Annotated in this window: 46 protein-coding genes and 1 tRNA gene (2 of these 47 cut by a window edge); 30 read left to right on the top strand and 17 right to left on the bottom strand. The window is 62.9% G+C overall.

Annotated elements, in window-relative coordinates; translation table 11 throughout:
• The 8 genes from hemE to hemL all read left to right on the top strand — a co-directional run.
• On the top strand, positions 1–873 hold the 3' portion of the coding sequence (gene hemE / locus ACX80B_RS11845; protein ID WP_459296331.1) for a uroporphyrinogen decarboxylase. The gene continues 189 nt to the left of window position 1, outside the view; only the last 873 of its 1,062 coding nucleotides appear in the window; its start codon lies off the left edge, out of view; the stop codon is at positions 871–873.
• A complete protein-coding gene (hemG, locus tag ACX80B_RS11840; protein ID WP_459296329.1) occupies positions 873–2,441 on the top strand; it encodes a protoporphyrinogen oxidase in 1,569 nt (522 codons plus the stop codon). The genes hemE and hemG overlap by 1 nt, the downstream gene beginning before the upstream one ends.
• Positions 2,442–2,542: 101 nt before the next feature.
• Positions 2,543–3,265: a hydrogen peroxide-dependent heme synthase gene (gene hemQ / locus ACX80B_RS11835; protein WP_459296327.1), complete on the top strand. Its 723-nt coding sequence runs from the start codon at positions 2,543–2,545 to the stop codon at positions 3,263–3,265.
• A gap of 56 nt (positions 3,266–3,321) precedes the next feature.
• Positions 3,322–4,536: a ferrochelatase gene (locus tag ACX80B_RS11830; protein ID WP_459296733.1), complete on the top strand. Its 1,215-nt coding sequence runs from the start codon at positions 3,322–3,324 to the stop codon at positions 4,534–4,536.
• A 1-nt stretch (position 4,537) separates the two neighbouring features.
• The gene (gene hemC, locus ACX80B_RS11825) at positions 4,538–5,479 is read left to right on the top strand and encodes a hydroxymethylbilane synthase (protein WP_459296325.1); all 942 of its coding nucleotides are present in this window, start codon (positions 4,538–4,540) and stop codon (positions 5,477–5,479) included.
• Between the two features lie 2 nt (positions 5,480–5,481).
• A complete protein-coding gene (locus ACX80B_RS11820) occupies positions 5,482–6,450 on the top strand; it encodes a uroporphyrinogen-III synthase (protein WP_459296323.1) in 969 nt (322 codons plus the stop codon).
• On the top strand, positions 6,447–7,430 hold the full coding sequence (hemB, locus tag ACX80B_RS11815; RefSeq protein WP_459296321.1) for a porphobilinogen synthase: 984 nt from the start codon (positions 6,447–6,449) through the stop codon (positions 7,428–7,430). The genes ACX80B_RS11820 and hemB overlap by 4 nt, the downstream gene beginning before the upstream one ends.
• Positions 7,430–8,818: a glutamate-1-semialdehyde 2,1-aminomutase gene (hemL, locus tag ACX80B_RS11810; RefSeq protein WP_459296319.1), complete on the top strand. Its 1,389-nt coding sequence runs from the start codon at positions 7,430–7,432 to the stop codon at positions 8,816–8,818. Before hemB ends, hemL begins: the two co-directional genes overlap by 1 nt.
• 275 nt (positions 8,819–9,093) lie before the next feature.
• Here the strand turns inward: hemL and ACX80B_RS11805 are convergent, their stop codons facing one another.
• The 4 genes from ACX80B_RS11805 to ACX80B_RS11790 form a co-directional block, all read right to left on the bottom strand.
• The gene (locus ACX80B_RS11805; protein ID WP_459296317.1) at positions 9,094–9,936 is read right to left on the bottom strand and encodes a MetQ/NlpA family ABC transporter substrate-binding protein; all 843 of its coding nucleotides are present in this window, start codon (positions 9,934–9,936) and stop codon (positions 9,094–9,096) included.
• 167 nt (positions 9,937–10,103) lie between these two features.
• The gene (locus ACX80B_RS11800; RefSeq protein ID WP_459296315.1) at positions 10,104–10,784 is read right to left on the bottom strand and encodes a methionine ABC transporter permease; all 681 of its coding nucleotides are present in this window, start codon (positions 10,782–10,784) and stop codon (positions 10,104–10,106) included.
• A complete protein-coding gene (locus ACX80B_RS11795) occupies positions 10,781–11,761 on the bottom strand; it encodes a methionine ABC transporter ATP-binding protein (RefSeq protein WP_459296313.1) in 981 nt (326 codons plus the stop codon). The genes ACX80B_RS11800 and ACX80B_RS11795 overlap by 4 nt, the downstream gene beginning before the upstream one ends.
• Before the next feature lie 257 nt (positions 11,762–12,018).
• A complete protein-coding gene (locus ACX80B_RS11790) occupies positions 12,019–12,720 on the bottom strand; it encodes an exonuclease domain-containing protein (protein ID WP_459296311.1) in 702 nt (233 codons plus the stop codon).
• 71 nt (positions 12,721–12,791) lie between these two features.
• Between ACX80B_RS11790 and ACX80B_RS11785 the strand changes: the two genes are divergently transcribed.
• Genes ACX80B_RS11785 through ACX80B_RS11775 form a run of 3 tightly spaced genes read left to right on the top strand, consistent with a single transcriptional unit; the run spans position 12,792 to position 19,857 of the window.
• A complete protein-coding gene (locus ACX80B_RS11785; RefSeq protein ID WP_459296309.1) occupies positions 12,792–13,172 on the top strand; it encodes an MGMT family protein in 381 nt (126 codons plus the stop codon).
• A complete protein-coding gene (locus ACX80B_RS11780) occupies positions 13,169–16,432 on the top strand; it encodes an ATP-dependent helicase (RefSeq protein WP_459296307.1) in 3,264 nt (1,087 codons plus the stop codon). The genes ACX80B_RS11785 and ACX80B_RS11780 overlap by 4 nt, the downstream gene beginning before the upstream one ends.
• 20 nt (positions 16,433–16,452) lie before the next feature.
• Positions 16,453–19,857: an ATP-dependent helicase gene (locus ACX80B_RS11775; protein ID WP_459296305.1), complete on the top strand. Its 3,405-nt coding sequence runs from the start codon at positions 16,453–16,455 to the stop codon at positions 19,855–19,857.
• Here ACX80B_RS11775 and ACX80B_RS11770 read toward each other — a convergent pair.
• Positions 19,838–21,175 carry a macrolide 2'-phosphotransferase gene (locus ACX80B_RS11770; RefSeq protein ID WP_459296303.1) on the bottom strand — a complete coding sequence of 446 codons (1,338 nt, stop codon included), beginning with the start codon at positions 21,173–21,175 and terminating at the stop codon, positions 19,838–19,840. The genes ACX80B_RS11775 and ACX80B_RS11770 overlap by 20 nt on opposite strands.
• Positions 21,176–21,345: 170 nt before the next feature.
• Here ACX80B_RS11770 and nudC point away from each other — a divergent pair, with 170 nt between their 5' ends.
• Together nudC and ACX80B_RS11760 are read left to right on the top strand one after the other, a co-directional pair.
• Entirely contained in the window at positions 21,346–22,329 is a 984-nt protein-coding gene (gene nudC, locus ACX80B_RS11765) for an NAD(+) diphosphatase (RefSeq protein WP_459296301.1), read from the top strand.
• 11 nt (positions 22,330–22,340) lie between these two features.
• Positions 22,341–24,518 (top strand): ATP-dependent DNA helicase UvrD2, encoded by a 2,178-nt coding sequence (locus ACX80B_RS11760; RefSeq protein WP_459296731.1) that lies wholly within the window; start codon positions 22,341–22,343, stop codon positions 24,516–24,518.
• 11 nt (positions 24,519–24,529) lie between these two features.
• Here the strand turns inward: ACX80B_RS11760 and ACX80B_RS11755 are convergent, their stop codons facing one another.
• Positions 24,530–25,603 (bottom strand): ThiF family adenylyltransferase, encoded by a 1,074-nt coding sequence (locus tag ACX80B_RS11755; protein WP_459296299.1) that lies wholly within the window; start codon positions 25,601–25,603, stop codon positions 24,530–24,532.
• A 177-nt stretch (positions 25,604–25,780) separates the two neighbouring features.
• On the opposite strand from ACX80B_RS11755, the gene ACX80B_RS11750 reads away from it, so the two are divergent.
• Positions 25,781–26,341 carry a M48 metallopeptidase family protein gene (locus tag ACX80B_RS11750; protein WP_459296297.1) on the top strand — a complete coding sequence of 187 codons (561 nt, stop codon included), beginning with the start codon at positions 25,781–25,783 and terminating at the stop codon, positions 26,339–26,341.
• On the opposite strand, the gene ACX80B_RS11745 is transcribed toward ACX80B_RS11750, so the two are convergent.
• Entirely contained in the window at positions 26,338–27,783 is a 1,446-nt protein-coding gene (locus ACX80B_RS11745) for a zinc-dependent metalloprotease (RefSeq protein WP_459296295.1), read from the bottom strand. The two genes, ACX80B_RS11750 and ACX80B_RS11745, sit on opposite strands and share 4 nt — an antisense overlap.
• Before the next feature lie 251 nt (positions 27,784–28,034).
• On the opposite strand from ACX80B_RS11745, the gene ACX80B_RS11740 reads away from it, so the two are divergent.
• From ACX80B_RS11740 to ACX80B_RS11725, 4 genes are all read left to right on the top strand, one after another.
• Positions 28,035–29,069: a YlbL family protein gene (locus ACX80B_RS11740; protein WP_459296293.1), complete on the top strand. Its 1,035-nt coding sequence runs from the start codon at positions 28,035–28,037 to the stop codon at positions 29,067–29,069.
• A gap of 193 nt (positions 29,070–29,262) precedes the next feature.
• Complete coding sequence (locus ACX80B_RS11735; RefSeq protein ID WP_459296291.1) at positions 29,263–32,295, top strand: UPF0182 family membrane protein; 3,033 nt, start codon at positions 29,263–29,265, stop codon at positions 32,293–32,295.
• 174 nt (positions 32,296–32,469) lie between these two features.
• Positions 32,470–32,543: transfer RNA gene (locus tag ACX80B_RS11730), tRNA-Met, on the top strand.
• A 141-nt stretch (positions 32,544–32,684) separates the two neighbouring features.
• On the top strand, positions 32,685–33,266 hold the full coding sequence (locus tag ACX80B_RS11725) for a DUF6328 family protein (protein WP_459296289.1): 582 nt from the start codon (positions 32,685–32,687) through the stop codon (positions 33,264–33,266).
• Between the two features lie 73 nt (positions 33,267–33,339).
• On the opposite strand, the gene ACX80B_RS11720 is transcribed toward ACX80B_RS11725, so the two are convergent.
• Together ACX80B_RS11720 and ACX80B_RS11715 are read right to left on the bottom strand one after the other, a co-directional pair.
• Positions 33,340–34,107 (bottom strand): PspA/IM30 family protein, encoded by a 768-nt coding sequence (locus tag ACX80B_RS11720; RefSeq protein ID WP_459296287.1) that lies wholly within the window; start codon positions 34,105–34,107, stop codon positions 33,340–33,342.
• A gap of 108 nt (positions 34,108–34,215) precedes the next feature.
• Positions 34,216–36,243: a TPM domain-containing protein gene (locus ACX80B_RS11715; RefSeq protein WP_459296285.1), complete on the bottom strand. Its 2,028-nt coding sequence runs from the start codon at positions 36,241–36,243 to the stop codon at positions 34,216–34,218.
• Between the two features lie 254 nt (positions 36,244–36,497).
• Between ACX80B_RS11715 and ACX80B_RS11710 the strand changes: the two genes are divergently transcribed.
• The 3 genes from ACX80B_RS11710 to ACX80B_RS11700 all read left to right on the top strand — a co-directional run bounded on the left by ACX80B_RS11710 (position 36,498) and on the right by ACX80B_RS11700 (position 39,994).
• A complete protein-coding gene (locus ACX80B_RS11710; RefSeq protein ID WP_459296283.1) occupies positions 36,498–37,934 on the top strand; it encodes a S1C family serine protease in 1,437 nt (478 codons plus the stop codon).
• A 199-nt stretch (positions 37,935–38,133) separates the two neighbouring features.
• Positions 38,134–38,952: an electron transfer flavoprotein subunit beta/FixA family protein gene (locus ACX80B_RS11705; RefSeq protein WP_459296281.1), complete on the top strand. Its 819-nt coding sequence runs from the start codon at positions 38,134–38,136 to the stop codon at positions 38,950–38,952.
• Between the two features lie 79 nt (positions 38,953–39,031).
• Positions 39,032–39,994 (top strand): electron transfer flavoprotein subunit alpha/FixB family protein, encoded by a 963-nt coding sequence (locus ACX80B_RS11700; RefSeq protein WP_459296279.1) that lies wholly within the window; start codon positions 39,032–39,034, stop codon positions 39,992–39,994.
• Between the two features lie 22 nt (positions 39,995–40,016).
• Here ACX80B_RS11700 and ACX80B_RS11695 read toward each other — a convergent pair whose 3' ends face one another.
• The 4 genes from ACX80B_RS11695 to ACX80B_RS11680 form a co-directional block, all read right to left on the bottom strand.
• Entirely contained in the window at positions 40,017–40,772 is a 756-nt protein-coding gene (locus ACX80B_RS11695) for a MerR family transcriptional regulator (protein ID WP_459296277.1), read from the bottom strand.
• Positions 40,773–40,909: 137 nt separating this feature from the next.
• Entirely contained in the window at positions 40,910–41,734 is an 825-nt protein-coding gene (locus ACX80B_RS11690; protein WP_459296275.1) for an anti-sigma factor, read from the bottom strand.
• Between the two features lies 1 nt (position 41,735).
• Positions 41,736–42,359, bottom strand: coding sequence for an ECF RNA polymerase sigma factor SigK (gene sigK, locus ACX80B_RS11685; protein WP_459296273.1), 624 nt, complete (start codon positions 42,357–42,359; stop codon positions 41,736–41,738).
• Between the two features lie 219 nt (positions 42,360–42,578).
• Positions 42,579–43,049, bottom strand: a complete 471-nt coding sequence (locus ACX80B_RS11680) for a tRNA (cytidine(34)-2'-O)-methyltransferase (RefSeq protein ID WP_459296271.1) — start codon at positions 43,047–43,049, stop codon at positions 42,579–42,581.
• Positions 43,050–43,109: 60 nt separating this feature from the next.
• Here ACX80B_RS11680 and ACX80B_RS11675 point away from each other — a divergent pair, with 60 nt between their 5' ends.
• The 9 genes from ACX80B_RS11675 to ACX80B_RS11635 all read left to right on the top strand — a co-directional run bounded on the left by ACX80B_RS11675 (position 43,110) and on the right by ACX80B_RS11635 (position 53,834).
• Positions 43,110–44,027 carry a diacylglycerol kinase family protein gene (locus tag ACX80B_RS11675; protein ID WP_459296269.1) on the top strand — a complete coding sequence of 306 codons (918 nt, stop codon included), beginning with the start codon at positions 43,110–43,112 and terminating at the stop codon, positions 44,025–44,027.
• 39 nt (positions 44,028–44,066) lie between these two features.
• Complete coding sequence (locus tag ACX80B_RS11670) at positions 44,067–45,311, top strand: cysteine desulfurase family protein (RefSeq protein ID WP_459296267.1); 1,245 nt, start codon at positions 44,067–44,069, stop codon at positions 45,309–45,311.
• 96 nt (positions 45,312–45,407) lie between these two features.
• Positions 45,408–46,589: a tRNA 2-thiouridine(34) synthase MnmA gene (mnmA, locus tag ACX80B_RS11665; RefSeq protein WP_459296265.1), complete on the top strand. Its 1,182-nt coding sequence runs from the start codon at positions 45,408–45,410 to the stop codon at positions 46,587–46,589.
• Between the two features lie 212 nt (positions 46,590–46,801).
• Positions 46,802–48,430 carry an ABC transporter substrate-binding protein gene (locus ACX80B_RS11660; RefSeq protein WP_459296263.1) on the top strand — a complete coding sequence of 543 codons (1,629 nt, stop codon included), beginning with the start codon at positions 46,802–46,804 and terminating at the stop codon, positions 48,428–48,430.
• A gap of 105 nt (positions 48,431–48,535) precedes the next feature.
• A complete protein-coding gene (locus ACX80B_RS11655) occupies positions 48,536–49,621 on the top strand; it encodes an ABC transporter permease (protein WP_459296261.1) in 1,086 nt (361 codons plus the stop codon).
• 11 nt (positions 49,622–49,632) lie between these two features.
• Complete coding sequence (locus tag ACX80B_RS11650) at positions 49,633–50,643, top strand: ABC transporter permease (RefSeq protein ID WP_459296259.1); 1,011 nt, start codon at positions 49,633–49,635, stop codon at positions 50,641–50,643.
• Positions 50,640–52,322, top strand: a complete 1,683-nt coding sequence (locus tag ACX80B_RS11645) for an ABC transporter ATP-binding protein (RefSeq protein WP_459296257.1) — start codon at positions 50,640–50,642, stop codon at positions 52,320–52,322. The genes ACX80B_RS11650 and ACX80B_RS11645 overlap by 4 nt, the downstream gene beginning before the upstream one ends.
• A 130-nt stretch (positions 52,323–52,452) precedes the next feature.
• On the top strand, positions 52,453–52,809 hold the full coding sequence (locus tag ACX80B_RS11640) for a chorismate mutase (RefSeq protein WP_459296255.1): 357 nt from the start codon (positions 52,453–52,455) through the stop codon (positions 52,807–52,809).
• Positions 52,806–53,834, top strand: a complete 1,029-nt coding sequence (locus tag ACX80B_RS11635; RefSeq protein WP_459296253.1) for a uroporphyrinogen decarboxylase/cobalamine-independent methonine synthase family protein — start codon at positions 52,806–52,808, stop codon at positions 53,832–53,834. Before ACX80B_RS11640 ends, ACX80B_RS11635 begins: the two co-directional genes overlap by 4 nt.
• A gap of 11 nt (positions 53,835–53,845) precedes the next feature.
• Here the strand turns inward: ACX80B_RS11635 and ACX80B_RS11630 are convergent, their stop codons facing one another.
• The 4 genes in view from ACX80B_RS11630 to ACX80B_RS11615 are tightly spaced (at most 11 nt apart) and all read right to left on the bottom strand, a layout consistent with a single transcriptional unit that may run on beyond the window.
• The gene (locus ACX80B_RS11630) at positions 53,846–54,520 is read right to left on the bottom strand and encodes a DUF4166 domain-containing protein (RefSeq protein WP_459296251.1); all 675 of its coding nucleotides are present in this window, start codon (positions 54,518–54,520) and stop codon (positions 53,846–53,848) included.
• Entirely contained in the window at positions 54,517–55,530 is a 1,014-nt protein-coding gene (locus ACX80B_RS11625; RefSeq protein ID WP_459296249.1) for a phosphotransferase family protein, read from the bottom strand. Before ACX80B_RS11625 ends, ACX80B_RS11630 begins: the two co-directional genes overlap by 4 nt.
• A gap of 11 nt (positions 55,531–55,541) precedes the next feature.
• Entirely contained in the window at positions 55,542–56,834 is a 1,293-nt protein-coding gene (locus ACX80B_RS11620; protein WP_459296247.1) for a DUF58 domain-containing protein, read from the bottom strand.
• Positions 56,835–56,842: 8 nt separating this feature from the next.
• Positions 56,843–57,671, bottom strand: partial view of an AAA family ATPase gene (locus ACX80B_RS11615; RefSeq protein WP_459296245.1) — the 3' portion only. It continues 227 nt past the right edge of the window; only the last 829 of its 1,056 coding nucleotides appear in the window; its start codon lies off the right edge, out of view; the stop codon is at positions 56,843–56,845.

Raw genomic sequence — 57,671 nt, 5'->3', positions numbered from 1 at the left:
CTCGCCGCTGAGATCACACTCCAGCCGGTCCGGCGCCATGACGTGGACGCCGGAATTTTCTTCTCCGACATCGTCATACCGCTCAAGCTGGCCGGCATCGACGTCGACATTAAGCCTGGTGTGGGACCGGTGCTCGGCGCCCCCATCCGCACTGCTGCCGACGTCGCCGCGCTGCCGGAACTGACCGATGAAGTGCTGGAGCCAATCCGCAAGGCTGTGCGGCTGACGGTGGATGAATTAGGTACGACGCCGTTAATCGGCTTTGCCGGGGCACCGTACACCTTGGCTGCCTACATGGTGGAGGGCAAGCCGTCCCGCGACCACCTCGGACCGCGCACTATGATGCACGCCGATCCCGGCACCTGGCAGGCGCTCGCGGTCTGGGCGGCGGAGGCCTCAGGCAAGTTCCTGCGCGCCCAGCTCGAAGCAGGTGCCAGCGCCGCTCAGCTGTTCGATTCCTGGGCAGGTTCGCTCGGTCTGGCCGACTACCAGAACCATGTCGCCCCCGCATCGGCGGCCGCACTCGATCACGTCCGTGGCCTCGGCGCCCCGTTGATCCACTTCGGCACCGGCACCTCGGAACTGCTCGGTGCCATGCGCGACGTCGGCGTGGACGTCCTCGGCGTCGATTACCGGCTGCCGCTGGACGAGGCGAACCGGCGGCTGGGCGGAACGACGCCGCTGCAGGGAAATATCGATCCGGCACTGCTCTCCGCGCCCTGGGAGGTACTCGAAGCCCACGTCCGTGAAGTGCTCGACGCCGGCTCGTCGGCTCCCGGGCACGTGGTCAATCTGGGCCACGGGGTGCCGCCGGAAACCGATCCGGCGGTGCTGACCCGGATCGTGGAACTCGTACATTCAGTGGCGCCGTAGTGCCATACACCAAGCCGCAAACCAAGCTGAGCGCCAAGCCGCACGGCAAGAAACCTGTCCGGCCCACCGCCGTCGTCATTGGTGGAGGTATGGCCGGTTTGATCGCTGCCCGGGAGCTGGCCACGACCGGCATCGAAGTGACGCTTCTCGAAGCGACGGACCGGTTTGGTGGCTGTGTAGGAGTCCATGAAGTCGCCTCCCTGAAGCTGGACAGTGGGGCTGAGTCCTTCGCGACCCGGTCCACCGCCGTCAGCGATCTCGTGCAGGAGCTTGGGCTTGGGGACCGGCTGGTGGAACCGAACCCTGCCGGGGCCTGGGTGCAGTTGCCCGAAGGTGCGTCGCCATTGCCCAAGACCGGGGTGCTGGGAATTCCGGCCGATCCGTGGGAGTCCGAAGTGCGCCTGACCCTCGGATTCTGGGGTGCCTTAAGGGCCAGTCTCGATAGGTGGCTGCCCGCCTCCACCGGGACCAAGTCGGAACTATCCAGCGTCAGCGACCTCGTGCGCGCCAGAATGGGCCAGACCGTCCTGGAACGGTTGGTCACACCGGTCGTGTCGGGAGTGCATTCGGCCGATCCGGCCCTGCTCGATGTGGATATGGTGGCCCCGCGGCTCCGCCGGCTGGTCGCCGAAAAGGGCTCCTTGTCCGCGGCCGTAGCGGAGCTTCGTGCCGGCGCCAAGGCAGGATCGGCCGTCGGGTCTCTGTCAGGCGGCATGTACACGCTTGTCACCGCGCTGGTGGAGGAGCTGAAACAGGCCGGAGTGAAACTCGTAACCGGTACGCCCGTTACGGAGCTGCAGCTCAATGACGCCGCATCCCAGGAGGCGAAAGAAGCACATCCCTGGACCGTGACGGCTGGCGAAAGGACCTGGACGAGCGACGCCGTTGTGGTCGCCACGGACGGTCCAAGAGCGGTCGGGCTGGTTTCGGACGTGGCGCCTGAAATAGCCAACTACGCCCCTAAGCGGGGCCATCAAATCAAGCTCGTGACGCTGGTGCTGGACATGCCGGAACTCGACGCCCCAACCCGTGGGACAGGGATCCTGGTGGCGCCGCAGACTCCGGGCATCCAAGCCAAGGCCCTCACACACGCGACCTCCAAATGGTCCTGGCTCGCCGACGAGGCAGGGCCCGGCACGCACGTCCTGCGGCTGTCCTATGGCCGGATGTCCCAGGGCCCGCAGCACAGTCCTGAAGCTCCCCGGGTCGCGGCCGAGCTGCACGATGCCGGCGACGACGTTAATTCTGAACCGGAAACGGATGCGGAATTGCTCGACGCGGCTGTTTCCGACGCGGCAGCCCTGCTGGGCGTCCATATCACTGAGGCCGATCTGCTCGACAGCGGCATTGTCCGGTGGCAGGGCGCTCTGCCGTTTGCCGCCGTCGGGCATAAAAAGCGGGTGGATGAAGCACGGAAGCTGGCCGGGCAACTGTCCGGTTTCGCGATGGTTGGTTCCTGGCTCGCCGGCACCGGGCTGGCAGCCGTGACCGCCGATGCACGTAAAACCGCCGGTGCACTCGCGGAACAGCTGGCGGAGCGCCTGACGGAACCGCCGGAGCGGTCATGACTGCAGGGTTATGACCGCGCAGTTGTGACTCTAACCACTTCTACATAATGTAGAACCAATTATTTCGACTTTAGCCATCAGCAAGGAGCAGACTGTTAATCATGAGCCACACATTGGATGAATCTGTCACTAAAACCGCTGAACAGCCCGCAAGCGACGAGGCCGGCAGTGTCGCCCAGACCTACACACTCTGGACGGTTTTCAAGCGCACCGACGCCGTGGACCGGTCCGGCGGCGCGGAGACATTCGATCAGCTCACCGCCGAGCTCGCCACGGAACATGTCACCGTCCGCGGCCTCTACGATGTGTCCGCCATGCGCGCCGACGCCGATGTGATGGTGTGGCTGCACGGTCCCAAGGCTGAGGACCTCCAGGCCGGAATCCGCAGGATCCGCCGTCATGAGCTCTTCGCGGGGACAGAGATCGCCTGGTCCGCGATGGGCACGCACCGCGAGGCCGAGTTCGCGAAGAACCATTCACCGGCCTTCTTCCGCGGCGTGAGCCCCGAAGAATGGCTCTGCGTCTACCCCTTCGTCCGCTCCTATGAGTGGTACACGCTGCCCAGCGACGAGCGCGCCAAGATGCTCCGCGACCACGGCATGCTCGGCCGCGACTTCCCGCAGGTGCTTTCCAATACCGTTTCTTCCTTCGCGCTCGGCGATTGGGAATGGATCCTAGGCCTGGAGGCACCGGAGCTGACCGATTTGGTGGACCTGATGCGCCACCTGCGCAACACCGAGGCGCGCCACCACGTCCGTGAGGAAATCCCGTTCTACACCGGCCGCCGGACGGATGCGGCAGGTATTGCAGAGGTGCTCCGGTGAGCATCTCAGAGAGCGACGAGCGCGACAACTTGTCCGACGACGGCGGCGTCCGCGCCATGGACCCAAAGGAGTACGACGCGATATTCCTTGCCTCCTTCGGCGGTCCCGAGGGCCAGGACGATGTCCTTCCGTTTTTGCGCAATGTCACCCGCGGCCGCGGCATTCCGGATGAGCGGCTTGAAGAGGTGTCGCATCATTACCGTGCCAATGGCGGCGTCAGTCCCATTAATGCGCAGAACCGGGCGCTGAAGGCGGCGCTCGAAGCCGAGCTGGCCCGCCGGGGGATCGACCTGCCGGTGCTCTGGGGGAACCGCAACTGGGATCCTTACATCCCGGAAACGCTGAAAAAGGCGTACGACGACGGGCACCGCCGGCTGCTGGCTCTCACCACGAGCGCCTACTCCAGTTACTCCAGCTGCCGCCAGTACCGCGAGGACTTCGGCATGGCGCTGGAGGAGACCGGACTGACCGGAAAGCTCGAGGTCGACAAGGTCCGGCAGTACTTCGACCATCCGGGCTTCGTGGCGCCTTTTGTCGAAGGGGTCAGCGCCGGTGTGGCCGAAATCCGCGGCAAGCTCGCCGGCGGCAGCGCGGTCGAAACGGCTGGCTCCTCCGTTCCAGCCAGTGCCACTTCCGCCGCCGCGGATGTCCATATCCTGTTTTGTACGCACTCCATCCCGACCGCCGATGCCGAAGCGTCCGGTCCGCGCAACCGGGACTTCGTCGAGTCCAGCGCCTATGTCGCCCAGCATCTTGCCGCGGCCGAAGCCATTCTGGAGGCGGCGGGGGAGAGCAAAACTCCGTGGTCACTGGTGTACCAGTCGCGCAGTGGCTCCCCGCACACGCCCTGGCTCGAACCGGATATCAACGACAAGCTCGAGGAGCTCGCGGCCGCGGGGACCAAGGGCGTCGTTATCGTTCCGCTTGGTTTCGTCAGCGACCATATGGAAGTTGTCTGGGACCTGGACACCGAAGCGCTGGACACTTCCTCGGAGCTGGGTCTGGCTGCCGTGCGCGTGCCGACGCCGAGCGTGCATGAAAAGTTCGTGGCCGGGCTTGTCGACCTGGTTTCTGAACGGACGGTACGGAACAATATTTCCGACCGGTCCGCGATGACCGACCTCGGCCCCTGGTATGACGTCTGTACTCCAGGCTGCTGCGCGAACCTCCGGGGTGCCAAGCCGACCATCGCCGGAAGCGACGATGCGGACTTGTCGGCCAGGCAAGGCAGAGCCGCCGGTCAGGGTTGTTCAACCGGGCAGGATGCTTGAGATGAACGCAACCAATTCTGTGCGCTTCGGCACCCGCGGCAGCACGCTCGCCATGACCCAGACTGGCACGGCGGCGGATGAGCTGGCTGAACTCGGCGGTTTCGACGTCGAACTGGTGAAAATCAAGACCGAGGGCGACGTCTTTAAGGGTTCGTTGACGCAGATCGGCGGCACCGGCGTCTTTGTCACGGCCCTTCGCGATGCGCTGTTGCGCGGAGAGTGCGACGTCGCTGTCCACTCGCTCAAGGACCTGCCCACCGTGCCGGCCGACGACCTCGACGTCGCTGCCATTCCGCCTCGCGTGGACTACCGCGATGCCCTATGTGCACGGGACGGTCTGACCTTGGCCGGGCTACCACCCGAGTCGAAGATCGGAACGGGTTCACCCCGCCGGGGAGCGCAGATTCTTGCCGCCCGTCCGGACCTCGAAGTCGTCGATATCCGCGGCAATGTGGAAACACGGTTGGGGAGGGTCGCACCTGGCGACCTCGACGCCGTGGTGCTTGCCGCCGCTGGTTTGGAACGGCTTGGCAAACTCGAAGTGGTCACTGAATTTTTGGATCCTTCGGTCATGCTGCCCGCACCGGCGCAAGGTGCGCTGGCCCTCGAATGCCGTGCCGAAGCCGATCATTCCGGTTCGGCGCTGGCCAAAGCCCTGGCCGCCTACGACCATGAACCGACCCGGCTGTCTGTCACGGCGGAGCGTGCACTGTTGTTCCGACTGGAAGCAGGATGCACGGCACCGATCGGCGCGCTCGGCTCCGTTACCAACGACAGGCTGTTCCTCGAGGCAGTGGTTTGCAACCCGGACGGTTCGCAGATCATCCGCCGGTCGGTGGAAACCGACGATGTCAGCCTGCTGGGAGCGCGTTCGCTCGGCGTGGAGTTGGCGGAGAAGCTGCTGGAAGCTGGCGCGGCAACCCTGACTCCGCTGGCCGAATAGGCATGGCACCACAATCCGCGTTGTCCGGGCGGACGGTCGCGCTGACCCGGGGTCCTGACCGTGCCGGTGCGATGCTGACGGCCCTCGAAGCTGCGGGTGCCGAACCACTGCTGTTCCCCGTCATCGACTTCGAGGTTCCCACAAATACCGATGAGCTGGACGCCGCGGTGTTGGAACTTGCCCGTGGCGGGTTCGACTGGCTCATCGTCACGAGCATCACCACCGTCCGCGCACTGGCGCAACGTGCGGCGTTTCTGGGCCTGGAGATGGAAACCCTTGTACCGGGCCGGACGCGTGTCGCCGCGGTTGGAGCAACGACGCGCCGGGCGCTCGAAGCCGAGGGTATCCGGGTGGACCTGGTTCCTGCCGGCGAGCGGTCCGGCCAGGGGCTGCTCGAAGAGTGGGCGTCCTCCGTGCCCGGCGCTGCAACTACTCACGGCATCGCAACTGCTCACGGCGCTGAAACCGCCCGCAGCACCGCGACCGTCCTCTTGCCGCAGGCCGATATCGCCGACCCGGCACTCCGGGAGGGCCTGACCAAGTTGGGCGCCGACGTCGTCGCCGTCACCGCTTATCACACGGTCAATTACCCGGCCGCCCCGGAACGCCGCTTGCTTCGGGCGCTGTCCCTGTCCAAATCCCCGGACGCGCCGGCCAAGGCGGAGGTTCTGTCCGCGGACGAATTTGCCCAGCGCCAGCGCAGGGGCGCGATCGACGCCGTCGTGCTGACCTCCCCGAGCGCGGCACGCCGGGTGCGGGAAGAATGTGCGCAGCTGAACCGTTCGGTCAAAGTGGTGGCCATTGGACGCCCGACGTCGGCTGAGGCCACCCGTTGCGGCTTTATCGTGGCAGCCGTAGCGCCGGAACCGACGCCGGAGGGCATCGTCACCGCACTCCAGCAGGCTTTCGCTCCGGACAAGCACGGAGCACGTGAAGAATCCGAAAACTTATCCAGCAAGGAGCATTCGTGAGTTTCCCCCACCACCGCCCGCGCCGGCTGCGCGCCACCCCGGCCATGCGGCGCCTGACCGCCGAGAATTCGTTCTGCGCGCGCGAGCTCATCCTGCCGGCCTTCATCAAGGAAGGGGCTACCGAACCGGCTCCGATCGCGTCCATGCCTGGTGTTGTCCAGCACACCACCGATAGTTTGCGCCGCGCCGCCGCTGAGGCGGCCGAATCCGGACTCGGCGGCATCATGCTCTTCGGTGTACCGGCCGTCCGCGACGCCCGGGGAACGGCCGGCGTCGATCCCGAAGGGGTGCTGAACAAGGCCATTGCCGACGTCGTCGCTGAAGTGGGCGACGACCTGGTGGTGATGTCCGACTTGTGCCTGGACGAATTCACCGATCATGGGCACTGCGGAGTGCTCGACGACGACGGCGCCGTGGACAACGACGCGACGCTGGAAATCTACGCAGAGATGGCGGTTGCCCAAGCCGAGGCGGGTGCAGACGTACTCGGACCGTCCGGCATGATGGACGGGCAAACCGCTGTGATCCGCCAGGCCCTCGACGGCGCCGGTTTCGACAACGTCTCCCAGCTCGCCTACGCGGTGAAGTACTCCTCCGCGTTCTACGGTCCCTTCCGGGAAGCGGTGGATTCGCAGCTGCAGGGCGACCGCAGGACTTATCAGATGGATCCGGCCAACCGCCGCGAGGCCCTGCTGGAGGTTCAGCTGGATCTGGAGGAAGGCGCGGACATGGTGATGGTCAAGCCCGCGCTGAGCTATCTGGACGTGATTTCCGATATCGCCGAGGTCAGCAATGTTCCGGTTGCGGCCTACCAGGTCTCCGGCGAGTACGCGATGATCGAAGCTGCAGCGGCCAATGGCTGGATTGACCGGCGGCGGGCCGTCGAGGAATCGGTGTTGAGCATCCGCCGCGCCGGGGCCAACATGGTGCTGACATACTGGGCGCAGGAACTTGCCGGCTGGCTGAAGGAAGGAAAATAATGACCACCTCCGCAGAACTGTTCGAACGTGCCAAGGCGATCATGCCCGGCGGGGTGAACTCGCCCGTCCGGGGCTTCGGCTCCGTCGGCGGAATTCCGCCGTTCATGGTCTCGGGCCGCGGGCCTTATCTGACCGACGCCGATGGCCGCGAGTACGTCGATCTCGTCTGCTCGTGGGGACCTGCGCTGCTGGGACATTCCCATCCTGCCGTGCTGGAGGCCGTGCATGCCGCCGTCGACCGCGGGTTATCCTTTGGCGCCTCAACAGCTGGCGAGACGGAACTGGCCGAACTGGTTCTCGGCCGGGTCTCCGCCGTCGAACGCCTGCGCATGGTTTCCACCGGAACTGAAGCGACGATGACGGCCGTGCGGTTGGCGCGTGGCTTCACCGGCCGGAACCTGGTCATCAAGTTTGCCGGTTGCTACCACGGGCACCTTGACTCGCTGCTGGCCTCGGCAGGGTCCGGCGTCGCGACGCTCTCGCTGCCCGGGTCCGCCGGCGTCACAGAAGCCACCGCCGCCGAAACGCTCGTGCTTCCGTACAACGACCTCGAAGCCGTGCGCGAAGCATTCCGGGCCCACGGGAACGACATCGCGGCAGTGATCACGGAAGCGGCGCCGGCGAACATGGGGGTCGTGACTCCGGCCGACGGTTTCAACGCCGGACTTAGCGCGATCACCTCCGACCATGGTGCACTCCTGATCGTCGACGAAGTCCTCACCGGGTTCCGTGTTGGGCCGGGCGGCTACTGGGGCGAGACCGGGGGAGTTGCTGGTTCGGCTGGTTCCGGCCGTTCGACAGGCTCCGACGGTTCGGCTGGTTCCACTCCTTCGGCCGGTTCCACCGAGCAGTGGACTCCGGATCTGTTAACTTTCGGCAAGGTCATCGGCGGCGGAATGCCGGTGGCCGCTCTCGGCGGCCGCGCCGATGTGATGGATTACTTGGCTCCGACGGGACCCGTTTACCAGGCGGGAACGCTGTCCGGTAACCCGATCGCCATGGCCGCCGGGGTCGCGACCCTGACGGCGGCGGACGAGTCCGTATACGCCACGATCAACTCGCGCTCACAGCAGCTCTCAACCGAACTCGGCTCTGCCCTCGACAATGCAGGTGTCGATCACAGCATCCAGCGTGCCGGCAATCTGTTCAGCGTCGCCTTCGGAACCTCACAGACCGGCGTCCACAACTACGAGCAGGCGCAGTCCCAGCAGGCGTACCGTTTCGGACCGTTCTTCCACTCCATGCTCGAATCAGGCGTGTACCTGCCGCCGTCGGTCTTCGAGGCGTGGTTCCTTTCGGCAGCGCACGACGACGCCGCGATGGAGCGCATCCTCTCGGCCCTGCCCGCCGCAGCAAAGGCCGCCGCAGCGGCACAACCGGCCCAGTAGACCAGCCGGTCCATCTTGTTACCACTTTTGGACAGGGGGTCTCCCGGACCGGTCGATAGTCATCGGGAAGTCGGTGGCAGCGCCCCGACGACGGTCCTTAGCCGCGAGAGCGTGGTTGGCCGGAACCGTTCTTGCCGGCCGGAACCGTTCTCGAGCAAAGCAGGCAGGACAGACTAACCACCGCACCGTTAAATGCCGCCGTCCCTCTCCCCACTGTGCGGAAAGGGACGGCGGTACAGCGCAACTGCGGGTATCAGCGCCGGTGCGTCCTAGACCTAGAAAGCCGGGCTGACGTCCCCGTTCGGCCACTTCTCCTCGATGAACTTCTTCACCTCGGGGCTGTGCAGCCATTCCTCCAGCTGCGCGATCCGCGCATCATCGGCCGAGTCCGCGCGCCAGGCGAGGAAGTTGGCGTACGGGTTGTTCTTCACTTCTTCGACGGCCAGCGCCTCGGAGGTGCTCAGGCCCGCTTCCAGGATGAAGTTGCCATTGATGATGGCCAGGTCCACGGTTGGGTCCTGCATGTCATTGAGCAGCAGCTCCGGCGCGTTCTCGGAGAACTCCAGACCCTTCGGATTCTGCTCCTCGGTCAGGGTCAGCACCGACGCGTCGTCCGGGACATTCTCCAGCAAGCCTTGGCTTTCAAGCAGCTTCAGTGCACGGGCCTGGTTGGAGGGGTCATTGGTAATGGCGATCTTCGCGCCGTCGCCGATGCCGGAGATGCTGTCGTGCTGTTCGGAGAAGGCGGCGTAGGGCTCAATGTGGACGCCTTCGCCGTGCTCAAACTCATAGCCCTTGGTCTCAACCTGCTCTTCGAACCACGGAAGGTGCTGGTAGAAGTTGGCGTCCAGGGAGCCGTCGCTCAGGGCAGTGTTGGGCGTCTGGTAGTCGGTGATCTGCTCTATTTCGAGAGTCAGACCGGACTCCGGTGCGAGCTCCTTGTTCACAAATTCAAGTATCTCCGCGTGCGGGACAGGGCTTGCTCCCACCTTGAGGGTGACCGGATTCTCCGGGTCCAGGGTGGTTACGGCGCTGGAGGCAGAGGAATCTCCACCGCAAGCCGTCAGCGCCAGTGCAGCGGCGAAACCGCCCGCGAGAATGGTTAGTGCTTTACGCATCGAGTGCGTTCCTTTCGATAATCCCGGCGCCCATGGCTAGTGGTGCCGGTGTTGTTGCAGCTAGCGGCTACTGGCTGCAGTTCCCGGTTCTGCACCGGAAAGTACGACGACGGCGGGCGCCACCGGAATGCCCCGGCGGGCCGTCGTCGTCGTTGGCTTTAGGGGACCTACCGGTGGTCCAAGGTCTTGCTGACCCGGTCTCCCAGCACCTGAATGACCTGGACCAGCAGCACAATGATCACGATGGTGACGATCATGACGGGTGTGTTAAACCGCTGGAAGCCATAGTTGTAGGCGATGTAACCGAGTCCGCCACCGCCGATCAGACCAGACATGGCTGAATAACCGACCAAGGTGATCAACGTCGTCGTCAGTGCAGCGGCCAGCCCCGGCATGGATTCGCGCAGCAGGACCTTGTTGACGATCTGCATATTGGTCGAACCCATCACCATCGCAGCATCGATCTTGCCGGAGTGGACCTCGCGCAGGGACGTTTCGACCAGCCGGGCGAAGAACGGAATGGTGCCAATGCTCAACGACACGGAGGCGGCAACCGGGCCGAGACTGGTTCCAACCAGCAGTCGGGAAAGCGGGATCAGGGAAACCATCAGGATCGCGAAAGGAACCGATCGGGTGATATTGACAATGACGTCCGAAGCGATCCGGTGAAACACCGGCATGGGGTACAGGCCGCCGGGCGACGCCACGTGCAGCAGCACGCCGAGGGGGAGTCCAATCAGTACCGTGAACAACCCGGCGATGCCGACCATCTGCAACGTTTCCACGAAGGCGACGGGCAGAGCTTCGGTGAAAACCGGATCTGCCAGCAGTTCGGTAAACCAGTTCACTGTGCGACCTCCACTGCTACCCGGTTCTGGCGCAGGTAGTCCAGGACACCCGCTGCGTCGGCATTCGGTTCGAGTTGGACGCGCAGTCTGCCGAACTCGGTGCCCGCGAGCGTCTCGACGCTGCCGGCCAGGACGTTGACATCCATGTCGAACCGGCGTGTGATGCCGGACAGTACCGGCTCGGAGGCGCTGCCTCCGGAGAAGAGGATCTCGAGTACCGTGCCGTCCGTCGCGGGAGCGCCCGCAGGCAGCGGCAGCAGAGCTTTCGACAGTGCGCCATCCAGGTCGGCTGCCACTTCGCCCAATGGGCCGCTCTGGACAATCTTGCCGTGGCTGAGCAGGGAGACGGAGTCGCAGATACGCTTGACCACTCCCATTTCGTGCGTGATCAGCAGGACCGTCAGCTGCAGGCGATCAGTGAGGTCCTCGATCAGCGCGAGGATCTCCTCCGTGGTCTTCGGGTCGAGGGCCGACGTCGGTTCGTCGCAAAGAAGCACGTGCGGATCGGCCGCCAGGGCGCGGGCAATACCGACGCGCTGGCGCTGGCCGCCTGACAACTGGGACGGATAAGCGTTTTCGAACCCTTCAAGACCGACGAGGCTGAGCAGCTCCGCCACCCGCTCGGCGGTGCGGGTCTTGGGCGTCTTGACCAGTTCCAGGGGATGCGCGACGTTTCCTGCCGCGGTGCGTGAATCAAGCAGGTTGGCGTGCTGGAACACCATGCCGATCCTTCGCCGGGCCGACCTCAATGCGGAATCCTTCGCCCCGGCCAGCTCCGCACCGTCAATGGAGACGGTGCCCGACGTCGGTCGGTCCAGCAGGGTCAGGCAGCGCACCAAAGTGGACTTGCCGGCCCCGGAGCGGCCGATGATGCCGTGGATGGAACCCTTGGGTACTTGCAGGCTCACACCGTCGAGGGCGATGACCTCACGGCCGCCCTGACGGTAGACCTTGCGCAGGTCGCTGATGGTAATCATGGATCCTTCTGGCTTTCAGGCGTGCCGGAATAGACCTGACCTGGCGGATAGCCGGGCGGCCTACGACGACGGGGGCGTGTTCCGGTGGGAACGGTGGTGTCAGCTCAACACCAGATGACGATTTTTGCACGCACCTCGAAGGCTGACGGCATTATGACGGTTTGTATCGCGCGCCTGATCTGGTGGCGTTTGTCACTCGTGATTTGCCCCACTCAGAGGGCCGGGATCCGCGCCGTCAAAAGGTCCCGCAGAGCCCTTCAGCCAACCGGAACGAGTTCGGCATGGACCGGCCAGTCTCCGCTGATGACGGCCTCGGGTTTCGTCCGTCGAAGATACTCCTGGAAGCTCGCGGCCTGCTCACGGCACCAGTCGATCTGAGCGTCATGAAGACTCGCGGCATCGGTGTGCAACTGCGGGTACTTGGCGGCCAGGCAGTCGGCCAGCCGGATGGTTGCCAACGCGTCGGCAGCCGAAGTATGCGCTTCCTTGAGGTCCACCAGATATTCCTCACACAGGGCCACCAGGGTCCGCTTGCCGCGGCGGTACTTATGGACGTGTTTATTGAGGACGAAGGGGTCGATGACCGGCTTCGCCTCCGTGGGGACGAGTCCGTACCGGCGGCATTCGGAACCCAGCACCGTGAAGTCATATGGTGCGTTGAACGCCATGACCGGGATCCCGGCGTCGAACAATCCCTCAAGAACAGCCAGCACTTCAGCCGTGACGTACTCCGGGGGCAGACCTTCCGCCTGGGCGCGTTCGTTGGTGACGCCGTGCACCGCTGAGGCTTCGGCGGGAATGTCGATTTCGGGAGCGGCCATCCACTCATGTGTCCTCACCACCTCGCCCGCGCCGTTGACGAGGACGATGGAGGCGGTCACGATCCGCGCCTCATGCGGGTCCCGTCCGGTGGTCTCGAGGTCGAACGCTGCCCTGGGTAATTCATGCCAACTGTTCATGTTTGAACGCTATCGGCCGGCTCCGACAAAATTGGTGAACGCCACGTCGTGGCATTGAATACGCTTGGAAGATGCGTGATGACTACATTGAGGCGGTGCTCGAAACTGCCGCTCTCATTCCGTCCGGCCGGGTGCTCGCCTATGGCGACATCGCCGAGCTGCTGGGAACCGCCGGACCCCGCCAGGTGGGTTCCGTCCTGTCGCATTACGGCAGCTCCATTCCATGGTGGCGGGTGATCCGCGCTAATGGAGAACCGCCCGCTTGCCACGACGGCAGCGCTTTGGTGCATTACGAGGCTGAAGCTACGCCGCTGCGCAGGAATTCGAGCGGCAACGCCGGGTACAAGGTTGATATGCGGAACGGACGTTGGCAACCCTCGGAGCAGGAAATCGAGGCCGTTGAAGCCATCGTCCGGAAAATGTCGGAGGGGTATGGTGAGGTGGTTCCGTGAACGATTCAGCACAGCACACACTCCGGCTCACCCCGCCTGCGCCGCACCGCCTCCAGGCACCCGTACTCAGTGCGGACCAGAAGACCGTCGTCGACCTGCCTTCCGGATCCGGCCCTGCCCTTATTCTTGGTGCCCCGGGAACGGGTAAATCCACAGTTCTCGTGGAGAGCGCAGTCAAGCGGATAGAGTGCGACGGCGTCGATCCCGCCTCTGTGCTGATGCTGGCTCCCTCGCGGTCCTTGGCGGCAGATCTTCGTAATCAGCTGACCGCCCGCCTTAACCGGAGCCTGAGCGCCGCTCCAGCCCGGACCTGGGCTTCGTACGCCTTTGACCTGATCCGGCGCGCGAAGGCGGAAGGGCGGCTGCCGGGAATCACCCGGGCGCCGAAACTGCTTTCCGGTCCGGAGCAGGACCTTATTATCGCTGAATTGCTGGCTGGCCACGCCTCGGGGCAGGTGGGACAGCTTCCCTGGCCGAAGGACCTTGAAGCGGCGCTGGGAACACGCGGATTCCGGCAAGAAGTCCGGCAGCTGTTCGACCGTGTCATCGAATATGGCATTACAGCAGCCGACCTGGCACGGATGGGGCGGGAGCTGGACCGCCCGGACTGGGTGGCGGCCGCCCGGCTCTTCCAGGAGTACCGGGACTTAATCGATCTGCGGATGCCGGAAAGCTTTGACCCAGCCGGCATTATCACGGCGGCCCGTCAATTGTTCCAGGATGATCCCGGGTTCCTTGAGCAGGAACGTAACCGGTTGGGACTGGTCCTCGCGGACGACCTGCAGGAGGCGAATCCGGCGGTTCACGAGCTGCTGGCGGTCCTCGGGGCTGGCAAAGACGTGTTGGCGGCTGCATGCCCGGACACCGTGGTGCAGGGATTCCGCGGGGCGCGACCGGACCTCGTCTTCGCGGTCGAGGACATGCTTGCCTCCGGAACGTCAACCGTCTCACGCCATACCCTGACTACTTCGCACCGGCTCCCCGCGCCATTGGCGGATGCTTGGCAGCGGGTCGCCGGACGCATCGCCCGGCGCGGAGGCGCGGCCCTGGGCCGTGAGCTCATACAGCCCTCTCTGGCTGAACCTCTCTCGGGAACGGCGGAACCTCTCCCTAAGACGCCGGAAGGAACGACCGATGCCGCACCGGCCGCCGAGGTTCATGTTGTTGCTTCCTCGGTCCACGAACTGCGCTACATCGCCCAGCGCATCCTCGACGCCCAACTCAACGGAGGGCGCCATTTGTCCGAAATGGCCGTCATCGTCCGTACCGGTGGACAATTGGCTCACTTGCAGAGGTACCTGACCTCGCAGGGAATTCCGGTGCGGGTTCCGGTAGCGGAGACCGCCGTCCGCGACGAACCGGCGGTGCGTCCTTTGCTCGATGCCTATGCCGTCGCACTGGACCCGGTGCGGCTGACCGCCGAAGCCGCTGTCGCTTTGCTGACATCCCGCATCGGCGGGGCATCGGCGATCGACCTGCGGCGCATCCGTCAATCCCTCCGACGGGAGGAACTGCTCGGTGGAGGCGGACGGAGCAGCGATGCCTTGCTCGTCGAGGCGCTGCAGGAACCCGCGGCATTGGCAGCGTTGGGCTGGGAGGCAAGACCGGCTCAGCGCGTTGCCAGGATGCTGGAGGCGGGCAGGAAGGCCGTAGCGGAAAAGGGAGCCAACGCTGAGACCGTCCTGTGGGCGCTGTGGTCGGCGACAGGACTGTCCAGCAATTGGGCCCGGCACGCGGTCGACGGCGGCCCCGGGGGAGTAAGAGCAGACAGAGACCTGGATGCCATCATGGCACTGTTCCATACTGCAGAGAGATACGTGGACCAGCTGCCGGGATCCAACCCGGAACAGTTCCTCGAGTACTTGCTGAGTCAAGAGCTTCCGATGGACACCTTGGCAAGGCGCGCACAGAACCGGGATGCCGTCGAGTTGATGACGCCGGCCAGTGCCGCCGGACGCCAATGGCCGCTGGTTTTCGTCGCAGGTTTGCAGGACGGCGTGTGGCCCAATCTTCGGCTGCGCGGTGAACTGCTGGGGAGCACACTTTTCGTCGATGCGATGGAGTTCGGTCCTGATCAGGCACGTCAGGTGGACGCGGTAGCACGCCTGCGTGAAATCCGATACGACGAGTTGCGCAGCTTCTCTGCAGCAATCTCCCGCGCCAGCGAAGAGCTGGTCTGCACGGCTGTGGCGTCTGAGGAAGACCAGCCCTCGCAATTCATCGACATCATTGATCCATGGACAATATCGGACCACCCCCGCCCAAAGACGGAAGTCCTCCGTCCGCTGACGCTCCGCGCCCTGGTGGCGGAGTTGCGGCAGTGGGCACAACAGGACGAGGAGAGTCCGGAAGCGGCGGCAGAGGCCGTGCGCCAGCTCGCAAGGCTTGTTCGGAGCGATGTACCCGTACGCGGGGCGCATCCGGATAGTTGGTGGGGACTACTGCCGCTCAGCAGCGAGGGAGTGGACATTGTCGCTCCCGGCCATGACGTGCCTGTTTCACCGTCGAAAGTCGAAGCGGTGCATCAATCACCACTGAACTGGTTCGTTCAGGCGGCCGGCGGTGAGGCAGCCACCGATTTTGCCCGCAGCCTTGGCACTTTGGTTCACCAGATCGCCGCCGACATGCCGGACGCGACCGGAAGTGAATACGTAGCCGAACTGTTGCTGCGTTGGCCCCGTTTGGGAATGAAGGAAAACTGGGAAGGCCGGCTGGACTACCAGCGGGCCGCCACCATGGTGCGGAAGCTGGCTGTCTATGTCATCGCCATGCGCGGTGAGGGCAGGAAGTTGCTTACCACCGAGACGGACTTCGCCGTGACGATACCGGGCCCCGCCCGTACTGCGCTGCTCAGGGGACAGGTGGACCGGCTTGAGATCGACAATGAGGGCAGGCTTGTGATTGTGGATTTGAAGACCGGCAAGAGTACGCCGACCAAGGCGGATCTGGAGCGGCATGGGCAGCTGGCCGCCTACCAGGTGGCTGTCAGGCACGGCGCCTTCGATGAAAGCAGTGCCGCCGGAGGCGCGGCCCTCGTCCAGCTCGGTAAAACTGCGAAAAACGTCAGCGTGCAGGAGCAGGAACCGCTGGATCCAGAGAATGACTGGGCAACACCAATGATCGTTACCGCCGCCGAACTCATGGCGGGGCACGAATTTGAAAGCCGGCATGATCCCTCCGCGGGCGGATACCGGGGACATGGATGCCGCGTTCCCGAAGTTTGTCCATTATGCCCTGAAGGAAAGCAGGTAACAGAGTGAATCCGGTGGAGCAGGCCCTAATGGACAGAACAGAGGTGGAGGCCGGGGAACGTTACACGCCCGAGGAGCTCGCCGGCATCCTGGGCCAGCACAGGCCGACGCCTGAACAATCGGCCATTATCAGTGCGCCACTGGAACCCATGCTCGTGATAGCAGGGGCGGGATCAGGCAAGACCGCGACGATGGCCGACCGCGTGGTGTGGTTGGTGGCAAACGGAAAGGTCCGCCCTGAACAAATCCTCGGCGTTACGTTTACCCGGAAAGCGGCTGGCGAGCTGTCTGCGCGGATACGGGCACAACTGGCCAATCTGGCCGCGAAGGGTCTACTGCCGGCCGACGGCAATGATGAATCCGGGGATTCGGCTGGACTGCTCGACCCCAAGGTGTCGACATATCATTCCTATGCCAGTGGGATTGTCACCGACCACGGACTGCGGCTGGGTATTGAGCGGGATTCCGTCCTGCTGGGTGGAGCCCAGTCCTGGCAACTGGCGAGCCAGGTTGTAGAGGCCTACGGCGGCGAATTCGAGCACTTCACTGCGGCTAAGTCGACGCTCGTACAAGCGGTTATCCAACTGGCCGGAGAATGCTCGGAGCACCTGCAGGAGCCTGATGGAGTATGCAAGTACCTGCTTGACAGGGCCTCGGAACTGGAGCAACTTCCCTACCTCGCAGGGAAGGAGAAGCCGTCCACGGCCGAGGCAGGAAAATTGGTCAACCGGCTACGTACCCGGGCCACGGTAGCCGAATTGGTGGGGCACTATGCCGTAGCGAAGCGTGAGCGTTCCGCCCTCGACTTCGGCGATCTAGTATCCCTGGCTGCCCGCATCGCGAAGGAGGTTCCGCAGGCGGGGGAGTTGGAGCGGGAGAGGTTCAAAGTCGTCCTCCTCGACGAGTTTCAAGACACTTCCCACGCACAAATGATGCTGTTCTCGCTTCTTTTCGGCGGTAGTCATCCGGTTACTGCCGTCGGCGATCCCAATCAGTCCATTTATGGTTTTCGGGGAGCTTCTGCCGGGCAGCTGTTCCAGTTTCCGACGGAATTTCCCATCAGGGATGAAAATGGCTCGTTGGCGCCGGCGCCGGTTGAATTTCTCAGCGTTGCCTGGCGCAACTCGGTCAACATCCTCGATATGGCGAACACCATTTCCCTTCCGCTCAATAAGGCCGATCCCAACAGGCCCGGGGGAGCCCGCATTGAAGTGCCGGCGCTGCGTCCGAGTCCAGCAGCGGGGTCCGGAAAGGTGCTGCTGGGCCGCTTCGAAACGGAAGTGGATGAAGCCGCGGCAGTGGTCCGCCGGATCGAACAGTATCGGGCTACTGCCTTCTCCAGGAATCCGGAGACTGGAAGGGCCGAACCTACATCGGCCGCCGTGCTGTGCCGCCGCCGGGCCCAGATGGAACCGATCCGCAAGGAACTGGAAGAGCGTGGTGTTCCCTACGAAGTCGTCGGACTCGGGGGATTGCTCAGTACGCCTGAAATCGTAGATTTGGTTGCCACGCTGAGAGTACTTGCAGATCCGACGCGGTCGGATTCCCTAATGCGCCTGCTCGCAGGAGCCCGCTGGCGGATCGGGCCTGCCGACCTCATGGCTTTTTCCGACTGGTCGAAATTCCTGGCCCGGCAGCGTGAACGCGCAGCCGACGGCCATGACGCTGATGCAACTGCCGATGAAGCGGACGGGAGCGCCGTGGTCGAACAGGACCAGGTGGACAGTTCGAGCCTCGTGGAAGCTCTGGACTGGCTGCCCCGGGACGGCTGGACGTCGAAGAATGGCCGTTCCTTAAGCCCGGAGGGAAGAGCGCGGCTCGACGCTCTCCGGAAGGAACTCGTCAGTCTCCGGCCCTTTGTTGGAGATGACCTGACGACTTTGCTTTCTGAAGTCGAACGGGCCATGTTGCTCGACATTGAAGTCGCTGCCATCCCCGGGGTCACTATCCACTACGCCCGCCGGCACCTTGACGCGTTTCACGATGCGGCGGCGGGGTTCATCCAGACAGCCCAACGTTTGGACCTGCTGGCGTTCCTAAGCTGGTTGGACGCTGTCGCGGAGGAGGAGAACGGTCTCGATATTTCACAGGTCGAGGTGCGCCGTGACGCGGTCCAGTTATTGACCGTCCATGCCTCCAAGGGATTGGAATGGGATGCGGTATTCGTTCCCGGCCTCAATGCGGCGTCCTTCCCGACTGACCGGGACGCGCGTTGGAGCAGCGGCAACGCTGCCCTGCCGTGGCCATTGCGTGGTGATTGTGCCGGGCTCCCGGTCTGGGACTGTGATCATCCGGACCAAAAGGGATGGGTGGACAGCGAGAAGGTTTTCAAGGGTGAGGTGGGAAACCATACCGAGCTCGAGGAGCGCCGGCTAGCCTACGTTGCTTACACCCGCGCCAAACACGTCCTGATGTGTACATCCGCCGCTTGGAATGGCGCACGGTCGGGAGCCGCCCCTGTCTCGTCCTTTCTCGAGGAACTACTGCCGCTGACGGAAACAGACAAGCCTTCCGCTGACGTAGAAGCATGGGTGGAAGACGATGCAATCAGTACGTTCAATCCCATGACGGTCGGTCTGGAAACCGCCATCTGGCCCTATGACCCCTTGGAGGGCCCACATGGTCCGGACGGGCCAATCCGGAAGCGGCAGGGCCGGCGGGCACAAATGGATCGGGCTGCCAGGCATGTGCTGGCGGCCGCAGCAGCGCCCGATGGCGCCGATTCCCCGCATCTCCAAGAGGTACATCCCGAAATGCCGGACGGCCCCGCTTCCCGCTGGGCGAGGGAAACGGACTTGCTGCTGGCGCGCCACAACGCCCCTGATGATCATTTGGAGGTCGAACTTCCATTCCACATCTCCGCCTCGACTTTGATGGAACTGGCAGACGATCCCGATGAGGTCGTTAGGCAATTGCGGCGGCCGGTTCCGAGGAAGCCTGGTATGGCCGCCCGCAAAGGGACGGCGTTCCATGCCTGGGTCGAGGACTATTTCGGAACGGCGGGAGTACTCGAATGGGAGGAACCACAAACATCCGACAGCTTCATTGACGAAGCATATGAACTCGACGACATGGTCGCCACGTTCAAAGCGTCGGAGTGGGCACAGCGGGCACCCGCCGCCATCGAGGTCCCGGTAGAGACGCAGGTCGATGCCGTCGTCGTGCGCGGCCGTATTGATGCCGTGTTCCAGGACCCGGACGGCACCTGGGATTTGATCGACTGGAAAACCGGATCGCCGCCGTTAGCGTCAAAGCTGGGCATTCGTTCCATCCAGTTGGCGGTGTACCGCCTGGCATGGGCCAGGCTGAAGAATGTGCCAGTGGAACAGGTGAAGGCGGCGTTCTACTACGTGAAGGAGAACAAGGTGGTGCGACCACACGATATGGCTGGCGAGGATGCGCTGGAGGCGATTATTACGGGTGCGTACGGATAGCCGCACCCGGTGTGTTGGCCGGGTCGGCGACAACTTGAATCATCTGGGTGTCGTCGTCGGCCAGCTGTTGCCCGGACGGCCGTTCTGAGTCTTCACCATCTTCTTCCGGCCCGTCCGGCGGGACAGCTTCAGTGCTGCCGGGGGTTTCCGTGGCCGCTCCGCCCGCGTCGCGCTGTGAGTCATCAGTGGAGACGGCAGATTCGCCCGGATCCGGATCGGAAGGGTCTCGATGGGTTGTTCCTGGCTCCTGGAAGCCGGGATCCGTAAGATCAGGAGCTGTGGGCTCCGGATCGATGATACTGACCGGAGGCAGCTTGTCGGAACCGTCCACGTCCCCGTCTATGGCTGGCGCAACGGCGGGGGAATGTGCGGGCACCGGTGCTTCGACGGAGATTGGCTGGCCACCGTATTCTTCGATGTCCGATTCAAGCGCCGCGAGCATCTCCTCCGCTTCGGCGACGATGTCGTCATCGCCGGTGGAAATACCCCGGACAAGCCATTGAGCAAGGGCAAACTCGGCGGAGAGCGCGGCCCGCCGCAGCAGATGCCGGTCCGGGGCCCCTTTGCCGGCGACAGAATAGGACTCGAGCACCGCATCAGCAAAACTTTGGTCATTGGCGGCGATCAACCAGGCGAAATCGTCTGCAGGATCACCAATGCGAAGGTCCGTCCAGCCGTTGACAGCTGCGACGCGCCCATTGTTGATCAGCAGGTTGTCCTCGTGCAGGTCGCCATGGACCACCGATGGACGGAACTGCCACAGCGCAATATCCTCGAGCGCGTTTTCCCACCTCAGCAGCAGCGAAGAGGGGATCTTCCCTGTCGTAGCCGCTTGATCAAGCTCATTGAGCCTGCGTTGACGGAATTCGTTCGGCGTGTAGCTGGGCAGGTCGGCTGCGTGCACCAGTTCAAGCGGGAGGTCATGAATGGCGGCCATAATCCGTCCCAGTTCAGCCGCGATAAGGCGCGGCTCAACCACGAGCTGCTCGATGGTCCTGGTTGAGCCGGGAAGATGCGAATAAACGAAGGTGGTGAGGTTGTCCTGCCGGACGGTTCCCGCGACATGCGGCATCAAGAAGGGCAGATTGGCACGCACTCCCGGTGTGAACGAGCGCAGGACATGCAGTTCTGTCTCCAACCGGACACTTGCCTCAGCATGTCTCGGTGAACGGACCCGCCATCGTTTTCCGGCGCTGTCCAACAACACGGCGGAGTGGAAATCCGCCGCGTCGTCCGGTGCGGAGGCCACACCTGTCGGGGTCAGCCCCGGCACCGCGGCGCTTGCAATGGCTGCCAGTTCCATGGGAGTTCTCGTCACATTCCCAACGGTAGGTCCATCCCCGGATTTCGACCACGTTGAACGGCGGCGAGTCGTGGTTGCAGTGGCCAATAGAACGCTGTGAGCAACCTGAAGAGAAGCTGAAGGCGCCGTCCACAGCTTGCGTTCAGGAATCGTGAAAACATGCAATGGTTCAGTACCGTAGGAGGATGAGTAATACCGTGCCGGAGGCAGGTCTTTCGCCCGAAGAAATCCATCCGCCGCTGGGATCCCTTGCACTTGCGCGGATCGGAGTGGACCGCGGCGGCGACCGCAGGCTTGCCGGGGGAATGATGGACCTGATCTGGGCCGAGCCATCAACCAAAGTGATGCTGATCCACAATGGCAAGACGCTCATCCGGGATTTCTCCCTAATGCTGCTGCAGCCGGCGCACACCGAACAGGCTGAGTGGGCTGAGAACCTCGTCTACTTGGGGCGGACCACCGTGGCAGCGGATGAACCGGCCGGCACCGACGTCGTACTTCAGATCCTGAAGGAAAAGCCCGCGGAATGGGAAGACGACGCAGAATGGCTTGGATTGCGGGAGGTCGCCACCGAGCTTTCCCCGAGGGACGCGGCGCTCTTTGTCGAGGCGGCGGCCGTATCGAACTGGCACGCCACTCACAAGCACTGCCCGCGCTGCGGATCCCCGACAGATGTTGAGGCGGGCGGCTGGGTCCGCCGATGTCCGCTTGATAACAGCGAGCATTATCCCCGGACCGACCCGGCGATTATCGTCACGGTCGTAGATGACCAGGACCGGCTGCTGCTGGGAAATTCGGCGCAGTGGGCCGGAAACAGGTTCTCGACACTCGCCGGGTTTGTAGAGCCAGGGGAATCATTGGAAGCGGCCGTGGTGCGGGAAATCGCGGAGGAATCCGGCGTCGTCGTTCATTCACCCAAATACATGGGGTCGCAGCCCTGGCCGTTCCCATGTTCCCTGATGCTCGGGTTCACGGCTCAGGCAGAGGGCACAGAAACCGTGCCCGACGGCGTCGAGATCACCGCGGTGCGCTGGTTCACCCGGGAAGAACTGGCGGAGGCCGTCTCCAGTGGAGAAATCCAGATTGCCTCCGGAGCTTCAATTGCCCGGTCGCTGATTGAGCATTGGTACGGCGGTCCAATTGTCGAACCCGCGAAGACGCCTTCGTGAGCGTGCAGGACATGCCCTTCAATGACGAGGCTGAATTGTCGTTGGAGGACCGCATCCTCGGCGGTCTGGATGAGGAGCAGCGCATTGTCGCCTCCACGCTGACCGGTCCGTTGTGCGTTTTGGCGGGGGCGGGGACCGGTAAGACCCGTGCCATCACCCACCGGATTGCCTACGGGGTCCATGCCGGCGTTTACAACCCTCAACGGGTTCTCGCCGTCACCTTTACGGCCCGCGCGGCGGCGGAAATGCGTACCCGTCTGCGCGATCTCGGTGCCGGGGGAGTTCAGGCCCGGACCTTCCACGCGGCCGCCCTGCGCCAGTTGCAGTTCTTTTGGCCGCAGGCCGTCGGCGGAGCGCTTCCGGGGCTGCTGGACCACAAAGCGACACTGATTGCCGAGGCCGCCCGCCGGCTTAAGCTCAGCACCGACCGCGCCGCCATCCGCGACCTTGCCTCCGAGATCGAGTGGGCAAAGGTCTCCATGTTGACGCCGTCGACGTATCTGGAACAAACGGTGGGCCGGGCCGAACCGGCTGGATTCGACTTCACCACCATCGCCCGTCTCTTCCAGTCCTATGAGGACGTCAAGACGGACCGTAATGTCATCGATTTCGAAGATGTCCTGCTGATCACGATCGGAATTCTCCAGGAGGATCCGAAGGTCGCCGCGACAGTACGGGCACAGTACAGGCACTTTGTCGTCGACGAGTATCAGGACGTTTCACCCCTGCAGCAACGATTGCTTGAACTGTGGCTGGGGGACAGGGAGGAACTCTGCGTCGTGGGGGACGCCAGCCAGACGATTTACTCGTTTACAGGGGCGACTTCGAAGCATCTTCTCAAATTCACGGAGAAGTTCCCGGATTCCACGGTGGTCAAGCTGGTACGCGATTACCGGTCCACTCCGGAGGTAGTGAAACTCGCCAACGACCTTCTCGCGGTGCGTACGGCTGAGGGTGAAGCCGCGGACCGGCGCAGATCAGCGATGGGCTCCGCGTTACCGGCGCCGAAAAAATCGGTGCGGGACAGCTGGGCCACTCCGCTGCAGCTCATAGCCCAGCGGGAATCCGGTCCTGAGCCGTCATTTAGCGAATTCAGTGATGATGAGGCGGAAGCGGCCGGCGTCGTGAGCAAGATCCAAACACTTCTTGGGGATGGTTTACAGGCCAGCCAGATTGCCGTTTTGTACCGGACCAACGGTCAGTCCGAGGCGTACGAACAGGCACTGGCGGCCAATAACATTGGGTACCAATTACGTGGTGGCGAGCGGTTCTTTGCGCGCAGGGAGGTCCGCGACGCCATTCTGCAGCTGCGGGCGGCGTCCCGCGCGGGAACCGATGAAGCTGTACCGCAGCAGGTAAGGGACGTTTTATCCTCCCTTGGCTACAGTGCGCAGGCGCCTCAGACCAGCGGGGCTGTGCGCGAGCGTTGGGAATCGCTGACTGCGTTGGTGTCCCTGGCGGACGAGCTCAATGCCGCGAGGGCGAAAATTCCCGACGCAACGTTTTCGCTCTTGGATTTTGTTGCTGAACTGGACGAGCGGGCGGCCGCGCAGCATGCCCCCACGGTCCAGGGCGTCACACTGGCTTCATTGCATTCAGCCAAGGGACTCGAGTGGGACGCGGTCTTCTTGGTCGGGCTGAGTGAAGGCCTGATGCCGATTTCTTTCGCCAATACGCCCGAAGGTGTCGACGAGGAGCGGCGGTTGTTGTACGTGGGCATTACCCGCGCACGGAAACATCTGCAGTTGTCGTGGTCGACGGCAAGGACGCCTGGCGGGAGGGCCAACCGCAAACCATCACGTTTCCTTGACGGGCTTCGGCCCAATTCGACTGCGCAGACCAGCAGAGGAACAGCGTCGGCTCCGAAGCGCCGCAAGTCTGCGGCACCGGCACAGTGCCGCACTTGCGGCAGCATGCTCGGTACGGGGGCGGAGCGCAAAGTCGGTAGATGCAGCGATTGTCCGCCAACCTACGACGAGGCCACTTTTGAGGCATTGCGAAGCTGGCGGCTGGAGGAAGCGTCCGCGGCGAAGGTCCCGGCATTTGTCGTCTTCACCGATGCGACGTTGGTGGCTATCGCAGAGGCAAAGCCAGCCAACTCTCAACAGTTGTCTACGCTGGCGGGAGTGGGGCCGAGCAAACTTGAACGATACGGTGAAGCAGTGTTGGAGATTGTCAACGGCGGTTGAGCCGCAGAGACCTATCCGGCAGCGCTGGTGGCCGGGCCCTGGTCCGTACAGCCGCAGGCTGGATGTGGCTGATAATTGAAGGTGGTGCTCGAGCCATCGGCCGTGCGCATTTGGACGACGGTCGACCAACTTGAGGGGCGGTTAACGCCGTCGATCAGCAGCAGCGACTGCAGAACGGCTGATCCGGCCGCGAACAAGGCAACAGCAGTTTCTTCAGGTGACGGGCCGGTTTCGGCCAAGGCCCGTGCCCGCATCGTCCGGCAGATCTGCAGCCATTGCGGATCCTGGTCTGCACGGTGCTGGTCGACGCATCCAAGGCAGGCGGTTCTGCCGGGTATGACGAGTGGACCAACGAGTACATCCCGGTCCCGGAGTGTCACCGGCAAATGCGGCTGTTCCTTATGCATCAAGTCCGCCTGCAGCTGCTCGTCAGCGATGTCGTTGGCGATATGAATTACCAGGTCCAGTGTGAAAAACGATGCATCGTACGTTCGCTCTTGTCCCGGCTGGCCAATGGCATGGGTCTGGATTGTCGGATCAATGTGGTGTATTTGGCGACGAACGGCTGCGGCACGGGACATCCCGACATCACATAATCGGAACGACCCTGCCCCGACATCTGCCGGACCAACACGATGGTTGTCATCGAGCAGCAAGGTGCCGACACCTGCCGCGGCAAGCGCCTGTGCAATTGTGCTGCCGGTCCGGCCCAGCCCCATGACGCGGACCGCAGCCTGGTTGCGCCGTTCCATGAGGGGCGCTGCGTTCAATTCATATGCCGCGGACCATTGAATGATGTCGGGTTCGAGACGATCAGCGCGCAGTCCCGACAAAGCAGTTTTACGCTGGGAGGGCACGATCAAGACCGGCTGCAGCATTCGGATCAGGTAGGCGGCACGGGCAGGAAGTAACCCGCATTTCCCTGCGAGCACCGACTCCGGTTCGTCTGTTCCTTCGATCAGGAGATTGATGAGTCTCCTGTCGGGATCGGTCAATCCGTCGAGGATCACGCTTTGCTCACCAACACCGAACTGGACGCACTGTTCGGACCGGTCAAACACTTGCAACCGCGGGTTGATGTACATTTGCGTCTCCTTCTCCCTCCAACGCCGTTCGGACGTCGGTTCTGTTTCGCCTCAATAATGTTGATGCTGTTGTTCCCGTGCAGCCAATGCTGGCACGCGGATCGTCAACGAGTGACGTTTTCCACAGGCAGATCCGTGTGAAGTGGTTTGCGCTCAAACGGACGGTAACGTCATGGCATGACTACAACAACGACAGGACAGCCGGTCGAAGTCCGCCGCTCCGCCCGTCGCCGCCGCACCGTCTCAGCATTTTGGGAAGATGGAGTAGCCGTCGTTGCTATCCCCGGGCATTTCAGTGCCAACGAGGAACGCGAATGGGTTCAAAAGATGGTCGGGCGGCTTGAGCAGAAGAAAGCGAAGGCAGCGCAGCGGCCAGGAGGGGCGGCAACCGGCGATCGCGAACTGATGGATCATGCACTGGAACTGTCAGCCCGCTATCTGGCAGGCAGGGCCCGGCCCCAGAGCATCAGGTGGGTTGGCAACCAGAATTCGCGCTGGGGATCGGCAACTCCGGCCATGGAGACCATCCGCATTTCGAACAAGCTCAGAGGTATGCCGCAATGGGTCATCGATTACGTCATTCTGCATGAGCTGACGCACCTGATCGTCGCATCGCATAACGCGAAGTTCTGGCAGTTGTTGGAGGCCTATCCGGAAACGAACCGGGCCAAGGCATTCCTGGAAGGGGCCGCGTTCGCCAGTTCGCGGGGGCTTACCGGCGAAACGGAACTGGACTAACTCCGGCCCGGAGAGTCCCCGCCTTCACTGCCGGAATCACCGCTATCGTCGTCGGAACCATCGGTACTGTCAGTCTCGGGACCGCTCTGCCCCGTGTCGCTTGGCTTGTCGTCATAGTCACCTGAGAGAAGCTTCTGCAAAGCAGCGTCGACATCCTCTTCTGACGCTTCAATCAGCTTTCGGCGGCCGCCGAAGCCGGATGGATCATCCAGATCCTCGGCTGTCGGCAGGAGGTCCGGATGTGCCCAGATCGCGTCCCTCCCAGCGATGCCCCGGTCTTCCTCCAGATGCGACCACAATGCCGCCGCATCGCGGAGCCGCCGCGGTCGAAGCTCAAGACCAACGAGCGACGCGAACGCATGCTCGGCCGGTCCGCCAGTGGCCCGGCGCCGGCGCACGGTCTCCCGTAGAGCCGATGCAGACGGCAAATTCTGAGCAGCAGCGGCGCTGAGTTCATCGACCCAGCCCTCGACCAGCGCCAGAGTCGTTTCCAACCGTTCCAGGGCAGCATCCTGTTCGGGCGACCGTTGAGGCATGAAGACACCGTGGGATAGTGCTTCCTGCATGGATTCCGGATTGGTCGGATCAATATCGCGGGCCAGTTCCTCGATCTTTCCCATGTCGATGTGGATGCCCCTTGCGAAGCTTTCTATGGCGCCCAAAAGATGTCCGCTCAGCCACGGTACATGCGCAAACAGACGTGCATGGGCAGCCTCCCGGACGGCGAGGAAGAGCATCACTTCCTTCTGCGGCACGTCCAGTCCTTCACCAAAAGAGTCGACGTTGGCGGGTAGCATGGCCATCTGTTTCCCAGCAAGCGGAACCCCGATGTCGGAGGCGCTGACCACCTCACCTGAAAGGGCGCCAACTGCTTGTCCGAGCTGCATGCCGAAGAGGGCACCGCCCATGTTCTGCAGCATCGACTGTGCCCCGCCCATCATTGATTTCATTTCCTCCGGCATCTGCTCACCAAGCGCTGAGGAAAGCGCGAAGGCGACGCTGTTGGCGACGGGTTCTGTCAGCCGCTTCCAGGTATCCATCGTTTCCTCGACCCATTCAGCCCGCGACCAGGCCCGGCCGATCATGCTTGTACTTGGGAAATCGGTGACTGGATCAAGCCACATTTCAGCCAGCCGGAGAGCTTCGTCAACCTCACGGGCGCGGGCCGCTGTAATCGACGGATCGTTTCCCGCAGCGGCTGCCTGACGGGCGTTCTCATGTGCCAGCTGCCAATTCACAGGAGCATCGCTTTGAGAACTCATCATGGCCTGGACCTGTTGAAACATCATGGCCAGGGACTGTGGGTCGGAAGGCATACCGGTAGCTTTGGCAAGCTCTTCCGGATTGATGCCGCCCGCCCCCTGGCCACCGAAAAGTTTTGCCAGCATCTCCGACAGGGGATCCTTCGGATTCTCGCCGTCATTTGGTGGGTTGGAGCTCATCGATACCGCCGATCACTGCTGTAGCCTTCTGGGGACTTTTAAGTATGCTGTGACGTTAAACGTTACCGGCAGGCAGATCGGCTTGTCGCCCCACCCGCCACCGGTTCGCTAAAGGCAAAGAAAGCACCGCCGCGGGCGTAGGCTTGGATAAACACCAGATTCGAGAGGTTGTGCTGTTGAGTTACCCCCCGAATGGGCCGCCCGCATCGTCGATGCGGCCGCAAAAGCCGAAGGATCCAAGGTTCAGCGCAATGGCGGTATCCGGGGTTATCTCCATAGTCCTGATCGTGGTGGCATTCCTGCTTCCCGCACCGTATGTCGTTGAGAGCCCCGGGCCGACATTCAATACTCTTGGAGAGACTGGAGAGGGCGCGGTCATCCAGGTTGAGGACCAGCAGGTTTACCCGGCGTCGGGGCACCTGAACTTGACGACCGTATACGTCACGGGTGGGCCGGGGCCAAGGAACAACGTCAGCATTTTCCAGGCCTTTGAAGCGTGGGCCGACCCATCCGACTCTGTGTTGCCCGTCGGCCTTGTATACCCGCCTGGTACTACTCGGGATGAAGTTCAACAGCGGAACGCTGCCGCCATGGACTCGTCGCAGGATGACGCGATTGCCGCAGCGCTGACACAGCTGGGCACAGCGTACGAGCAAGAACTTTTCGTCGCGGGTTTCACGGAGGGATCCGCCGCGGAGGGCATCCTTCAACCGGATGATGTCCTCCTCGAAATCAACGGCACTCCGATCGAGAACATTGACGTTCTGCGCGGGCAGCTCAACGCTTCGGGTGGTGAGAGTGTCCGCCTCACCGTCGAGCGCGACGGGCAAACCATCACAGAGACCGTGACACCCAATGAATCGAAAACAGGGGATTACCAGCTTGGCGTCTTCCTCGGCACAAATTTCGATTTCCCTTTCCAAGTCGACATAGCCCTGCAGAATGTTGGCGGACCCAGTGCTGGAATGATCTTTGCCCTCGGAATCGTCGACAAACTCACTGAGGGAAATATGACAGGTGGAAAATTCTTCGCCGGCACCGGAACCATTTCACCCGATGGCAAGGTTGGGCCTATCGGTGGAATCGCCCAAAAGATGGATGGGGCGCGCAGTGAGGGGGCAGAGGTATTCCTCGCCCCGGCGGAAAATTGCAAGGACGTCGTTGGAAACATCCCCGATGGGATGCAGGTGTTCAGCGTTGAGACACTGGACGACGCCGTCGAAACTGTACGGACCGTTGGCTCTGGTGGAGACACATCGGAACTGGATACTTGTTCAGCGCAATAGGCTGCGGATTACAATCCAGCGACATTCGCCGGACATCGCTGTGCCAATTCGCTGTAGTTAACCGTTACAGGGCAGAATGAGAATGCACGGAACCATCTGCCGCGCCCAGTCGTGGCACAGATAACCGCACCTGAATAACTGCACCAAAACGGTTGCCGTGATGAAGCAGCAGACCTAAATGATGAGGTAAAGAGTGACTTCCGGACCATCCACGCAGGATAGACCACGCCCCATTTTCGGAAACCGCCGCGGACCACTCATTCCGACCTTAATTGTTGTTGGCGCATTGGTGGCCGGTTTTCTATTCTTCGCAGGCATCTACGCCGACGTGTTGTGGTTCGACCAGCTCGGATATCTGGACGTCTTCGTCAAGCAGAACGTTACGCAGGCGGCAATCTTCGTCGTCGCAGCAGTCATTATGGGTGCCACCGTCTACGCCAGCCTCCGGATCGCGTACGGAGCCCGTCCGATCTACGCACCGGATACAGATATCCAGGACAATCTGAGCCGCTATCAGGAAACGATAGAGCCTGTCCGCAAGCTTGCCATGATCGGTATCCCGGTCCTCTTGGGCGTTTTCGCCGGAACGGCAGCTTCCTCCCAGTGGCAGCAGGTTCTGCTTTTCTTCAACCAGGTTCCCTACGGGGCGACCGACCCCGAATTCGGACTCGACTACACCTTCTACATGGTCACGTTGCCGTTCCTCGGCTTCCTTGTAGGCTTCATGATCAGCGTGGTTTTGGTCGCTGGTATTGCAGGTTTGCTTACGCATTACCTGTATGGGGGAATCCGCCTGGAAGAGAAGGGCATCTTCACCAGTACGGCGGCACGGGTCCATATTGCGGTTGCCGCCGCGGCCTTCCTGATCCTGCAAGCCGTCAATTATTGGCTGGACCGTTATTCCACCCTGGTAAGCCAGGACGGTAACTGGGCCGGTGCGATGTATACGGATGTCAACGCCGTCATACCCACCAAGTCGATTCTCGCCGTCGCCGCCCTTATTGTGGCGGTGCTGTTCGTGGCGGCCGCTGTCACCAACAAGTGGAGGCTCCCCATTGTCGGTACCGCGATGCTCATCATCACGGCGATTCTCGCCAGCGGTGTTTATCCGTGGGTTATCCAGCGGTTCCAGGTGGAACCGTCAGAGCAGACCTTGGAAGAGCCGTACATTGCGCGCAACATCGAATTAACCCGTGAGGCATATGGGCTCGATGGCATCGACGTGAGTAACTATGACGCTTCCACCGATGTGGAAGCCGGCGCCCTCGAGGATGACGAGGCGACAACGGACAACATCCGTCTTCTGGACCCGAACCTCGTTTCCGCTGCTTTCGGGCAGTTGCAGCAGTTCCGGCCCTATTACCAGTTCCCGTCGATCCTGAATGTGGACCGGTATGAAATCGACGGTACAACGGAAAACGTTGTCGTCGCCGTGCGTGGCCTGGATACGGGCAATATTGACAGCTGGATCAACCAACACGCCGTATACACGCACGGATACGGATTGGTTGCTGCCAGCGCCAGTGAGGTCGCAGCGGACGGGGAGCCACAGTTCCTGGAGGCGGGCATTCCCAGCCAAGGCGTTCTTGGCGACTACCAGCCGCGTGTCTACTTCGGCGAGTTTTCGCCGGAGTATTCAGTGGTGGGTGCCCCTGAGGGAGCACCGCCGATGGAGCTGGACCGGCCTGAGACCGGCGGTGCCGAACGCGAGGCCAAGACTACCTTCAGCGGTGAAGGTGGACCGAGTATCGGCAACTTCTTCAACCGGTTAATCTATTCCATTCAATTCCAGTCCACCGATTTGCTTCTATCGGACGCGGTGAATGAAGAGTCACAGATCCTTTACAACCGCGATCCCCGCCAGCGCGTTGAAGCGGTGGCGCCGTACCTGACAGTTGACAGCAATATCTATCCAGCCGTCATTGATGGTCGGATCAAGTGGGTCGTTGAGGGCTACACCACGAGCGCGAACTTCCCGTATTCGACGCAACAGCAACTCGAATCGGCTACCACGGATTCCCTGACAGGGGTAGGTGCCGCTTCACAGGCATTGCCTCCGGAGCCGGTCAACTACATCCGCAACTCCGTCAAGGCGACGGTTGACGCTTATGACGGCTCAGTCGATCTGTACGCCTGGGACGAGAATGATCCGCTGCTGAAAGCCTGGCAGAACGTCTTCCCGGAAGCGATCCAGCCGATCAGTGAAATTTCCGGCGATCTGATGAGCCACGTCCGTTATCCGCAGGACATATTCAAGGTTCAGCGCGAACTGCTGGGTCAGTACCACGTCACGGATCCGGTCGACTTCTACCGTGCCAACGAGGAATGGAGCGTTCCGGACGACCCCACGGCCGTGGACAATCAGAACACGCAGGGGAACAACGAGAGCAACGTTCCGATACCGCCGTACTACCTGTCGCTGGCAATGCCGGGGCAGGAGAACCCGTCCTTCCAGCTGACAACACCGTTCATACCGGCAGCGACCAGTCAGGGAGAGGAAGCCCGGAACGTACTGTATGGCTATCTCGCAGCAAATTCCGACGCCGGCTCCGAGGCTGGTGTGAAGGCTGACAGCTACGGGCAGCTCCGGCTGCTGGAACTGCCTACCGAACGCGTTGTTTCCGGACCGGGGCAAGCACAGAACCTGTTCAACTCTGACCCGGAGGTCTCGCAGGCGTTGAACCTCCTACGGCGCGGAGCCTCAGAGGTCCTCAACGGAAATCTACTGACACTGCCTGTTGGCGGCGGCATACTGTATGTGCAGCCGGTTTACGTGCAGTCTTCCGGTGAATCCTCCTACCCGACGCTGCAGCGTGTGCTGGTCAGCTTTGGCGAGGAAATAGGATTTGCGCCCACTCTGGACGAGGCACTGGATGAGCTGTTTGAAGGTGACTCAGGCGTCGAAGCTGAGGGAGCCGATGAAGAGCCCACACCCGACCAGCCGGGTGACGGGGGCGCGGCACCCCCGGCAGATGCTGACGCACAAGCGACGTTGCAGGACGCCCTGCAGCGTGCGAACGCGGCGATCCAGGCCGGGCAGGCTGCTCTAGCCGAAGGCGACTTTGCAGCCTACGGAGATGCCCAGGCAGCCCTGAATGACGCGTTGCAGGACGCCATCGCCGCAGAGAACCAGCTCACAGGCCAGGAAGCGCCCGCGGAGGGATCTTCCGAAGGCGGTGGCGGCGCTCAACCCGAAGCCAGCCCGGAGCCGACCGAGGAGCCGTAGCTGCAAAGGCGGTAAGCCAGACAGCTAACAGCTGGAATCGTTGGAAAGGCCGGTCTGTCCCACGGGACTGACCGGCTTTTCTTTTGCCCGGCAGCGGTTCTTTTCACCAGGCTGGCGGGCGTGAATACCTCGATTTGGTGCACAGGGACGCGGCAGGTAGAGTTATTACTACGCCGCGGGGTGGAGCAGTTCGGTAGCTCGCTGGGCTCATAACCCAGAGGTCACAGGTTCAAATCCTGTCCCCGCAACGAAAGAAAAAGCTCCTGATCAGTCTATTCTGATCAGGAGCTTTTTCGTGTCAGAGCAGACAGATTGAAACCGGAATCGCATCGGGCTATGCGGTCGGGAATTTACCGAATCCGGGACCCCCGGTCGCCTACACTTGTGCCATGACGAACGTCCACGGTGCAGCCCCCGGTGCCGGTTCCATGCCTGCCCAAGGGGGAGCATCGGCGGCGGTTTCCGGCGGCATTTCCGATGATGGCCGGGGGGAGTCGGAAAACCAGCGGCTGGACCGCAACTGGGTGGAACTGCTGCAGGAACTGCGCGTTATGCAAACTGGCATCCAGATTCTTACCGGTTTTCTGCTCACGTTGCCGTTCCACGCCAAGTTTGAGCAATTGGATACCTTTCAGGTCACCGTCTATCTGTGCCTCGTCACGACGGCCGCGATTGTAACTGCGCTGATTCTTACCTCTGTAAACTTGCACCGGGCGCTGTTTGGCAAACACATCAAGAAATCGTTGGTGATCAACAGCGACAGAATGGTCCGGGTAACCATGGGACTGGTCGCATTTGTCCTGGCAGGTACAGCCGGCTTTATCTTTGACATTGTGATTGGCCGTTTCGCCGGGTTCTTGATGTTCGGGATCCTGTTGGGGGTCCTCGTCATCCTCTGGGTGCTTTACCCATTCGTGGTCCGGAGGAGGGCCACCCGGGAACAGGCAGAAGAGGGCACTCAGCAGGGCTGAGGCGGCGGACGGACAAAAGGCCCGGAATCCATGCAGATCCCGGACCTTCTTGCCGCAGATCAGCTTCTAGAGGTCAGTTATTGGACTGCGTCGATTCACCTGATGTCAGCTGCGATGTTTCCGGGCGGCTGGAACCGGCCTTCAGCGCAGCAAGACGTGCCTCCACTTCGGTCTGTTCACCTAGGTCCTCAAGGCTTTCAAACTGGGCGTCGAGGCTCGATTCCTGAAGCTCAGCCTGCCCGCGTACCCGGGCTTCCTCCCGGCGGATCTTGTCTTCGAACCGGCTGACCTCGCTGGTTGAGTCCATGAAGTCGATGCTCTTGACCGCATCCTGCATCTGTGACTGGGCTTCCACAGTGCGGGCACGTGCGGCAAGCTCATCGCGCTTGCGGCTGAGTTCATTGAGCTTGTTCTTCATCTGATCGAGGCCGGTCTTGAGCTTTTCGACGATTTCGCTCTGCGACTGGATGTTTGGTTCGGCGCCATTTGCTTCATTTTCGGCGTCCATCTGGCGTTGGATGGCGACCTTGGCGAGGTTGTCGAACTTGTCGGCGTTGACGCCGTTGCCCTGTGCCCGGAACTCTTCAGCCTTCTGGCTGGCGGCAATAGCCTTGTTGCCCCAACTGCGGGCGGCTTCCACGTCTTCCTGGTGGTCCTCCTCCAGCATCCGCAGGTTCCCGATCGTTTGCGCGACTGCGCTTTCCGCTTCCGCAATATTGTTGGTGTAGTCCCGGACCATCTGGTCCAGCATCTTCTGTGGATCCTCAGCCTGGTCGATAAGGGAGTTGATGTTGGCTTTGGCCAGTTGAGCGACCCGGCCGAAGATTGACTGTTTTGACATATTGCTATCCTTCTTTCTGCCTAACATGAATTACCTGCTGATCCTCCGCTATCGCCTGCAGCGGCCGCGCAGCCGCCCGGTCTATCTTTCTTCCGGTTGTCTACAAAATTAGAAGCTGCCACCGGCACCGCCGTCGAAGCCGCCGCCGAAGTCACCTCCGCCGAAACCGCCGCCGCCGAAGTCACCGCCATCGCCGAATCCGCCGAACCCGCCGCCCCCGAGAACAGAACCGAGAAGGAGACCGCCGAGCATGGCGCCTCCCATCCCGCTGCCGCCCCGCCGGCCGGCATACATGCCGCCGCCATAGCCACCCATGCCGCCGAAGCCTTCGACGTCGGTCTGGGCGATCTTGGCTGCCTGTCCAGCCAGCACATTTGCCTGGTGGGCGTAGTTCAGTGCTTCGGTCGGGTCGTTCTTGGCGATCGAAAGCGCGTAGTCCAGGTTCCGTTGGGCCTCCGCGAGGCGGGTCCGTGCTTCACTGCCGACGCCACCGCGCCGTGCCGCAATGTAATCGGATGTACCCGAAATCTGGGCCCGCGCCGACATGACAGCCTGCTGCAGCGCCGAGCGCGACCGCCGGTCCTGGTCTTGTTTGTCCCGGACACCAGCCAAGGCCTCATCCAAATGATGGTTGGCTTCCTCGATCCGCCGCATACAGGCCAACGGAGCGATCTTCCCGGAGCGTAGTTCATCCTGGACGGTGCTCAGTGCCGATTCGGCCCGGGCGAGCGGGCCGGAAAGCTCCGGGTGTCCGCCGCTGTCAACCATGGCCCGGGCGGCGGCAACATCCTCCGCAATGTCCGCCACAGCCGGCTCGATGGCCTTGTCGGCTTCACTTAGGTCGTTGGAAAGTTTGTCGACGGCGTCCAACAGGACATTGGTCTGCTGCACGCTCTCTTCGGCGGCCCGGACAGCAATGACGGCGGAGGCGGTGTCGCCGGCTGCAATCTTTTCCTCCGCGGTCTCGGCGGCCGTTTCGACAAACTCCAAGCGCTCGTACGCCTGGGCGATATTGTCCGCCACTTGGATGATCGCTTCGCCTGAATAGCGTCCCTGCATCTTCACCAAGGACTGCTCGGCGGCGTCGACCTTTGCCGCAGCCTGTGCCGCGCCTCGCCGTGCGGCTTGGAGGGCTTCGGGAGCGCGCTTTTCGAGCTTCCGCAGCTCATCGAAGTCGGACTTGTGCTCACCCAGGGTCTGGTTCGCCGCCTCACAGCTGCGGATAATCTGGCCAAGCCAGGTGCGCTGCTGCTCTTCGGTGTCGGGAATATGGTCGTCCAGCTGCTGCTGAAGCTTGAACGATTCTCCCAGCTGGGCCTTGGCTTTGGTGATGTCATCAATGAACGGTTTGACGGCGTCGTCACCGTATTGTGCCTGGGCAAACAGAACTTCCTGTTCACTCGTTCTAATGGCGTCATCGCAGGCAACCAGGAGGCTGCCGGCGCGGAGGCGGAGATCCGCGACGCTGACGCCTGCCAGCGGGTCCACCGGTCCGGTATCTTCGGCGGCCTCGAGCTCGGCTTGATTGTCCTTCGATTTCACGTTCTTGCGGGAACGGAGGAACAGGAAAGCGCCCACCCCGATCAGGGCAATAACGAGCAGCACAGTTAACACAGTTGAAAATCCGCCTCCATCATTGGGGTTGCCGTCGCCGCCGCTGGCCGCATCGGCCGCGCCGGCCACCGCGCTTTCGGCCGCCGCCGTCCAGTTATCGTCGCGCAGTTCCGGCAGTACCACGTCCTGGAGAATGGTCTCTTCCTCCTCCTGGCTGATGTCGCTCTCCGAATCAAAGCTCAACCACGCGCTGCGCTCTTCTGTTGCAACGGCCAGCACCCCATCCACGGTTCCCAGACTGTTCAGTTCGGCGGTTTCCTCCGCCCAGGCCTCGGCACTGTCAGCGCCGGTAAATTCAGGAACGAAAGCGATGTGCAGGTTGTAGTTCTGCTCATTCTGCAACTCTTCAATGGCGGACTGGACTTGCTCCGCTTCCGAGTTGCTCAAGACGCCGGAGTCGTCGATGAGGTATTCACCGGGTGGAAACTCGACCGGCTCGACGGCATAGGCGGCCGTGGCTGGGAACACCAGGAGGGCCATCAATCCCAGGACAGCCGCAAGGGACTTCATCAACGCTCGCATGTGTATGACCTTCAACCCCGTTCAGCGGCCCGCACGGAGCCGCAGATATTTGGGCGGCCAAGCCACGCTGTCCGCCGTTTTGATTCTATGACCCACCCTATATGGCGTCCAGAACTGAAATATATGCTGGGAGTGAAACGTTGGGTTAGGTGCAGGCTTATACGTGAGGCTTTCAGCAAAGCATCAGCAATTGTGTAACCAAGGTTCAGAATCGGCAGGCATAGTGGAACAGGCTATGCGAAAGGACTTAATAGATGACTGAGCAGCACGGCAGTGGATACGGGCCGCAGCGTCCTACGCCGCCCCAGGGATTCCCTCCCCAGCCGCAGACGCCGCCGTCGAATGCGCCCCGGTACGGGCAGTATCAGCAACCAGCAGGGCCCCCGTCCTATGGGGAAAACGTTCCACACCAGCCGGACGGGGACAACGGGCAGCAATTCGGAGGTATGCCTCCGGGAAATCAGTTTCAGGACCGTTCTCCCCGCGACAAAAAGAAGTACGGCCCGACGACGCTGATCAGCGGCATGCTTATCGCCGGCCTTATCGGCGGTGGAGTAGCGGTGGGCGCCGATGCATTGCTCGATGACGGGTCCCAGGCGGCACCGGCGTCGAACGCAACGGCGCAAAGCCCAGTGATTGTCAACGATCAGGAAAACGTCAACGCCGTTACTGCTGCCGCGCAGAAGGCCTCACCGAGTGTGGTCACGATTTCTGTGGCCGGACAGCAAGCCAGTGGAACAGGCTCGGGAATCATCCTTGATCGTGAGGGCCACATCCTGACCAATACCCACGTCGTGACATTAGGCGGCCAATCTTCGGAGACGAACGTGGAGGTGCGGACCAACGACGGTCGTGTCCACTCTGCCGAGATCGTCGGTACGGACCCATTCTCCGACCTGGCGGTCATCAAGATCGATGCCGGAGGGCTCACGCCGGCCGCTCTGGCCGATTCCAAGGACCTGAATGTGGGGGACACCGCCATCGCCATCGGGGCGCCTCTTGGTTTGAGTGGAACGGTCACCGATGGGATCATCTCCACCCTGAACCGCACCATCCGCGTTGCTTCCTCGGCCGTACCGGAGACGCAGCCGGACGGTCCGCAACGAGGAACACCGGATGATCAAGGCTGGAATTTCGCTCCGCCGGACGGTTCGCAGACACCGCAAAGCAGCAGCCAGGGCGCGGTGTACATCAACGTGATCCAGACCGACGCGGCAATTAACCACGGCAACTCCGGAGGCGCACTGGTCAATGCCGACGGCGAGGTGATCGGCGTCAATGTCGCGATTGCGTCAGGCAGCGAGACCGGCGGCAATATCGGTGTCGGTTTCTCGATCCCGATCGACTATGCCGAACGCGTCGCGCAGGAAATCATCGCGGACGGCGAAGCCACTCACGGATTCCTCGGAGTTTCCGTCACCGCAAAGGCTTCGGAGGAGTCCGAGGGCCGCACAGCATTCAGCGTTGGCGCCGAGGTTGCCGAAGTCGTGGAAGGATCACCTGCCGATCAGGCCGGTCTGCAGACCGGGGACGTGATTACCGATGTGTCCGGCATCAACATCGGTGATGGCGAGGCTTTGACCGCGGTCGTCAGGCAACAGGCACAGGGCGAGACGGTCCAGCTGTCCTATCTCCGCGGTGGAGAGCCGATGAGCACAGAAGTGACGCTCGGGGACGCCGATTTGTCCTGAGCCGCGCGCTCCCACCAGCCCGTGCATCCGGGGACCGGTCCTTCCAGGGCGGGTCCCCGGCCGCATTTAACGGACCCCCGGATCGGTTAATGAGTCATAACCGAACTCGATGTGGTTAGCTTAATCCAGGTCCCGGTACAGCGGCGGGGCGCAATCGTACGACATACCTCTTGCGACAAAGAGGGAATGAAAGGCGACAGTGGAAAATACGGCACTGAAAATTGTGGTCCTGGTCAAACACGTTCCCGACGCCCAGTTCGACAGGCAACTCACGGGCTCGTCCAACACGACGGACCGTGCGACGAGCATCCTGTCCGAACTCGACGAGTATGCGTTGGAAGCAGCCCTCCAATTGGTCGAAACCCATGGCGGAGCCGATGCAGGCCACCAAGTCATCGCACTGACCATGGGCCCGGACGGCGCCGTCGCCGCAGTAAAGAAAGCATTGCAGATTGGCGCCAACGAAGGCGTCCATCTAAGCGACGAAGCGTTGGCCGGCTCCGACGCCGCCGCCACCTCGCTCGCGCTGTCGGCAGCCATAAAACATATCGGTGACGTTGACCTGGTGCTGACTGGCATGGCATCCACCGACGGCGAGACATCACTGGTTCCGGCCCAGCTGGCGGAACGGTTGGACCTGCCTCAGGTCACCTTCGCCTCGACTTTGGAGCTGAAGGACGACGGCGGTGGTTACCAGATCGTGGCGCGGCGTGACGGCGATACCCATCTGGACAATATCGAATCCCCTCTGCCGGCAGTCGTCTCGGTTACCGACCAGATCAACGAACCTCGATACCCCAATTTCAAGGGAATCATGGCTGCCAAGAAAAAGCCCTTGGCTACGCTCAGCCTCAGCGACGTCGGCGTGGATGCCACGGATGTCGGAGTGACGGGGTCATGGACGACTGTCGAATCCGCAGAGCCGCGTCCGCCCCGCTCCCACGGTGTTGTCATTACCGATGAGGGCGACGCCGGGAAACAGCTCGTCGATTTCCTCGAAAAGCAGAAGCTGCTCTAGGCCAAAGCCCGCGGCCAAACGAGCCGAACGACCGGCGTCGGACACTTCCGGCCGCTGAAGACTAAAGGAGTCCGCCAGCATGGCTACCGTTCTTGTATTCATCGACAACCCTGGTGACGAGCTGCAGAAAGGAAATCTGGAGCTGTTGACACTCGCCGCTGCAGCAGGGAAACCAGCCGTCGCGTTTAACGGCACCCTGAGCGACGGCGTCAAAGAGACCTTCGCCGAGTATGGCGTCACTACGATCTACCATCCCAGTGCGGCGGACCTGGACGAGTACCTCGTGGGGCCTAAGGCAGGATACCTTGCCGCCGTCGTCGGGCAGGCGGCACCATCTGCGGTACTGATCGACAACACTTTCGAGGGCAAGGAAATTGCCGCCCGGCTGGGCATCAAGATTGGCTCCGGAGTCGTTACCGACGTCATAGCGCTGACAGGGGAGGGCGCGGACTTGACCGGCACGAAATCGGTGCTGGCCGGCGCCTACACCGTGGAGGCCAAGGTCTCCACCGGTATCCCGGTTATGACCGTGAAGCCGAACAGCGTTCCGCCGGCGGCTGCGGGACCGGCGTCCACCCCGGAGGAGATCACTGTGGAAGTGTCTTCCGGAGCGGACAGCCCGGCTGCGAAAATTACCGGGCGGGAGGAGAAGCCTGCCAGCGGAAGGCCCGCCCTGACCGACGCGCGTGTCATCGTATCCGGCGGACGCGGTACCGGCGGCGACTTCACCCCCATCGAGAAGCTCGCTGACGCACTGGGCGGAGCGGTAGGTGCATCCCGCGCGGCCACGGACGCCGGATGGATTGAACATTCCGCGCAGGTGGGCCAGACCGGCAAGACCGTTTCACCGCAGCTCTACATCTCCGCGGGGATTTCCGGCGCGATTCAGCAGAAGGCGGGAATGCAGACGTCGAAGGTCATCATTGCCGTCAACACGGATGAGGACTCGCCGGTCTTCGAAATCGCCGATTTTGGCATTGTGGGGGATCTCTTCGAGGTCCTGCCGCAGGCCACCGAAGAGATCCTCAAGCGCCGGAGCTGACCCGGCCGCCACGCCTGGCGGACTAACCGCCCTGGAGATTGCGCGCGGCGTAGACCTTGATCCCCTCCAGCAGGTAGGCCGCCAGACCGGGCTTCACTTTGTCGTAGAACCTGGTGAAGCGGACGTCGTCGACATACAGCTGTCCCAGACCGGGATACGACTGTGCATCCGGGGTCCAGTGTGTGCCGACCCAGCGGTAGTGGGCATCGACGGCCTCTTGCACGGCGGCGTCGTCGGCAGGCAGGCCCTGCTCCATGCAGGATGCCAATTCGGCGTTGATCCGCTGCGCCTCTACCATCAGTGCCTGCTGCTGATCCTTACTCAGCGCGGCCACCTTGGCGTTTGATGCATCGACGGCGTGATCACCCCAGCGTTCGCGGGCTTCCTGTTCGTAAGGGTTGTGGTCGAATCCGGTAAACATGTCTCCGGCACTCATCGTTTCTCCTTTGTCCAAGGCTGTGATCGTGCGGCTTACGGTCGCGGCCATGCGCTCGAGCCGCTCCCGTTCGGCCAACAGCCACTTGCGGTGCACACGGAGCGCATCGCGTTCGTCGACCTGACCATTGAGCACCTCCGCCACGGTGTCCAGTCCGAGCCCAAGCTCGCGCAGCAGCAGGATCCGCTGCAGTCGCAGCAGTTGTTCCTGTTGATAAAAGCGGTAGCCATTCTGGCCGGTGCAGGCAGGCCGGAGCAGTCCCAGGGCGTCATAGTGCCGCAGTGTCCGGGATGAAACTTTGGACAGCTTCGCCACCTCGGAAATGGACCAAGCGGATTCCATAGCGCTTACCTTTGCCGTCGTGTCGATCACGCCGGCCGGACGTTCCGGCCGGTAAACCAACACTAAAAGTTGACGTTACGTCAAGGTCAAGCTTTGCGGCAGGTCAAGCTTTGCGGCAGGTCAAGCTTTGCGGCAGGTCAGGCGCCCAGCGGTATCTCGGCGATGATCGGCATCGTCGGGGCTTCCGATCCACCCTCCGGCTCCACCGTGATGGCGACCGCAGAATAGCCGTCAAAGTCCTTCAGGACCGTTGTCTGCGTATCGGAGACGTCCTCGCCGGTCATCGTGCCAACGGATTCCGGTGCACTGCCGCTCTCGGGCAGGCGCCACATCTGATAGACCTTGCCCGGCGGGGGAGCAGGCACATTTTGCAGGGTCACCACGGCAGCGCCAACAGATTCGGACAGCGCGACTTCGGCTGTACCGCCGGCCGGGATCTCCAGGCTCTCGCTGCGCACATCGGATGCCTCGACAACCTGCTCCTGCAGGGAAGGATCAGGCAGGTTCTGCGCTACGGTGACGGATCCGATGGCGATCGCGGCGGCCGCAGCCGCGCCGATCAACAAGCGTCGTCCGGTCGACGGCCGTGACTCCTTGCGGTGCCGGCGGAGCGCGAGCTCATCCTGTGCCCCTGCACCTGCAGGGGCGGCAGAGCCAGCCTGCACAGCCGGTCGTTCTATTTCATGTTCCGGCAGCCGTGCCATGATCCGGTCCAGCAGATCCGCAGGCGGTTCGGCCACATCGGTTGCATACGCTTCGGTGGCGGTTTCCCGCGCCTGGCGTACCCGTTCATTGAAGGCGGTGCGGACGTCCTGGGCGGCGGCTGAGATGTAGACCTCGATCGTGGTGCGCTCCTCTTCGCTCACAGCATCCAAGGCATACACCTCAGCCCACTCCAGAATCCGGCCCTCATCCAGGTCCGTCTGAAGATCATCTGCGAACTGCTTATTGCTATCTTCCATCTCAACTCACCCCCAAACAGGCTTTTAGTCGTAGTAATCCATCCCGGATCCGGGATTTGATGGTTGGTACGGCCACTTCGAGTTTCTCGGCTACCTCCCGGTAGGTGAGTCCGCCGTAGTAGGCCAGTTCCACTGATTCCTGCTGCGTTTCGGTCAAGGTCTGGAGGCAGTCGACGACGGCTTCCGCTTCAATGCGCCCGGTCACCGCTTCCACCACTTCGTCATGCTCGACGGCGTGGGAGGCGGCTCCGTAGCGGGCCTCGCGGTCTGAAGTGCTCTGCTCAGAGCGGACCTTGTCGACCGCACGCCGGTGCGCAATGGTCATCAACCAGGCCAGGGGAGTGCCCGACGACGGATCGTACTTTCCGGCCGCCTTCCAGACCTGCAAGTAGACCTCCTGTGTCGCATCCTCGCTGAGCTCGGAATCGACGAGCACCCGTTTGGCCATGCCGAAAACCCGGCGGGAAGTAAGCCGATACAGCTGCGCGAACGCTTCCTGATCGCCCCGTCCGACGCGGGCCAGCAGCTCCACGAGCTCAGAACGTTCGGCGGATACCCCTGGGGCAGGGCGCTCCGTGGATTGATAGCCGTCGTTGGTCCGCCGGCCGACCTGTGGGGTGTCCATGACTTCCAAGCATATGCGCCCGGAAGGAGAATTATGTAGCCACCATGCTGACCGGAGAGGAGAAAACTCCGATGCAGGCGCGGCATAGGCCGTCGCCGTCATCGCCTCACCTCATCCCTGTCCGGTCTGCCAAATGCTTTCAACAGGTATTCGCGGCTGTGGTGGGTCCGGATGGGTGCGTGTCGGTTGTGCGCCGGATCACCTCCCTCAGAGGCCGGATTATTCCTCCCGGGACCCCCGGAAATCGTTCTGCCGCCACGCCTCGTAGAGGGCAATCGACGCTGAGTTTGCTAGATTGAGCGACCTGAGCGACGGAAGCATTGGCAGCCTGAGACGGGCTGTCACATGCACATCATGTTTCACTTCAATTGGTAGCCCGACTGATTCGGGACCGAAGAGCAGCACGTCGCCGGGTTGGTATTCCACTGAGGCGTAGGACCGTTCGCCATCAGAGGTGAAAGCATAGACACGCTGCGGTGCCAGAGCGGTCCAGGCATTCTGCAGGGAGTCATGGACGTGCAGGACGGCGAGATCGTGGTAGTCGAGGCCGGCGCGGCGGAGCTTGGTGTCGTCCAGGTCGAACCCCAGCGGCCTGACAAGATGCAACTCGGCGCCAGTGACGGCGGCAAGGCGGATGGCATTACCGGTATTACCGGGGATCTCGGGGGTGTAAAAGAGGATGCGGAACACCCGACCAGTGTAATGACCTGTTCCCGGTACGCCGGACCGGGCCTGCCATAATCAGGTGCCATGACCAGCGCCCTCCCTCAGCAGCACATCGCCGTCGCGATTAATCCCCGTGCCGCGTTCGGTGCCTCGCATCAGGTGGGGCGACGGGTGCTGGACCGGCTGCGGAGCTCGGGAGTCTCCGTGGCGGCGCTTCAGGAGAAGGACTATCAGTCACTGGAGCGCGCCGTTGCCCGCGAGGTGTCAGCAGGCGTGGACGCCCTCGTGGTGGTGGGCGGCGACGGCATGGTCCATCTCGGGGCTAACGTCCTGGCAGGGAGCAGTATCCCGCTCGGCATCGTCGCATCCGGAACGGGAAATGATGTGGCCCGCACGCTTGGGCTGCCGCGCAAAAACCCGGAAGCCGGCCGTCGAGCACTTGCTGTCTGCGCTGGCTGCTCCGCCGCGCTACCTCGCCGCGAAGTAACTCGAGGTGCCGGCGCAGTGCACCAGGCCGAGATCCCGGTTCTGTCGGCAGGTTTCGACGCGGTCGTCAATGAACGGGCGAACACCTGGTCCTGGCCCAAGGGGCGAAGCCGTTACAACGGCGCAATTCTGCGCGAACTCGCCACTTTCAGGCCGCGCTCCTACTCGGTAACCGTCAATGGCAGGACAAAGGAACTCGCTGCAGTGCTGATTTCGGTGGCCAACGGCCAGTCGATGGGCGGTGGTATGAAGATCGCCCCGGAGGCCAGGTACGACGACGGCGAGCTGGATTTGTTGGTTGTGTCGCCGTTGTCCCGGCTGCGGTTCCTGGCGGTATTTCCGAAGGTGTTTTCCGGCCGCCATGTGGGGCATCCCGCCGTGCGGATCCAGCGGGTTTCCGCCGTGGAGCTGGACGCCCCGGGCATCGTTGCGTATGCGGACGGCGAGCGGATCGGTCCGCTGCCGGTCACGGTGCAGGCAGCACCGGCCGCGCTCCGCATTCTGGCCTGTGGATAAGAATCGGCGGGAAGCGGGTTGAGCCTTTAGAATTGTGGGGTGCCCGTGAAATCAGATCCTGTGTATTTGGATCATGCGGCCACCACGCCACTCGTGGCGGAGGCATTGGCCGTGCTGACCGAAGAATTAAGCCGTAGCGGCAACCCGTCGTCGCTGCACGGCTCAGGTCGTCGTGCCCGCAGGGTCGTCGAAGACTCACGTGAGGCACTCGCTGCGGCAGCCGGTGCCCATCCCTCCGAGGTTATTTTCACCTCGGGTGGTACGGAAGCGGACAATCTCGGCGTCAAAGGGTTGTACTGGGCGCGCAGGGATGCCGACCCCAACCGGACGAAAATCCTGGTTCCGGGCATCGAGCACCATGCCGTCCAGGACACCGTGGAGTGGCTTGAGCGCCATGAAGGGGCCGACGTCGTGTGGCTGCCGGTGGATGCGGCCGGAACCGTTTCGCTCGAGGCGCTGCGCTCGGAGCTGGAGGCTGATGCCGCGCTGGAGCAGCCACGCATTGCCCTGGTCACGGTGATGTGGGCGAACAATGAGGTCGGGACCATCCAGCCCATTGCCGACGTCGTCAAGCTGGCTCACGCGCATGGCGTTCCGGTGCACTCTGATGCGGTGCAGGCGTTCGGTTCCGTTCCGGTGGATTTTGCCGGTTCCGGATTGGATTCGATGGCTGTCAGCGGACACAAGATCGGCGGACCGGTCGGTGTTGGTGCGTTGCTGCTGGGGCGGTCGGTCAAGCTGACTCCGGTGCTCCACGGAGGCGGACAGGAACGCGATGTCCGTTCCGGCACCCTGGATACGGCCGGTATCGCGGCCTTTGCCGCCGCGGGGGCTTCCGCCCTCGAACATTTGCCGCAGGAATCCGCGCGGATCGCAGCGCTGCGGGAGCGCCTGATCGACGGCGTCTCACGGGTGGCGCCTGAAGCACAGCTGCGTGGGCCCGCGGATCCGGAGAACACGGGCAGGAGGCTGCCGGGCAACGCCCATTTCACCTTTCCGGGCTGCGAAGGCGATTCGCTGCTCTTCCTGCTCGACGCCGCGGGAGTCGAATCATCCACCGGCTCGGCTTGTACCGCCGGGGTGCCGCGCCCTTCCCATGTCCTGCTGGCGATGGGCCTGGACGAAGACACAGCCCGGGGAGCGCAGCGTTTCACGCTCGGACACACCTCCACCGAGGCAGACGTGGATGCCTTGCTGACGGCCCTGCCGGAAGCGTATTCCCGGGCCAAACAGGCGGGTATGGCCGGTCATGCCTCCTCAATCCAAACCGCCGGAACCAGATAAGCACCAGGATTTGAACCGGCCGGACGAACGCCAAGCCCGGCCGCGGACGACATACACACAACACGGAACCAGCGCGGTTCCAGGGAGATACATCAAATGCGAGTTTTAGCAGCCATGAGTGGCGGAGTCGATTCCGCCGTCGCCGCAGCGCGGGCAGTCGATGCCGGGCACGACGTCGTCGGTGTCCACCTGGCGCTCTCCCGGATGCCCGGCACCCTGCGGACAGGCAGCCGGGGCTGCTGCACCATCGAGGACTCCCGGGACGCCTGGCGCGCCTGCGACATCCTCGGAATTCCGTACTACGTATGGGACTTCTCCGAGCGGTTCAAGGAGGACGTCGTCGACGATTTCATCGCCGAATATGCAGCCGGCCGCACGCCGAATCCATGCATGCGCTGCAATGAGCGGATCAAGTTTGCGGCCCTGCTGGAGAAGGCGATCGCGCTCGGCTTCGACGCCGTCTGCACCGGCCACTACGCCAAGGTGATCGAGGACGCCGACGGCAACCGGGAGCTGCACCGGGCGGCCGACTGGGCGAAAGACCAGTCCTACGTGCTCGGCGTACTGACCCACGAGCAGCTGCGGCATTCCATGTTCCCACTGGCCGAAACCCCGACGAAGGCCGAGGTCCGGGCCGAGGCGGAGCAGCGCGGACTGTCGGTGGCGAAGAAGCCGGACAGCCACGACATCTGCTTCATTCCCGACGGTGATACCCGCGGCTGGCTGGCCGAGCAGATTGAAATGCGCGACGGCGACGTCGTCGACGAAACCGGCTCCAAGGTCGGTTCCCATGAGGGAGCGAACGCGTTTACCGTCGGCCAGCGCCGTGGGCTGAAGCTGGGCACCCCGGCGTCGGACGGCAAGCCGCGGTTTGTCCTGGAGGTCCGGCCCAAGGAGAACGAAGTCGTGGTCGGCCCCGAGCGGATGTTGAATATCGACCAGATGCGCGGTATCAAAGTTTCCTGGTGCGGACTGCCGCCGGCCGAGGCTGCTGCGCTCGCGGAGGCTGGAACGCGAATGTCGGCGGAATTCGACTGCATGGCCCAGGTCCGCGCCCATGGCGACCCGGTGGACGCCAAGGCGCACGTCGAGCTCACCGGCGATGGCCGCGAGGAGCTGGTTGTCACCCTGATCGAGCCAATGCGGGGAGTCGCACCGGGGCAAACCGTGGTGATCTACCAGGGGACCCGCGTGCTGGGTCAGGCGACCATCGACACTGCGCGCTCACTGGAACGTCCAGACCTCGTCCCGGCCGCGAGCGGGTCGCAGCTCCACTGAGAACAGCGTCGTGAGCTGCCGCAACGGGCCTGCCACCGGGCCGCGCAGACGGTCGATGCGGCCTTCAAGTTTTCGTTACCTAGATTAAATTCCGGTCTCAACTGAGCTCTCACTGGGCCTTTTGGACTTTCTGATGATAGAAACAATGCATCATTAAGTGTGGGCAGTCACATGCGCCCACCTCGATAATCATCGAACAAGAAAGTTCCCAGATGGCTAAGATGAAAAAAGGGCTGCGCTCTGCCGTGGCCGCTGCCGCTCTGAGTGCGCTCGCACTCACTGCGTGCACGGGTCCAGCGACCGAAGGCGGCGGCGAAGAAGCCGCCGGCGAGAAGATCGTTGTGGGCACCACCGACAAGGTGACATCCCTCGACCCGGCCGGCGCTTACGACAATGGTTCCTTCGTCGTGATGACGCAGATCTACCCGTTCCTGCTTAACTCCAAGCCCGGAAGCGCCGACCCTGAACCGAGCATTGCAACTTCCGCCGAATTTACATCGCCAAAGGAATACACGGTCAAGCTGAAGGAAGGCCTGAAATGGGCCAACGGCAACGACCTGACCTCCTCTGACGTGAAGTTCAGCTTCGACCGGATGGTTGGAATTGCCGACGCGAGCGGGCCCTCTGCCCTGCTCGGCAACCTCGAGAGTGTCGACGCGCCGGACCCGACGACCGTGGTGTTCAACCTCAAGGCCGGCAACGACCAGACCTTCCCGGAGGTCTTGACCAGCCCGGCAGGACCGATCGTTGACGAGGAAGTCTTCTCGGCCGATGAGGTCACTTCGGATCAGGAAATCGTGGACGGCAAGGCATTCGCCGGCCAGTACTCCATCGACACGTACAGCAAGAACGAGCTGATCGCCTACAGCGCTTACGAGGGCTACGAGGGACTGCTTGGCGATCCGAAGACGGATAACGTCGAAATGAAGTACTACACCAGCTCGAACAACCTGAAGCTGGATGTCCAGCAGGGCAATATCGACGTCGCCTACCGCAGCCTCTCCTCGACTGACGTCGCGGACCTCGAAGGCGACGACAACGTCAAGGTCCTCAAGGGGCCCGGCGGCGAGCTCCGGTACATCGTCTTCAACTTCAACACGATGCCGTTCGGCGCCGAAACGGAGAACCCGGACGAGGACAAGTCACTGGCAGTCCGCCAGGCCATGGCGCATGCGCTCGACCGTGAGGCAATCGCCGAGCAGGTCTACAAGGGTACTTACGAGCCCGCGTACTCCTACGTTCCGTCCGGTCTGCCCGGCGCCATCGAACCGCTGAAGGAAATGTACGGCGACGGCAGCGGCGGCCCCGACCTGGAGCGTGCCAAGTCCACCCTGGAGGAGGCCGGCATCGATACTCCGGTTTCCATCAACATCCAGTACAACGGTGACCACTACGGCCCGTCCTCGGGTGACGAGTACGCCATGGTCAAGTCGCAGCTGGAGCAGGATGGTCTGTTCAACGTCAACCTGCAGTCCACCGAGTGGGTGCAGTACTCCAAGGACCGCACCAACGATGTCTACCCGATGTACCAGCTGGGATGGTTCCCGGACTATTCGGATGCAGACAACTACCTGAGCCCGTTCTTCGCACCAGGTAACTTCCTCGCCAATCACTACGAGGACGAGGAAGTCGCTTCACTGATTGCTGAACAGCGGACGACGACGGACAAGCAGGAGCGCCTGGACCTCATTGGCGAAATCCAGACAGAGGTTGCGAAGGATCTCTCCACGCTGCCGTTGCTGCAGGGCTCCAGCCTTGCCGTGGCGGGTAAGGACGTCAAGGGCGTACAGGACACCCTGGACGCTTCGTACAAGTTCCGTTTGGGAGTTATCTCCAAGTAGTAAACCGGTCTCGAGTGGGCGGGGCGTGCCAATGGCCGTCCCGCCCACTTACTGCTGTGTTACCGGAGGCCGGAACGACCGGCCTGCATATCAAGCTAGGTAGTTATGACATCAATGATCGACACTCCGGAGGGCGCTACCGCGCAGGAACCGGAGAAGAAGCCCAAGAAACAAGGTCTGGGGCTCGGCAAATACATCCTTATCAGGTTTCTGCTGATCTTCCCCACAATTTTCATTCTCGTAACCATGGTGTTCTTCCTGATGCGGATCACAGGCGATCCCATTACGGCGGCACTGGCGGGCCGGCTTCCACCGGACGCGCTTCAGGCGCGGATTGAAGAGGCCGGTTACGACCGGCCCGTCATCGTCCAGTACTTCGAATACCTGGGCAACATCCTCCGCGGGGACTTTGGAACGACTCTTTCGGATAATACCGAGGTGACGTCGTTGCTGGTCAACTACGGTACGGCGACGCTGGAACTGGCGTTTTACGCACTGATTGTCGCCTTCATCATCGGCATCCCGTTCGGCATGCTCGCCGCCTACAAGCGTGACCGCGGCCCGGACGCCGTTCTGCGTTTCTCCGCCATCCTCTTTTATGCAACGCCCGTCTTCTTCGCGGGGCTGCTGCTGAAGCTCGTTTTCTCGGTTTGGCTTGACTGGCTGCCGGTGGCAGGGCGGACCAATTATCTGGCCGAGCTGGAGGGGCTGCGGGCGCCGACAGGCATTTACCTCCTCGACGCCCTCCGCGCCGGAAACCTCACCATCGCCCTCGACGTGCTCGAGCATGCAATCCTGCCTGCTATTGCGCTGGGTCTGCTGACCGCAGGCGTGTTCCTCCGGCTGGTCCGGACCAACGTGATTGGCACCCTCGGGTCGGACTTCGTCGAAGCGGGCCGTTCCCGCGGAGTCAGCGAATACCGGCTGGTCACCAAGCACGCCTACAAACCGGCGTTGATCCCGATCATTACCGTGATGGGACTGCAGATGGCGCTCCTCGTCGGCGGCGCCGTGCTGACGGAGACCACTTTCGGCTGGCCCGGACTGGGCTTCAAACTGGCCGAGTACCTGACTGCCCGCGACTTTGTTGCGGTGCAGGGAATCGTGATGCTGCTGGCCGTGATCGTCGCCTTTACGAACTTCCTGGTCGACATTATCGCCGCGCTGATTGACCCGAGAGTGAGGTACTGATCATGGCGGGTATGAATAAAGAATCCAAGTGGTCGCGGTTGCCGGTGATTTCCCATCTGCGCAAGAGCGTCGGACTGCAGCGGACGATGCTGGTCATCGGTCTCGTGCTCTCAGGGATCTTCGTCTTGACAGCAATCTTTGCCCCATTGATTGCTCCTTATGGGTTTGCCCAGTCCTCGGACGAGTCTGGCAGGTTCGGGGCCCAGATGCCGCCGTCGCCCGATCATCTCTGGGGCACGACGGTTGGCGGTTACGACGTCTTTTCCCGGGTGATTTGGGGAGCTCCGACGGCGGCACTGGTGATCGTTGTCGCCGTCGTCCTCTCGATTTTCGCCGGCATCATCCTGGGTTTGATCTCCGGCTACCTCGGTGGCTGGATCGACCGGGTGCTGGTGGTGGTGGCGGATGCGATCTATGCGTTCCCCGCACTGCTGCTGGCCATTGTGATGTCCATTGTCATCAGCGGCGGACAGTCCAACCTGTTCGGCGGCATCATGGCGGCGGGTATCGCCCTGACCGTGGTGTTCGTTCCGCAGTACTTCCGCGTGACCAGGGCCGAAACACTCCGGCTTAAGGCCGAGCCCTTCGTCGAGTCGGCCAAGGTTGTAGGCGCATCGAATATCCGGATCATGAGCCGGCACGTCTTCCGCAACGCGACCAGGACGCTGCCATTGATCTTCACGTTGAATGCGTCGGAAGCCATCCTGACCCTCGCGGGGCTGGGCTTCCTCGGCTTCGGTATTGAACCGACGTCCGCCGCCGAGTGGGGCTATGACCTGAACCGGGCATTGGCCGACGCATCGAGCGGCATCTGGTGGACCGGATTGTTCCCCGGTCTCGCCATTGTGCTGACCGTTCTCGGGCTGACGTTGGTAGGAGAAAGTATGAACGACCTGAATGACCCGAGGCTGCGCGGCCGCAAACGGGCCGGCAAGACCCGGACGCAGGAGGGCAGGACCACGGTCGAGACGGTGCCCACCGCCGCCGACATTGATGGAACCGGAGTGGAGGCAACGAAATGACGCAGATTGCAACTCCCTCAAACCTGGGAAACCCCGTACTGTCCATCGACCATCTGAAGGTAACCTTCGCCACTGATGGTGGCGATGTGCCGGCAGTCAAGGACGTCAGTCTCGATGTTGGTTCCGGCGAGGTCGTCGCCATCGTGGGCGAATCGGGTTCGGGCAAGACCGTTACGGCCAAAACCATCCTGGGACTGCTGCCCGAAACGGCGGTCAGTTCCGGGGCGGTCGTACTCAATGGCAACGACGTCATCTCCGTTTCGGCGCAGAAAATGCGGCAGATCCGGGGCAAGGACGTGGCGATGGTCTTCCAGGAGCCGTCGACAGCGCTGAACCCGGTGTTTACGGTCGGCTGGCAGATCTCCGAGGGCATCCGAGCGCACGGAAAGGTCTCGAAGAAGGAAGCCCGCGCCAGGGCCATCGAGGCACTGACCAAGGTCGGAATTCCCGATCCCGAGCACCGGGTGGACTACTATCCGCACCAGTTCTCCGGTGGGCAGAAGCAGCGTGTGGTGATTGCCGCCGCGTTGGCGCTGAATCCCGGACTGATCGTCGCCGACGAACCGTCGACCGCCCTGGACGTCACGGTGCAGGCCGAAATCCTGCAGCTGCTGCGCGACCTGCGGGACCAATACGGCGTCTCCATTGTGCTGATCACGCACAATATGGGTGTCGTCGCGGACCTGGCGGACCGCGTCGTCGTGATGTACCAAGGCGATGTCGTCGAAGAAGCAGATGCCACGGCGCTGTTTGCCAACCCGCAGCAGGACTACACGAAGAAGCTGCTGGCCGCCGTGCCACACCTGGGCAGGAATTCGGCGTCGGCAGGGTTCGCGGCGAGCCCGCCGAAGTTCGGTGAGGTGCTGGTCCAGGCGAAGAACCTGGAGATCGAATATCCCGGCCGCCTTGGCCAGCCAGCCTTCAAAGCGGTGGACCGGGTCAGTTTCCAGATCTCCGCCGGCGAAGTCTATGGCCTGGTGGGGGAGTCCGGTTCGGGCAAGACCACCATCGGCCGCTGCATCGCCGGGCTCAACCGCGCCACCGGTGGAAGCCTGAAGGTCTTCGACTACGAAATGGTCGGGTTCAAGGAACGGACTTTCAAACCGCTGCGCAAGGACATCGGGTTTGTTTTCCAGGACCCGGCCGCGTCCTTCAACCCGCATCTGACGATCGGTGAGTGTGTGGCCGAACCGGTCGCGATCCATGAGAAGCGCTCGGCCCGGGATATCCGCAAACGCGTCCTGGAGTTGATGGATGCCGTCCAGCTGCCGGCGCACTTTATCGACAGGTATCCGCATGAGCTCTCGGGCGGGCAGCGTCAGCGTGCCAGCCTGGCCCGCGCGCTGTCGTTGAATCCGAAGCTGCTGGTGGCCGACGAACCGACCAGCGCCCTGGATGTCTCCGTGCAGGCGAAGGTGCTTGAACTGTTCAAGGAAATCCAGGCCGAGTTCGGTTTTGCGGCCCTGTTCATCAGCCATGACCTTGCCGTCGTCGACATGCTGGCACACCGTGTAGGCGTGCTGCTGCGGGGCGAGTTCGTGGAGGAGGGGATCGGAAACCAGATCATGAGCGATCCCCGGCATCCGTACACCCAGCGGCTGGTCGCTTCGCTGCCGGTGCCGGACCCTGCGCTGCAGGCCGAACGGCGCGAGGCGCACCGGGCCATGTTCAGCAGTTAACCAAAGCACGCCGACGCCGGTCATCACCTGGGTGAGAGCCCGCCGGGTTACACCTGCCGGCGGAAGACTTTGAGGCCGGGATCCGCGACATATTTGCCGCGGGTCCCGGCCCATCTGCTTAACTGGAGGGATGACTCATCCCAGCCGCGGCTATGATCCGGAGGCCAGCTCGTTGGCCGGAGAAGTTGACCCCAACGTGATGGCGGAACTGCTGGCCGTCCGGGGCAGTATCGACAACATCGATGCGACCCTGGTCTACCTGCTTGCGGAGCGGTTTAAGGCCACTCAACGGGTCGGCGTCCTCAAGGCCGAACACAAACTTCCACCGGCGGATCCGGACCGGGAAGCAGCACAAATCTCGCGACTGCGGGCCCTGGCCGAGGAGGCGCAACTCGATCCTGCGTTTGCGGAGAAGTTCCTGAACTTCATCATCTCGGAGGTCATCCGCCACCATCAGGCTATTTCCGCCTCCGGCAACGGCGAATGAGCCAGGCGGGCCAACTCACAGCCACGGCGCTGGGCTCCTGGCCCGGTACCGATCCGGCCGAAGCGATGCGGGTGATACGAGGTGAGCTCGGTTCGCCGCATTTGCCCTTCCTGCCGCAACTGCCGGACCGCGGCGTTGGCGCGGACGCCGTCGGACGCACCGCGGCCCTGCTGGTCGAGCTCCCTGTGGATGTGCAGCCGCACGGCTGGCGGCTGGTTCCCCGGCGTGGTCAGGACCACCGCCGGGCGGTTTCGATGCTTAATACGGATGTCAACACCTTGGCCGACATCATCGGGGCGGAGGAGACCGCCGGGGGCCAGCTGAAGCTGCAGCTCCGGGGACCATGGTCGATGGCGGCAAACCTGCATCTTCATCATGGTGAGCGGGCATTGTCCGACGCCGGTGCGCGGCGTGAGATCCTCGAGTCACTGACTGCCGGGCTGGTGGCGCATATTGGCAAGGTGGCCGAAGTGTCCCGCGGGGCGGATCTCGTGATCCAGTTTGATGAGCCGGAGATCGAGCGCGTGCTCACTGGCGGGATTCCCACCGCCAGCGGTTATCGCACCCTTCGGTCGGTGCCCGAGCAGGAAGTTCTTTCCGGTTGGCGCTCCATTGCCGGGGCCGCCCGGGATGCCGGCGCGGTTGAAGTGGCTGTCTCCGCTCCGGCGGCCGGACTGCCGTTGGAAAAGCTGGATGAAGCCGGCCTTGACGCGGTTGGCCTCTCCCTGGACGCTCTTTCTCCACGTCAGTGGGAGGACATCGCTGCCGCCGTCGAATCGGGCCGCAAGCTCTGGGCAGGGGTAACGGCGACGCCCGACGGCGGTGGGACTCTGCCGGAGGTCAGTGCCCTGGTCGAGGAGGTACTGACTCCCTGGGGCCGGGTGGGGCTGCCTCTGCACCAGCTGCAGCAGGTGCGGCTGACGCCGTCGTCCGCTTTGTCCCGCTGTGCACCGAGGGACGCCAAGCGGACCCTGACCCGGCTGACCCAGGCAGCAGATGCGCTGAATCAAACCGCGGCCGGATAGCCGGTCGGCGTTCAGGCCCGGCTCTCCCAGCGCACCGGACGTGCCCGTCCCGGCAACGCTGCTTCGGCCGGCACAAGGGTGTAATCGAAGCTGCCGGCGTAGACGAAGACGGCGCCGGCCTGAGGCTGGATCACTTTCGTCTGCACCTGGAACCTGCCTGTTTCGTCGTCCCACCACTGCTCGGTGTATGCCTTCGCATCGAGAAAGGCAGGCAACGCAACCCGCAGCGGCCCGGCCAGGATCCGGGTCGCGGAAGATTCGATACGCAAATGCCCGGCGGCGGTCACGCCGAGGCTCATAGCAGTGGCCAGGCGGCGGTTCCGGCCGACGTAGTCGAGCAGCCCGTGCTGCCGGTCAAAGACCGTTGAGTCTTCGAAGACGCGGCTCCGGCTGCCGAAATCCACTGTGCGGAGCGCGGTCAACGTCTGCCGGCCGAAGGGATCAAGGTGCGCATGGTTCTCAATCGTGAACGGCACACCGCGGCCGAATTCGGGAAAGAAGGTGTTCTCCGCGGCTGCCGGAGCCAGCGCCGGACGAAGCCAGGGCATGGGGCATCCGACGACGTCGAACACGCCGGTGCCCAACCCATAACTGCCGCTGCCAACGGCCAGCGAGAAATAGTCCCGCAGTTGAGGCTGGAGTTTGCTGTAGCTGGATCCGAGAACCTGCTGGTAGACCGACCTCATAACCGCCAACCACGCCGTTCGGCCAGCCACTCGAGGACCAGGCTGGCGGTGTACCGCCCGTGCGGCCTGAGCTGCGGGCTGGTGGGCATATCCGGTTTGGAGCCCTGATGGATCATGTAGGCGCCCAGGATGGCGAGCCATGAGTCGACACGGTCAGGGTCGGCGCCAGCGGACAGCGGTGAGCGCTGCAGCCAGGATCCGGCGTCGATACCATGCGGCCGGAGGTAGAGCAGCAGTCCGACCCAATCTGCCCACTCCGGGCCGGTGGAGAGGAAGTTCCAGTCGCAGAAGAGCGCCTCCGGGCCAGGCTTGCGGATGATGATGTTGTCTGCCCGCAGATCGTTGTGCAGCACCGCGTCTCCAGCCAGGGCCTCCGAACTGAAATCGCTCAGCTCCTGCAACTCGCCCAGCTGGGCAGGACTCAACCGGGGGATGAACGACGGCGCCGTGCCCGACCGCTCCAGCGCGGCGAAGACACCGCTAATGGAAGTGTCCTCCCCGAACGCCTCCGCCATGGAACCGCCGGTGAATTCGGGTGGAAGCCCGGCCAAGCCAGACTGGACGGTGACCAGGCTCTGATGGACCGCGTCCAGATCGGCCTCAGTCCAGGGAGCGCCGGGCATGTAGCCGTGGACCGCTTCGAAACACATCACCTGCCAGGTATCCGGACCTGGATCTTCCATCCGACGGCCTTCGACCTGGCCGGCACCTACCTCGACACTCTCCGCGGCGATAAGCCGGGGGACCGGCAACCCTTCGGGGAGCACGTCCAGTACGGCGGCCTCGCGCAGATAGGCGGGATAGATGAAAGCATCCGACGCCGGTGCCGCCTTGGCGAAAATACTCCGGTCCGACCCACTGAGGACGGCGGCAAAACCGTGGGTAAACCCGCCGCCTGCCAGTGCGACGTCTTCCACCGGGACGCCGAGCTCCCCGGTGAGGCGCCGGCGGACCTCGGCGGGCAGGTGCGCCCAAGGCATCCGCTGGGCGGTTTTCGCATAGTCGAACATGCTCACCGACACTACAGCCGTCCGGTCGCTTTGAGCCGGATGTAGCGGTCGGCCAGCGCGGAGGGAAGTTCGTGCGGCTCCGCATCCACCACTTCCGCACCCAACTGCTTAAGCTGCTCTGTGATCGCGTCGCGGTCGAGAATCGCCCGTTCAGCCGCCGCGGCACGGTAAGTCTCTGCCGCCGTCGTCCGTTCTTCCCGCATCCGGCTCAACAGCGGATCACTGACCGACGCCACCACGACGGTGTGTTTGGTGGTCAGGTGGCTCATGACAGGGAGCAGTCCTTCTTCGGCGGCGCCGGAGTCGAGGGAGGTCAGCAGCACGACCAGCGAGCGGTGCGGGGAAATGGCGTTGATCTGTGAGGGGATCTGGGACCAGTCGGCTTCGATCAGCTCGGCATCAAGCGGCGCCATGGCCTGCACGAGATGGTGCAGCAGGACGCCTTTGGACGCTGATTCGACCCTGGCCCGGACACGCCTGTCGTAGGCGAGGAAATCGACGCGGTCGCCGCCGCGTTCAGCGAGTACCGCCAGCAGCAGCGCCGCTTCTATGCCGGTGTCCAGCCGTGGCTCATCCTCGATCCGCGCAGCTGAAGCACGCGAGGTGTCCAGCACGATTACCACCCGCCGGTCGCGTTCGGGGCGCCAGGTGCGGACGACGACGGCCTGCCGCCGGGCGGTGGCACGCCAGTCGATGGAGCGGACATCGTCACCGCGGACATAGTCCCGCAGCGAATCGAACTCGGTTCCCGCACCGCGGATCTGGACGGCGGCACGGCCGTCCAGCTCACGGAGGCGGCGCAGCTTGGATGGAAGGTGGCGTTTGGAATGGAATGGCGGCAGCACCCGCAGCCGTCCCGGTGCGGGAACGGTCAACTGGCGTGCGGCCAGGCCAAGTGGACCATAGGTTCTAACCGTCACATGTTTCGCGGCGAGATCGCCCCTGCGCTCAGGATGCAGCGAAACGTCCATCCGCCGTCGTTCTCCCGGGGGAATGTCCAGGACCTGGCTGGGATTCCGTGCCCCGGCGGAGGGTTGCCAGCCGTCACGGACAAGGCCGCGCAGGCGGCGGGTACCGTGATTGGCCACGGTCAGCGTGCTGACGCAGTTTTCACTCAGCCGGACGCTGTCCGGCAATTGGCGGGTCAGACCCACCTTCCGCACGGATGCGGCGAAGGCCATGTCGCCGCCGGCCAGCAGGATCAGCAGCCCGATCCAGGCCAAAATCGTCAACCAGTGCGGAAACAACACCACTGTGGGCACGCCCAGCAGCGCCACGAGCACCAGCCGTCCGGTAATCGCCATGTTTGGTCCTAGCGGGGAACGGGAACGGTGGCCAAAATGCTCCCCAGAACGTCATCGACGTCGACTCCGTCCATCTGCGCTTCCGGACGCAGCGCCACACGGTGGCGGAGGGCCGGCATGGTCAGCACCTTCACGTCGTCGGGAGTGACATAGCCGCGTCCGGACAGCCACGCCCACGCCCGTGCGGTTTTCAACAGCGCCGTAGCGCCACGCGGGGAAACACCAAGCTGGAACGACGGCGCCGCCCGGGTGGCCCGGACGATGTCCACGATGTAGCCGAGCACCTCGGGAGAAATAGTGACGGCGGCGACGGCGGCACGGGCGTTTTCGAGGTCCTCGGCGGAAGCCACCGGCCGCACGCCCGCAGCCGTGAGGTCACGGGGGTCAAACCCGACGCTGTGCCGGCGGACCACCTCGATCTCGTCCTCGCGTCCGGGCAGCGGCATCGTCAGCTTCAGCAGGAACCGGTCCAGCTGCGCCTCCGGAAGGGGGTAGGTGCCTTCATATTCCACCGGGTTCTGGGTTGCGGCGACGATGAACGGGGACGGCAGCTGGCGGGACACGCCGTCGACCGAAATCTGGTGCTCCTCCATGGCCTCCAGCAGCGACGCCTGGGTTTTGGGCGGCGTGCGGTTGATTTCGTCCGCGAGCAGGATGTTGGTGAAGACGGGACCTTCCCGGAAGGAGAACTCGGAGGTATGCGTGTCATAAACGAGCGATCCGGTGACGTCGCCGGGCATCAGGTCCGGCGTGAACTGCACCCGCTTGGTATCCAGGCTCAGGGCCGCGGACAAAGTGCGCACGAGCAGGGTCTTTGCCACGCCGGGGACACCTTCG

The sequence above is a fragment of the Arthrobacter monumenti genome (assembly GCF_054511255.1).
The sequence above is the reverse complement of the archived record's forward strand: the minus strand, read 5'-3'. Positions and strand labels throughout refer to the sequence as shown.

What these genes read in the sequence shown, in the direction of transcription:
- hemQ (WP_459296327.1), top strand. Translation starts at nt 2,543, where the DNA reads ATGAGCCACACATTGGATGAATCTGTCACTAAAACCGCTGAACAGCCC.
- ACX80B_RS11830 (WP_459296733.1), top strand. Translation starts at nt 3,322, where the DNA reads ATGGACCCAAAGGAGTACGACGCGATATTCCTTGCCTCCTTCGGCGGT.
- hemC (WP_459296325.1), top strand. Translation starts at nt 4,538, where the DNA reads ATGAACGCAACCAATTCTGTGCGCTTCGGCACCCGCGGCAGCACGCTC.
- ACX80B_RS11820 (WP_459296323.1), top strand. Translation starts at nt 5,482, where the DNA reads ATGGCACCACAATCCGCGTTGTCCGGGCGGACGGTCGCGCTGACCCGG.
- hemL (WP_459296319.1), top strand. Translation starts at nt 7,430, where the DNA reads ATGACCACCTCCGCAGAACTGTTCGAACGTGCCAAGGCGATCATGCCC.
- ACX80B_RS11805 (WP_459296317.1), bottom strand. Translation starts at nt 9,936, where the DNA reads ATGCGTAAAGCACTAACCATTCTCGCGGGCGGTTTCGCCGCTGCACTG.
- ACX80B_RS11795 (WP_459296313.1), bottom strand. Translation starts at nt 11,761, where the DNA reads ATGATTACCATCAGCGACCTGCGCAAGGTCTACCGTCAGGGCGGCCGT.
- ACX80B_RS11790 (WP_459296311.1), bottom strand. Translation starts at nt 12,720, where the DNA reads ATGAACAGTTGGCATGAATTACCCAGGGCAGCGTTCGACCTCGAGACC.
- ACX80B_RS11785 (WP_459296309.1), top strand. Translation starts at nt 12,792, where the DNA reads ATGCGTGATGACTACATTGAGGCGGTGCTCGAAACTGCCGCTCTCATT.
- ACX80B_RS11775 (WP_459296305.1), top strand. Translation starts at nt 16,453, where the DNA reads ATGGACAGAACAGAGGTGGAGGCCGGGGAACGTTACACGCCCGAGGAG.
- nudC (WP_459296301.1), top strand. Translation starts at nt 21,346, where the DNA reads ATGAGTAATACCGTGCCGGAGGCAGGTCTTTCGCCCGAAGAAATCCAT.
- ACX80B_RS11760 (WP_459296731.1), top strand. Translation starts at nt 22,341, where the DNA reads ATGCCCTTCAATGACGAGGCTGAATTGTCGTTGGAGGACCGCATCCTC.
- ACX80B_RS11755 (WP_459296299.1), bottom strand. Translation starts at nt 25,603, where the DNA reads ATGTACATCAACCCGCGGTTGCAAGTGTTTGACCGGTCCGAACAGTGC.
- ACX80B_RS11750 (WP_459296297.1), top strand. Translation starts at nt 25,781, where the DNA reads ATGACTACAACAACGACAGGACAGCCGGTCGAAGTCCGCCGCTCCGCC.
- ACX80B_RS11745 (WP_459296295.1), bottom strand. Translation starts at nt 27,783, where the DNA reads ATGAGCTCCAACCCACCAAATGACGGCGAGAATCCGAAGGATCCCCTG.
- ACX80B_RS11740 (WP_459296293.1), top strand. Translation starts at nt 28,035, where the DNA reads ATGGCGGTATCCGGGGTTATCTCCATAGTCCTGATCGTGGTGGCATTC.
- ACX80B_RS11725 (WP_459296289.1), top strand. Translation starts at nt 32,685, where the DNA reads ATGACGAACGTCCACGGTGCAGCCCCCGGTGCCGGTTCCATGCCTGCC.
- ACX80B_RS11720 (WP_459296287.1), bottom strand. Translation starts at nt 34,107, where the DNA reads ATGTCAAAACAGTCAATCTTCGGCCGGGTCGCTCAACTGGCCAAAGCC.
- ACX80B_RS11715 (WP_459296285.1), bottom strand. Translation starts at nt 36,243, where the DNA reads ATGCGAGCGTTGATGAAGTCCCTTGCGGCTGTCCTGGGATTGATGGCC.
- ACX80B_RS11710 (WP_459296283.1), top strand. Translation starts at nt 36,498, where the DNA reads ATGACTGAGCAGCACGGCAGTGGATACGGGCCGCAGCGTCCTACGCCG.
- ACX80B_RS11700 (WP_459296279.1), top strand. Translation starts at nt 39,032, where the DNA reads ATGGCTACCGTTCTTGTATTCATCGACAACCCTGGTGACGAGCTGCAG.
- ACX80B_RS11695 (WP_459296277.1), bottom strand. Translation starts at nt 40,772, where the DNA reads ATGGAATCCGCTTGGTCCATTTCCGAGGTGGCGAAGCTGTCCAAAGTT.
- ACX80B_RS11690 (WP_459296275.1), bottom strand. Translation starts at nt 41,734, where the DNA reads ATGGAAGATAGCAATAAGCAGTTCGCAGATGATCTTCAGACGGACCTG.
- sigK (WP_459296273.1), bottom strand. Translation starts at nt 42,359, where the DNA reads ATGGACACCCCACAGGTCGGCCGGCGGACCAACGACGGCTATCAATCC.
- ACX80B_RS11675 (WP_459296269.1), top strand. Translation starts at nt 43,110, where the DNA reads ATGACCAGCGCCCTCCCTCAGCAGCACATCGCCGTCGCGATTAATCCC.
- mnmA (WP_459296265.1), top strand. Translation starts at nt 45,408, where the DNA reads ATGCGAGTTTTAGCAGCCATGAGTGGCGGAGTCGATTCCGCCGTCGCC.
- ACX80B_RS11660 (WP_459296263.1), top strand. Translation starts at nt 46,802, where the DNA reads ATGGCTAAGATGAAAAAAGGGCTGCGCTCTGCCGTGGCCGCTGCCGCT.
- ACX80B_RS11655 (WP_459296261.1), top strand. Translation starts at nt 48,536, where the DNA reads ATGACATCAATGATCGACACTCCGGAGGGCGCTACCGCGCAGGAACCG.
- ACX80B_RS11650 (WP_459296259.1), top strand. Translation starts at nt 49,633, where the DNA reads ATGAATAAAGAATCCAAGTGGTCGCGGTTGCCGGTGATTTCCCATCTG.
- ACX80B_RS11645 (WP_459296257.1), top strand. Translation starts at nt 50,640, where the DNA reads ATGACGCAGATTGCAACTCCCTCAAACCTGGGAAACCCCGTACTGTCC.
- ACX80B_RS11640 (WP_459296255.1), top strand. Translation starts at nt 52,453, where the DNA reads ATGACTCATCCCAGCCGCGGCTATGATCCGGAGGCCAGCTCGTTGGCC.
- ACX80B_RS11635 (WP_459296253.1), top strand. Translation starts at nt 52,806, where the DNA reads ATGAGCCAGGCGGGCCAACTCACAGCCACGGCGCTGGGCTCCTGGCCC.
- ACX80B_RS11630 (WP_459296251.1), bottom strand. Translation starts at nt 54,520, where the DNA reads ATGAGGTCGGTCTACCAGCAGGTTCTCGGATCCAGCTACAGCAAACTC.
- ACX80B_RS11625 (WP_459296249.1), bottom strand. Translation starts at nt 55,530, where the DNA reads ATGTTCGACTATGCGAAAACCGCCCAGCGGATGCCTTGGGCGCACCTG.
- ACX80B_RS11620 (WP_459296247.1), bottom strand. Translation starts at nt 56,834, where the DNA reads ATGGCGATTACCGGACGGCTGGTGCTCGTGGCGCTGCTGGGCGTGCCC.